Raw genomic sequence first — 55,953 nt, forward strand, 5'->3', positions numbered from 1 at the left:
GTCACCGTCACCGTCACCGTCACCGTCACCGTCACCGTCACCGTCACCGTCACCGTCACCGTCACCGTCACCGTCACCGTTCTTGGTGACCGCGACGACAAATGTTCTTGACGACGGTCGTCACGTACCGGTCATGCATGATGCCTTGTTCGAAGCAGAGAGTGAATTGCCAGTTAGGACAGCGATCCACGAAGTTGTTGGTTCGAAAAATGCGAGAGCGCATGCAATTCGAATGCACACTGGAGCGGGACCGATTGCTTCGATGGACCCATTGGTCGATTTGATTGCTGAGCGGAGCTTGGTCGGTCGGGCTGCACAGACTGCATCAACCGCCGTTGAAGTTTTGACAAGCCCAACAGGTCTGGACATTGCATTCGTGGCCTCGAAACTTCCTGTATTGGAGGCGCTTGCCAGGTATGAAGGCCAGTTGAAATCCGAATTGATGTCGGCGGACTTGTCCAATTCCACGTTTTCATTTTTTGGTAATCAAGATGAGGCAAAGGATTGGAAGGCGGTTCAGGACGACCTCTTGACTGTTGAATTGCAAACTGCGCCAGCTTCGCGCGACGCCAGTCGGGTGACCCGGAACACAACCGAAGTCGGCGTAGATATTAGACTTTAGGAGTTCGCTGTGGACGTTGGAGATCTTGTTGCATCAGGCCGGAGCGGCACCTTCGTGCCACCCAAGGAAACCCCGGATGACTTTGAAACGTTTTTACGCATGTTGACCACGCAAATTCAGAATCAGGATCCTCTTAGTCCAATGGAGGCTGAGCAGTTTGCCAGCCAATTGGCGACATTCACGATGGTCGAGCAACAAACGCTGGCCAATCAGAAACTCGAAGTTCTGGTCAACGAATTGGCAGGCGGTGAACCTCTCTATGCATCCAGTTTGCTGGGGCGCGAAGTGCTGCATGCGGGTGCTTTTGAGTTCAGCGGCGGGCCGATTACGTTCGAGGTCGATGAGGCTGGTTTGGGCCCGGATGTACGACTGCGGATTATAGACAGTCTCGGCAATCTCGTTGCGGAAGCCGATACCAATGCCGGTGCGCAAAAAGTGATCTGGAATGGACAGGATTCCGACGGGCACGCCGTATCGGCGGGCGTGCTTGTTGGTGAATTATGGCGTGTGTCGGACAATCAGAAATTGGACGCGCCGGTGTATACCTCTGCCGTTGTTGAAGAGGTTCGTTTCGGCGGCGCGGAGCCGCAACTGCTGTTGTCCGATGGGACCGTTATCAACGAGAGTGGCGTCGCCAAACTGCGCGCGGCGGCGCAAAGTGAGTGAGATGTAAGCGCCCTGAGGAGAACCCAGGCGCACAATGAGATAGAGCGTGCAGCGGGCAATCAGATCCAGTCACGACACAGGCACAAAGTCTAGAGGTCGCAAGACCGATGCGCGCGTTTCTTTAGCCTCATTCGAAAAAGGCTGTGTGGCTACGCCTGCAGCGACTTCACGACCAGGTCGCCTTCTTCCCGTGCGCGCATGGCACGCGCGGCGGCGTGTGCGCCTGCAGCCGTCGTGAAATACGGGATTTTGTCGTAAAGAGCGACGGAGCGAATCTCGCGGCTGTCCGCAACAGCGGCAGACCCTTCAGTCGTGTTCATGACCAGATCGATGCCCCCGTCTTTCATCAGGTCCACCACGTTTGGTCGCCCTTCATAGACCTTTTTGGTGAGGTCACAGGAAATGCCATGTTCAGAGAGGAAAACCGCTGTGCCTGACGTCGCAACAATATCAAAGCCAAGATCCTTGAGAATCTGCGCTGTCTCAACAAGTTGCTCTGTTTTGTCGTCATCTTTGATCGAAAAGAACACCGTTCCCGATGTCGGCAAATGCGTTCCCGCGCCAAGTTGAGCTTTGAGGAAGGCGCGTGGGAAAGAGCGGTCCCATCCCATCACTTCTCCGGTCGAACGCATTTCCGGCCCGAGGATGGTGTCGACGCCGGGGAAGCGGGCAAACGGCAACACGGCCTCTTTGACCGAGAACCAAGGCATCTTGGGATCCGCCAGTGTCATTGGATCGGCCAGCGGCAAGACAGTGTCGTAATCCGCGTTTTCAGGGTACGGGTCGCGCAGCGGGAAGTTTGTCAAAGGCTCGCCTGCCATGACGCGTGCCGCGATGCTGGCAATCGCGGAATCCGTCGCTTTTGCGACAAATGGCACAGTGCGGGAGGCGCGCGGATTGACTTCAATCAGGTAAATGTCGTCGCCTTTGATCGCGAATTGAACATTCATCAATCCACGCACGTTCAGCGCAAGCGCCAACGCTTCGGTCTGGGTTTTGATCTGCTCCAGCACGGCATCCGACAGCGAATAGGGCGGCAACGAACAGGCACTGTCACCCGAATGTACCCCGGCCTCTTCGATGTGTTGCATGATCCCGGCGACATGGACCCGCGTTCCGTCGCAAAGCGCGTCAACATCCAGTTCGGTGGCACCCGACAGGTAGCTGTCGAGCAGAACCGGGCTGTCGCCGGAGACGACAACCGCCTCCTTGATGTAGCGTTCCAGTTGTGGCATGTCGCGCACGATTTCCATGGCGCGGCCGCCCAGAACATAAGACGGCCGGATCACGAGCGGAAAGCCGATGTCTTCGGCAATTGCCAAAGCTTGTTCGTCGGTCGAGGCAATACCGTTGTGCGGCTGCTTGAGGCCAAGATCGTTAACCAGGGCCTGAAAGCGTTCGCGGTCTTCGGCAAGGTCGATCGCGTCGGGAGTAGTGCCCAGAATCGGGATGCCTTCAGCTTCGAGCGCGTTGGCGAGCTTGAGCGGCGTTTGACCACCGAATTGAACAATGACGCCGTGCAGCGTGCCGTTTTCCTGTTCGACGCGCAGGATTTCCAGAACGTGCTCAAAGGTCAGTGGTTCGAAATACAACCGGTCGGACGTGTCATAATCGGTCGACACGGTCTCGGGGTTGCAGTTCACCATGATTGTTTCGTACCCGGCGTCGGTCAGCGCGAAACAGGCGTGACAGCAGCAGTAGTCAAATTCGATGCCTTGTCCGATGCGGTTCGGACCGCCGCCAAGAATGACAACTTTCTTGCGGTCCGACGGGCGGGCTTCGCATTCGACGTCACCCATCATCGGGGCTTCGTACGTTGAATACATATACGGCGTTTGCGCTTCGAATTCTGCGGCACAGGTGTCGATGCGTTTGAAGCTGGCTTTCACATTCAGTTTGAGCCGTTTTGATCGCACGGCCTTTTCCGTCTGGTCCACGAGCTTGGCCAACCGCGCGTCGGTAAAGCCCAGCATCTTGAGCGCCCGCATGCCCGCTTCGTCGTCGGGCAGGCCGTTCATACGAACATCTTCTTCTGCCTCGACGATTTCCCTGATCCGGGCAAGGAACCACGGGTCGAACATCGTGGTTGCGTGGATCTCATCATCGCTCAGCCCGTGCCGCATGGCTTGCGCAATCGTCCGCATACGGTCGGGTGTTTGCTGGCTGATCGCCTTGATGACGGCGGATTTCTCGGGGGCCCCTTCGATGTGGACTTCGTCGAACCCGGTCAGGCCGGATTCCATCGACGCCAGCGCTTTTTGCAGGGATTCGTGGATCGTCCGGCCAATCGCCATCGCTTCACCGACCGATTTCATGGCGGTGGTCAGATGGGGTTCGGAGCCGGGGAATTTTTCAAATGCGAATTTCGGGATTTTCGTGACGACATAGTCGATGGTCGGCTCGAACGAGGCTGGTGTGACCTTGGTGATGTCGTTGTCGAGTTCGTCCAGCGTGTAGCCAACCGCCAGCTTCGCCGCGATCTTGGCAATGGGAAACCCCGTTGCCTTGGAGGCCAGCGCAGACGAGCGACTGACCCGCGGGTTCATTTCGATCACGACCATTCGGCCATCTTCGGGGTTGATGGCCCATTGCACGTTTGATCCGCCGGTTTCGACACCGATTTCGCGCAAGACGGCAATCGAGCCATTGCGCATGATCTGGTATTCCTTGTCGGTCAGCGTAAGGGCGGGTGCGACGGTGATCGAGTCGCCCGTGTGAACCCCCATTGGATCGACGTTTTCGATGGCGCAGACGATGATGGCGTTGTCGGCCTTGTCGCGGACAACTTCCATCTCGAACTCTTTCCAACCCAGAAGGGATTGATCCACCAGAATTTGATTGACCGGAGAGGCATCCATTCCGGACCGGCAGAAATGCACGAAGTCTTCACGGTTATACGCCACGCCACCGCCTGTGCCGCCAAGCGTGAAAGCGGGGCGGATGATGGCGGGCAGGCCAATGTCGTCCAGTTCGTTCAGGGCAAGCTGCACGCCTGCATCGAGGTCGGTGCTTCCGTTCGGCAACTTTGGCGCGGTGATGATGGTGGCCTTGGGGTTTTCCAGGCCGATCCGATCCATCGCTTCGCGGAACAGCTTGCGATCTTCGGCCATTTCAATGGCCTCGCGTTTCGCGCCGATCATCTCAACGCCGTATTTGTCGAGGATGCCCATCTCTTCCAGCGCCAGAGATGTGTTGAGGCCGGTCTGTCCCCCCATTGTCGGGAGCAGCGCGTCAGGGCGTTCTTTTTCGATGATCTTGGCGACGATTTCGGGCGTGATGGGTTCGATGTAGGTGGCGTCGGCCAATTCCGGGTCGGTCATGATCGTCGCCGGGTTTGAGTTCACGAGGATGACCCGGTACCCTTCCTCGCGCAGCGCTTTGCAGGCCTGCGCCCCGGAGTAATCAAATTCGCATGCCTGTCCGATAACGATTGGACCGGCCCCGATGATCATGATCGACTTGATATCATCGCGCTTTGGCATTGGTCGGCCCTCATCATGCAAACTGGCTGCGTTATAGGCATGGTGCAGAGGACTGCAAGCGGGGTGATTTTGTTTTTTCTATGCACCAGTTGGTCCGGGCGTCGGGGCACGGCTTGACTTCCCAAGGCGTAAAGGGTGTATCGAGCCAAATTTCTCCGCCCGAGGACAGTTATCATGCACGCCTTTCGTTCCCATACTTGCGCCGATCTGACGGCCCAAAATGTCGGTGAGACCGTTCGCCTCTCTGGCTGGGTGCATCGCGTCCGCGATCATGGTGGCATCTTGTTCATTGATTTGCGGGACCACTATGGCGTGACACAGGTTTTGTGTGATCCGGACAGCCCGGTTTTTGCCGAGGTCGAAAAAGTGCGGTCGGAATGGTGTATCCGCATCGACGGCGAGGTGAAGGCGCGGGACGAAGGGTTGGTAAACCCGAAACTGCCAACGGGCGAAATCGAAGTGTTCGTGCGCGACATGGAAGTTCTGGGTGCGGCGGAAGAACTGCCCTTGATCGTGTTCGGCGATCAGGAATACCCCGAAGAGACCCGTCTGCGGTATCGCTTCCTTGATCTGCGGCGCGAGGCAATGCAGCAGAACATGACGCTGCGGTCCGATGTCGTGGCGTCGATCCGAAAGCGTATGTGGGATCAGGATTTCCGCGAGTACCAGACACCGATCATCACCGCGTCCAGCCCCGAAGGTGCGCGCGATTTCCTCGTGCCATCGCGCCTGCACCCAGGCAAGTTCTATGCGTTGCCGCAGGCACCGCAGCAGTTCAAGCAGCTGATCATGGTCAGCGGCTTTGACAAATATTTCCAGATCGCACCCTGTTTCCGCGATGAAGACCCGCGTGCAGACCGGTCGCCCACGGATTTCTACCAATTGGATTTGGAGATGTCCTTCGTCAGCCAGCAGGACGTGTTCGACACGATCCAGCCGGTGATGCAGGGCGTTTTTGAAGAGTTCGGTGGCGGCCGCAAGGTGGACAGTGACTGGCCACAGATTTCGTACAAGGACGCTGCCCTTTGGTACGGAACCGACAAGCCCGACTTGCGCAACCCGATCAAGATGCAGGTGGTGTCAGACCATTTCCGCGGTTCGGGCTTTGCGATTTTCGCCAAGCTGCTGGAACAGGATGGCACAGAGATTCGCGCGATTCCCGCGCCGGGTGGCGGCAGCCGCAAGTTCTGTGACCGGATGAACGCTTTTGCGCAAAAAGAAGGTTTGCCCGGGATGGGCTACATCTTCTGGCGGGATCAGGGCAATGGCATGGAAGCGGCGGGGCCGCTGGCCAAGAACATCGGACCAGAGCGGACAGAAGCGATCCGCCAGCAACTGGGACTGGATGTCGGCGATGCGGCGTTTTTCCTGGGTGGCAAGCCGTCCAGCTTTGAAACCGTGGCTGGCAAGGCGCGTGTGGTCATCGGTGATGAACTGGGCCTGACCGACAAAGACCGGTTTGCGTTCTGCTGGATTGTCGATTTCCCGATGTACGAAGCGGACGAAGAGACCGGCAAGGTGGATTTCAGCCACAACCCGTTCTCGATGCCGCAAGGCGGAATGGATGCGCTGAACGGCAATCCGTTGGATGTGCTGGGATACCAGTATGATCTGGCCTGTAACGGCTACGAACTGGTGTCTGGCGCGATCCGGAATCACAAGCCCGAAATCATGTTCAAGGCATTCGAGCTGGCCGGGTATGGTGAAGACGAGGTGCGCAAGCGGTTCGGCGGGATGGTCAATGCGTTCCGCTTCGGCGCGCCGCCGCACGGGGGATGCGCAGCCGGGATCGACCGGATGGTGATGCTGTTGGCGGATACGGCCAATATCCGCGAGGTGATCATGTTCCCGATGAACCAGCGGGCCGAAGACCTGATGATGGAAGCGCCGTCTGAACCGACCTCGGACCAGCTTATGGAACTGCACTTGCGGGTCATTCCTCAGGACGATTGATCCGGGATCGAATTGGCGGGGCCAATCCGACGTATTGGGGGGCCAGCCCCCCAAACCCCCCGGCATATTTTGAAAAAGAAGAATTGGTGGCGGGCAGTTGGGACAGTGTCTCTCCGGTGGCGCGCGCCGGATAAATGCGATGAAGCGCGGCCTGACAGGTCATTCTGCGGCCTTGGACACATCGGGGTTCGACAGGGCGGCCCAGGCGTCATATTGCGACAGGAAAATTTCGCCGCCCATCGCATCGATAAAGTGCGAACGTTTGAGCCGATCCATCACCGGGCCCTTCACCTCGGACAGGTGCAAGCGGATCCCCATGTCGATCAGGCGCTGGTTGATCGCTTCAAGGCTTTCAAGGGCTGAATAATCAACGTCATTCACCGCGGAACACATCAGTACCACGTTTCGAACCGCGCAGCCTTCGGTCACCCGTTTCTGGATCAGGTCCTCAAGAAATCGCGCATTGACGAAGTAAAGACTTTCGTCCACGCGCAGGGTGACAAGGCTGGGGTCGGTTTCGACCGAATGGCGATGAATGTTTCGGAAATGTTGTGTGTCGGGCACCAACCCCACCTCGGCAACATGCGGGCGCGAGGTTTTGTAGAGGTGCAGAAGCACCGAGATCGTCACGCCCGAGGCCACGCCGACCTCGACCCCCAGACCAAGGGTCAACAGGATGGTTGCGGCGACCGCTGCGAAATCGGCGCGTGCATAGCCCCAGGTTTTTTGCAGGATTGACAGATCGACAAGGCTCAGCACCGCCACGATGATGGTCGCGGCCAATGTGGCATTGGGCAGGTAATAGACCAACGGCGTCAGCGCCATCGCCGCGATTGCAAGTCCGATGGCCGTATACGCCCCGGCTGCAGGGGTCTCGGCCCCGGCATCAAAGTTCACGACGGATCGGGAAAAGCCTCCGGTCACCGGGTATCCGCCGGTGAAGGCGGCACCAAGGTTGGCGGCGCCCAGACCGATCAGTTCCTGATCCGGGTCGATGCGCTGGCGCTTCTTTGCGGCGAGCGTCTGGGCCACCGACACGGATTCCACAAATCCGATGATGGAAATGAGGATGGCCGGCACCAGAAGCGCGCCCACAAGGTCTGGGGACAGGCCCGGTAAGGTGAGGGGCGGCAGGCTTTGCGGGACATCGCCGACGATGCGCACGCCCTGCGCGTCCAGATCAAAGACCCAAACTGCAAGCGTCGTGGTGACCACCGCCGCTACGGGTCCTGCCTTGGTCAGGATATCTGCCAAGAGCGGCCCGGCTCCAAGCCTGCGAAGGGTCGGCTTGAGATGCTTGCGCACCCAGAACAGAAACGTCGTTGCCGACAGGCCGATCACAACTGTAATCCAGTTGATCTCGCTCAGATGCGCGAACAGGGACATCAGCATTTCCGGCAATGTGTGGCCATGCGCGCTGACCCCAAGAATATGTTTCAACTGGCTGGTGGCGATCAGGATGCCAGAGGCGGTGATGAAGCCCGCGATCACTGGATGGCTTAGGAAATTGGCCAGGAAACCCAGCCGGAATATCCCCATGAGAACCAGGAAACCGCCTGACAGAAATGCGAGCGTTAATGCGGCAACGGCGTAGCCTGCTGTGCCTTGTTCGGCCACCTGCCCGATGGCGGATGCGGTCAGCAAGGACACCACCGCCACTGGCCCCACCGCCAGTGCCCGTGAGGTGCCGAAAATGGCGTAGAGGAGGATGGGCGCAATAGAGGCGTAAATCCCGGCCTCGGGTGGTAAACCGGCCAGCAAGGCGTACGCCAGCGATTGCGGAATCAGCATGATCGTCACGATCACTGCGGCGATGACGTCGTTGGACAACGTCTGGCGCGTATAGGTGCGGCCCCAGTCGAAAACGGGAAGGTAGCGGCGAAGGTGCGTGTTCATGTCAGCGTCCAGAAAGCTGGGCGGACAAAGCCCGAAAGCCTTGCCCGCCCTTGGTTGCGCCAGAAGGAGGGTTGCGCAATCGGGTGCCGGTTATTCGGCGGCGACTTTGATCTTTTCGGGCTTGGCCATCCATTCCTTACCCTTGAGCATGGCTTTCCAATAGATCGGCGGCAGAAGCGTTTCCTTGAGGAACCATGCCGCCCGGCTTGGTTTCGTGCCATCCAGCAGGAAAGACGGAAAGCTGGGCTTGAGCACACCGCCATATCCGAATTCGGCCAGAACAATCTTGCCGCGTTCGACTGTCAGTGGGCAGGATCCGTAGCCGTCATACGCGGCTGTTGGAGAGCGCCCGGCGATGTCGGCCACGATATTGTCCGCCACGGTGGGTGCCTGCTTGCGCGCGGCTGCTGCTGTCTTGGCGTTGGGGGCATTCATCACATCGCCCAGCGACCAGATGTTGTCATAGGTCTTGTGGCGCAGCGTGATTTGATCAACATCGACCCATCCGGCGGCATCGGCGAGCGGGGAGACGCGGATGAAATCCGGTGCGGTCTGTGGGGGGCAGACATGCATCATGTCAAATTCCACGGTGACCTCAGTGGCTGCTGCGTCCGGTTTCGCCACCTTGAAGGTCGCGGTTTTTGCCGGGCCATCCACGGCAATCAGGTTATGGAAGAAATTCAGCGTGGCGTCGTATTTGCCAACATATTCCATCAAGGCTGGGACGTAATCCTTTACGCCGAAGAGCACAGCGCCAGCATTCATGAACTGGATGTCGATGTTGCCCAAAGCGCCAGAGCGGTGCCATGCATCGCCTGACAGATACATCGCCTTCTGCGGTGCGCCTGCGCATTTGATCGGCATCGGTGGCTGGGTAAAGATCGCGCGGCCTTGTTTCAGGCCCTGCACCAATTCCCAGGTATAGGGTGCAAGGTCATAGCGGTAGTTGGATGTCACGCCATTGCGGCCCAGCGTCTCTTCGAGACCGTCAACAGCGGCCCAATCCAGCTTGAGCCCCGGACACACCACAAGGCGGTCGTATTTGATCACGCGACAGCCATCGAGGATGACGGCATTGTTGTCAGGCTCAAAAGCGGCGACGGCGGATTTGATCCAATGCACGCCTTTGGGGATCAGGCTGCCCATTGTTTTGGCTGTGGTCTGTGCGTCGAAGATGCCGCCGCCAACCATGGTCCAGCCGGGTTGGTAATAGTGAATATCGGCCGGGTCGATCACCGCGATGTTGAGACCGGAAGACCGGGCTTGCAAACCAGCGGCGACCGAAATCCCGCCTGCGCCTGCGCCCACGATCACCACATCGAAATGCGCATCACCCGTATCGGTTGGGGTTTTGCCACCATTGGCGATGCGGCGCGCGACGCCGTTCATGTCAAACCCTGCCGCCTTGGTGGCGGCGAGGATTTCCGGCATCGGGCGTTTCTTGGATTCGTGGAATGACCAAAGCGTCGCAGAGCGTGTGCCCGTCCGGCAATACGCCAGAACAGGGCGCTGCAGTTCGGCCAAAGCCGCGCCAAATGCTTCGACATCCGCGTCCTTGACCATCCCGGATTGCACCGGCACGTAGCGAACCTCGATCCCGACGGCCTTGGCCGCTGCCTCGATTTCCTCGAACACGGGTTGGTCTGCGCCCTCCCCATCGGGACGGTTGCAGATGATGGCGCGATAGCCAGCGATCTTGAGCGCAGGCAGGTCGCCCGGCGTGATCTGCGGGCTGACGGCGAATTTCGTGGTGATCTTCTTCAGGTCCATGGCTGATTATCCCTCTGGCTCAAAGGCCGTTGACCGGTACTTTGAGCATCGGTTTGCCGTCTCGATCCGTCGGAATTTCCCCGGCCCGCATGTTCACCTGAAGCGAAGGAATGATGAGCTTGGGCATATCCAGCTGCGCGTCCCGTTCGGTGCGGAACTTGATAAAGTCTTCCTTGGTCTTGCCGCGCCCAACGTGGATGTTGTGCTCTTTTTCTTCGGCCACGGTAGTTTCCCACGCGATGTCGCGGCCATTGGGGCCGTAATCGTGGCACATGAACAGGCGGGTTTCATCCGGCAGGGCCAGGACCTTCATGATGCTCTCGTACAGGTCTTCCGCGCTACCGCCCGGGAAATCGCATCGTGCAGAGCCGCCATCCGGCATGAACAGCGTGTCGCCGACAAAGGCCGCATCGCCCATCACATGCACCATGCAGGCGGGCGTGTGACCCGGTGTGTACATGGCAAAGCACTGCATCTCGCCCACCGTATAGGTGTCACCGTCTTCGAACAGGGCGTCGAACTGGCTGCCATCGCGCTGGAACTCGGTGCCTTCGTTGAACACCTTGCCAAACACGTCCTGCACCACGGTGATTTTGGAACCGACCCCGATCTTGCCGCCCAGTTTGCCCTGGATATAGGGCGCGGCGCTTAGATGGTCGGCGTGGACATGGGTTTCGATGATCCATTCCAGCTTGAGGCCTTGCGCCTCGATCTGGCGGATCAATTCGTCGGCGTGGTCAAACGTGATGCGCCCTGCGGCGTAGTCGATATCCATCACGCTGTCGACAATCGCGCAGGCGTTCGATGCGGGGTCTTTGACGATGTAGCTGATGGTGTTCGTGGCGTCGTCGAAAAAGGCCTGAACTTCCGGTTTCACGGCCATGTTTACTGGATAGGGGGGCATTCAATTCTCTCCGCTGATCATCGGGGAAGGTGGTGGTGGCGATCCGTGCAGATGCGCATTGGCTTTGAACGCCACCTGCAGGCGGCGTTCAGAGTAAAGATGCAACGGATGTCTCAGCAGTCGCGGCAGGTCTTGAGGCCGACAAGGCTATAGAGCGGGCAGTTGCCCACGAACGCCGTCAGCGTGAACACGGCCGCTGCAATCAATGCGAGCCAGAACAACAGGCCGCTGCCCAGTACAGACGTGCCCAAGGCCAGGAACACAAGAAGTGCTGCCACAACCAGACGGCCACCGCGATCGAGTTTTCCCATATTCGTTGTCATGTCAGTCTCCATTCAGAATCATTTGAATGAGTGTGGCACGAAGCGGGACTGATCTTTGGTGACTTGGTCACCAAACTTGGAAAGCATGCGCTGCGACCGTGTTGGCGTCACGCGCGGTTGGGGTATTGTACCCTAAAGGTGCGCGCTCGAGGATTTCACCAAGCGTTCCAACCCGTCCTTGTTGATCAGGCGAACTTCGCCACGCGATTGTTCGACCCAGCCGCGACGCTGAAATTCCGACAACGTGCGCGAGATCACTTCCCGCGCGGTGCCAAGTTCGGTGCCCAGAACCGCGTGCGTGGCGTGAACAACGTTGTCTTCATCCGCCAGCTCCAGCAAACGCGACGCCAGCCGCACATCCATGCGCTGGAAAACGATGTCGTCGATCAGGGTAAACAGATCGGTGATACGCCGCGAATAGGCCGTGAAGACAAATTCGCGGAACACAGGGGATTTCGCGACAAGGTCGTCAAAGGTCTTGCGAGGAATGGCGACCGCCTTGACGTCGGTCTCGGCCGTTCCTTCAGCAGAGTAATCCTCGAACGCCAGCATGCAGGCGGTTGTCAAAACACAGCTTTCGCCAGCGTGAACGCGATAGAGAAAGACCTCGCGTCCGGTTTCGGACTTTTGCTGCACCTTCACGGTGCCATCCAGCAACAGCCAAAGATTGTCCGCTGTCTGGCCCGGTGAAAAGATCTCGGTTCCCGAAGGCACAGAGACGATCTGGCTGCCTGCCTCAAGTTCCGCCCGGATATCCGCGGGCAAGCGGCTCAGTCCCTTGAACTTGTTGATCCACGTGTCTGCCATATGCTTCATCCCAAGTGTCATTGCCCAGATGAACCGGCCCGTTCACCAAGGAAAGGGGCCGGTTTGCCTCACCCAACGGGTCTGCGCCAATTCCCTATTCAATTGGCGTAGGTCAGCGCAAATTTGAAGTGCTCCGAGGCAAGCTGTCGCGACCGCTTTCCTGTCACGCAAGAACGCCGCACGGGTGTTTCCCAAGCGGCGTTCCCAGAGATTTCAGGATGTCTGGATCAGTAATTGAGAACCCGGGTGTCGTCATCCATCAGCCGTGCCGCCATCTCGGGCGGTTTCGCGACGCCGATTCCATCAAGAAGGACCGAGGGATCCGCGCCCTTGCCGGGCAGGTACAGCGCGCAGACCTCGACCGTGGTTCCGGTCTTTTCGCGGACCATCTGCATCAGCCCCTGTGGGCTCAGATCAAGCGGCGGTTGGCCCGCGGTGGCGTTCTGTGGTGCGTCTTTCAGCGCCAGATCACCTGCTGGGCCGCACAACATGATATGGGCTTTCGCGCCCTGTTGCGCCGCTTGCATCGTCAGGACCATGGCCATCAGCTGTGTTTGCGCATCGGGTGAAGTGACCACCGTGACAAGCTTGTTTTCGGTGTCAGAGCTGGCAATGGCTGCGCCTGCGGTCATGGCCACAACGGCGACGGTCAGAAGAAATTTCTTCATTGGGGGTCTCCTTTTAAGGCCGGATCACTCCGGCTGGCAAATCTCTCCTGCGACTGCGGCCCGGAGAGTCCGGATGCACAGCGCAAGGATGGTGAAAACAAGCAGGACCAACAGCGCCAAACCGGCGAGGCGGTAGGGCTGTGTCTGCGTTATCTCGGCATATCGAAACAGCGCTGTCGTGAGCGCGGCGAGCGGAAAGGACAGCGCCCAGAACGACATTGCAAAGGGCAGGCGCAACAGGCTTGGCACCTGCACGGCGACAAGCGCGGCAAAGAACACGCCAATGCTCAGCAGGATATGCGCCATGGGATCAATCCCGCCGCCATTCAGTGCGGTCCAGGCAAGGAAGGCGACCGAGGGTGGCGCAATCAGGATCACCAGGGTCGGACGCAATTTCCCGGGGAGCGGATCGTGAAAAATCAGGCGATTGAACACCAGCGTCAGCAGGACCAGCCAGAACAGCATCCCGACCGAAAAGAAGTACCAACTGACGTCATTAAACCCGAGGTGAACGCCGCCCAAAGGCACGATCACATTCGCCACTGCAGGGATGAACCACGCAGGCGACATCATGGCCGGTCCAAACGGGCGATGTGAAATCCATGCCGAGATTATGACGATTGTCAGGATCGCCTGCACAACCGCGCTGATGATCCACAAGGCCGCAGAAACGCCGGGAAAACCGGGGTTCAGCAACAAGGACAGCAGCAGCACCGAGATGTTTGCAGCTGGAAAGAAGGCCAGACGCACCGGGTGGTTCCATTCCCCCGCAACGTGCGACGGGTGCCGCACGGCTTTCAGCGCGTAAAGTGCTAATAGGCTGAACAACACCGCCGCGCCAACCCAGGTTGTCAGTGTCGAGGCCATTGCAAATCCACCAGCGCGGAAGGCCAGTGCCAAGCCCAGAAGGCCCATCGTGGACCCAAACAGCGTGATCGGGAAATGCGCCAGCCAAACGTGTTGTGCGGTGGCGTCGGGCGCAGGAGTGGATGCTGTCATCTCGCGCCGCCTTTCATCCACATGCGCTTTGGCGACATCCGGATCAAGACATCTGTCTTGAACCAGATCTTTTGTGTAATGGCCCCCACAACATGCAGGGCGATAAGGCCCAGCAGGATCTTGGCCGCCACGCCATGCACATCAGCAGGCACCGCTATTCCTGCGACCCAGGCAACCGCGCCAGAGATCGGCATCCCGATCAAGAGGGCGTAAAAAGCCAGATGAACAGCCTTGGCGACCAGCTTTAGACCGGCCGGTTCCTTTTCAGGCAGCGCAGGCGCGCCATGCCGAACGCGCAGACCCACGCGCCAGAGTGCCAGCACAAAGATGATCAGGCCAACAATGGTATGAGGGTTCGGAAACGGTTCGTTCGGGATGCTCCCCTCCATCCGCGCCGCCCAGGCCGCCTCGATCCCGCCGTGCAGCAGATATTGGCCAAGTAGCAGGACAACGATCGCCCAGTGCAATGCAATCTGGGTCCGCGAGTATTCAATTTGGTTTTGCATCTGTGCCCCCCTCCAACGTGCGTTTAGACCCCAGAAGGGATTCCACCGTGTAGACAAAAACAGCCATGCCAAGCGCGCCTGCCGCCGCGATGCCAAGAAACAGGATGACGTCAATCGGGCCACCCAGATCGGACAGGCGGGATTTGGTCATGACCATGACAAACCAGACGGCCAGTACCGCACCCACAGGCATGGAAAGCTGCGCAAACAGGAACTTGCGCCAACTGACTGACCGGTCACGGATCAGGACGTACAGGTATCCAAGCGTGATCACGACAGCCGCCACAACCATGACCCAGAACAGGGTCGGCCCGAAAATCTCTTCGAAGACGGCCAGAAGGGTTTCAAACGTGAGGTCTTTCATTGGGTGTCCTCCTTAGGCCTTGCCGCGCAACATCGCGTTGTAGGTGGCCTTGAGCGCCACCTCTTTCATCAGCCAGCTGATCCACAGCTCTTCGAGCGGTGCAATCATGCCGGGGAACGACGGGACAAGGTTGTTGTTGTAATCGAACTCCACAAGCATCGCGCGACCGATGCGGGTGATCATCGGGCACGAGGTATAGCCGTTATAGGTTTCGGTGCCGTCGCGCCCTTCGATGGCGGCAACGATGTGATCCTCGACCACGGGCACCTGCCATTTGACCGATGCGGCGGTTTTGCCTTTCGGCACACCAGCCACATCCCCCAGCGCAAAGATGTCTGGATATCGAAGGTGGCGCAGTGTGGCCATGTCACATTCAACCCAGCCCTGATCGGTCCATTTGTTCGCCCAGGACAGGCCGGACTGGCGGACGAAATCCGGTGCGCGTTGTGGCGGGATGACGTGGATGTAGTCGTAGTCCACCTCTTCTGTGCCGGATTGGGTCGCGAAAGTCGCCCGCTTGGCACCGGCATCGATGGATGTCAGCGTTCGGTTCATCAATGTCTCGACGCCGCGGTCCTGAAACAGCATCCGCACCTTTTCCGCGACGATTGGCACACCGAACAGGGACGATTGCGGCGCGGTGTAGACCATGTTCATTTTGCCCGCATTGCCCGCCCGCCGGGCGATGTCGTCAATCAGAAACGTGTGTTTGAGCGGCGCACCGGCGCATTTCATTTCCGTTGCGGGGCGCGTGAACACGCCCGTTCCACCGTCTTCGGTGAACCGAGCGGCGGCCTGCCACGTGCGCGCCGCGTAGTCCGGTCCGGCATACAGCGCGCCAATCCCGTTCTCCCCAACCATATCAAGGGTGAAGCCATCAATCGCGTCGTGGTCCAGCGTCAGCCCCGGGGCGACGACCAGCCAGTCATATCCCAAGGTGGTGCCATTCTCCGTGGACACGATCTTGGTTTCCGGATCAACAGCGGCCACGCGCTCGGATAGCCATGTGACGCCGTCCGGCAACCATTGCGCGGTGTCGGACACCACGTAGTTCGCAGGCTTCAGACCTGTTGCAACAAGCGTCAGACCGGGTTGATAAAGATGGTTCTGGCGTGGATCGATCAGAGTGATCTGAGCACCGTCCAACCGTTCGACAAGACGGTTGGCAAGCGCGGTGCCACCAGCCCCTGCGCCGATGATAACGATGCGCGCGGATGTCTGAACAGGTTGTGCCTGGGCTGCACTTTCAGCGGAGAGGAGTGACGCCGCCGCACCCCCGGCAAGCGCTGCCGTCAGGAAATGCCGTCTATCCATGAGATCCCCTTTCATTGAAAAACGGCGCAGCATCGTCTGTGCGGCCATGTTGACTGGATGCTGTCACGGTCGGCATGCACCTTCGCGTGCCGCGTGACGTTCGCTGCCAGTATAGGGTGGCCTGCGCATCAACCTTGGTGACTTAGTCACCATGTCGGGAGGCTATTTTCGGTCGATCTCCCGTTCCGCAAGCCGCGCGATGGGCGGCTGCAGACCTGTTCCGCCGCCGTTAAAGCGCCGGGTGGTGCGGCGCGGGGTATTTGAGCGAAAACACACCTTTGGCGACCCGGGACAGGGCGGCGGGGGCGTCGATCAAGATGCGTCCGCGCCGCTGTTCGATCCACCCTTTGGTGGCAAACTCCTTGAGGCGGCGGGTCACAACCTCTCGTGCTGTCAAAAGATCGGCGGCAATGTCTGAATGGGTCGCGCGGACCTCGTTCTCCTTGGCGTGGCTGAGCAGCCAATCCGCAATTCTTTGATCAAGCCCCACCGCGTTCTTTGTGGAAATCCGCGAAAAGAATGCTGGAAGACGCCGCGCGTGGCCCGCAAACAAGGCACGGCGAAACGCCGGTTGATCATGCACCAGCAAGACAAGACTGGCAGGCGACAGTTCGATCCATGTCGTCGGGGCCATACACACGGCCCGAACCGAAATGGCCCGTTTCGAAAGAATGGCGGCCGTGACGGGCATGCAGTCCTGCCCACCCACCGCCCGGCATTCTGTCCAGAGCATGGGATGATCCGTGGTTTTGAAATGCACTGACATCTTGCCGGTTTTCACCAGAACAAAGGCGCGGGGAAGGCCTCGCCAATCGTAGGCAACACGGCCTTCTGGCGCGGAACGAAGAATACCGCCTGCATCCAGAACGGCACGGTCCAGCGCCAATGCGGGGGATTGCGTTCGCATGTTGGCCTCCGGACTCCCGGCCTGCATCGTGCCGGGAGCGGCGTTGCGTGTCATTCCGCCGGAACAGATTGCAAGGGTGCGCGACGGCCAAAGTGCCGGTGGTTGAGGATGAACACGAGCACGATCATGGCGATCTGGCTTGCGATGGCCAAAGAGGTCAAAGACCAGTAGGCGACGCCAAACTTGGCAATCAGGCCCGCGCCCACAAGGCCCTTGTTGATCCAGAAGTGCAGCATCACACTCAGCGCGACGCCGGGGCAGACAAGTGCATAGGCTCCGGCTGAATTTCCATCACCGCGCAGATAGCTGTCCGCATATTTCTGACGCTTGAGAACCAAAAGACCCAGCGCCAGAAAGACGCCCTGAACCGCAAGGATCGTGGTGGTCAGAAGCAGGGAATCCGCAACGCCCCCATGTGCCTGGAATGTTGTGTGCAGGCCGTGTTCCTGCCGCAAGGTCATGATGCCCAACACCGTCAGGATCGGCACGACGATCATCAAGGTTGGCGCGCTTTCCTTGGCGGTGCCATGGTGCAACATCGAATTGAAGGCAAGAATGGCCGCGACAATGGCATAAAGCGCAGCAATCGTACCCAGCATGATCGACAGCACCAGAGACAGACCAACGATCAGCGGCACCGTGCTCATTGCTGCGGGGGCGGACATGCCGACGGCAATCATCGACAGGGCAAAGGCTGGCAGAAGCTGTGCGAAGGAGTTGTTTGCGGTCACGTCAAAAACGCCGCCTTCGCTGAGCACGCGCCCAAGGAAACCTCCAATGCGCCGGAAGGCCAGCACTGCGATCAGACCAAAGGCGATCATGGCCAACGGAAACAGGTATTCGACGACGCTCCAAAGCCCCGGCACGAACACCAGACCAAGGATGAAACCCGCGTTCACGGTCATCGCAAGGGCCAGCGGCATGGCCAGAAACTGTGTCTCTCCATTGGAGGTCACGAGCTTTGTATAGCTCTCGGTTTTCCGGAAACTGGCGAACTGTGTCAGGTTCCAGACGAGAAGTTTGATGTTCAAAAAGGCAAAGCCAGCGGTCCCGGTCACAGCGATCAGGATCGCGGCTTTCATTGGAAGCGTCCCTGTTGTGAACGCTTTCAGGATGTCTTCGAAGACAGGCACCGGTTGATCCGGGTGCGGGACCCAAAACATGAGAAACATGAAGAAGGTGACAACAAGCCCGCCAGCCCCAAGCGAGGCCAGAAAGTATAGCGGCGACCAGGTGTCGGCAGGACGATGATGAGACGTGTTCATGGCGATTCTCCTGTAGTAATGACGGAGATATGGCACGGTGCTCCACGGCTTGACGGTGACATGATCACAAACATCCAGATCGGGAGTGGGGCGGTTTACCCTGTCCGGCGCGGGAACAGGGTGGTTTGGCACTAGATGTGATCTGTAAGATGACTTCTGTGCCCCTGCATACGATGATAGCAGTCGGCACAAGATGACCCGTTCCACGCCCACGATCTATTCGACCGTTTCGCAAGCGTTCATCGCTGACTGGCTGGCGGCGCTCCGACCATTGTGTTCGCAGGCGCAATTTGCATCACTGATGGAGCGTTCGGACCTCACGGCGGATCACGGCCACGCGCAGGGCCGCGTCACGCTGGATCAAATCGTTTGTCTGTACCAACTGGCGGCGGTGGAAACCGGTGACGAAATGATGGGATTGTGGGGGCGTCCTATCCGGCCCCGCGCTTTGCAGCATTTGCTGACATCCGTGCGCGAGGCCACAACACTCTCATCTGCCCTGTATCGGTTCTCGACGTTCTGGAACCTGCTGCTTGACGACTACCAGTTCCATCTGACTGACGCGGACAAGGCCCTGACGCTGACGCTGCAGCCACAGGGCGATGTTCAGGTTCGCCGATTTGGGCACACGTTGATCCTTAAACTGGCGCATGGCTTGATGTCGTGGTTGGCGCGATCCGAAGTGCCGGTCACGCGGGTGGGTTTCGCATTTGGTGCGCCCAGCTTTGCAGAGGATTACGCTGTCATCTTCCCCGCACCGGTGATCTTTGATCAGCCGGCAACCTCGATTGTTTTCGATCCGGGCGCGCTGGGCCCGGTTCAGCCGCGCAGCGCCACCGATCTTGATGCGTTCCTCCAGACGGCCCCGAGGGACTGGATATTCACAAGTTCCCGCGAACACACGCAATCGCTGCGCGTTCGAACCTATCTTAGCCAAACTGATTGGAGCACGGCGAACCTGACGCAGACGGCCAGCGCCATGCATGTCACACCGCGCACCCTGATCCGCAAATTGCAGGCAGACGGGACATCGTTCCAGGCCATCAAGGATGCCCTGCGCCGCGACATCGCGATCCGGCATCTCAAGTCAGGTCGTATGAGCATCGAAGCCGTTGCGCAGGAGGTCGGGTTTTCCTCGGCGGCCAATTTTCACCGCGCGTTTCAGAGATGGACCGGCAATGCGCCAAGTGCGTATCGCAGCTCATCAGACCATGACGGATAGTTTTGTCACTTTTGGACAATAATCTGTCACTGCCAGAGATCGTGTCCCTTGCGGATCAGGGTTAGATTTCAGTCGTAAATCAGAACTCAAGTACTCCAGTCGCGCTTTTTGCCTTTGACCTTCTGCCAACCGCAGATGGCGCGATCGGATGTGCCTATACGAAAGGACCTGCCCGATGTCAGACAAGCTTACGCAAATTCTGGACGCTGCCCGTGACCACGCGATGTCTGTTATTCTGCCGAATGTTGATGCGTGGAATGCCGCAAAAACCTGGCCGCGAGAGGCATCAGATGCGGCAGGAGCTGCGGGGCTGACCGGGCTTTACGCGCCAGAAGACTTTGGCGGTCAGGGGCTTTCGCTGTCAGACGGCATTCAGGTTTATGAACAACTGGGTCTTGGGGATGGGGCGTATGCGTTTGCGCTGTCGATGCACAATATCTGCACCTACGCGGCGTGCGGCTATGGCACCGACGTTTTCAAGAACGCTTGGGCACATGATCTGACCTCTGGGCGCAAACTGGCGAATTTTGCCCTGACAGAACCGCAATCCGGGTCGGACCCGATGCGCATGTACACGCGCGCCACGATCAATGGCGATGGAACGTGGACGATCAACGGATCGAAAGCTTGGGTCAGCCTTGCGGGGGAGGCCGATATTTACTTCACCGTGGTCAAGACGAGCGACGCACCGGGCCACAAGGACATGGCGATGATCGCGATCCCGGCAGATGCCCCGGGTGTCAGCTTTGGCCCCCGATACGACACGCCGTCGTATTCGTTCCTGCCGATGTCAGAGATGTATCTGAACAATGTTGTGGTCAGCGAAGACAATATCATCCTGCCCATCGGTCAGGGCTTGCAAGGCTCTCTGATGGCGATTGATATTGCACGGGTGTCCATCGCTTCGGGGTGCTGTGGTCTGATGCAAGCGGCACTGGACACGGCATTGTCCTACTCCAAGAACCGCAAGATGTTTGGTGGAAAGACCCTTGATCTTGATGGTATCCAATGGATGCTGGGCGAGGTTGCGACGGATCTTGAGGCGTCCAAGCTGTTATATCGCAAAGCCGCCGAAGCGCTTGGCACCCCCGAAGGTCCGCTGATGGCGGCACATGCAAAACGATTTGTGCCGGATGCTGCGGTCAAAGCTGCAAACACCTGCACGCAGGTTCTAGGTGGGATGGGGCTTTTGCAGCCTTATGGCCTCGACCGTTTGTCGCGGCTTGCGCAGATGTTGCGGATCGTGGACGGGACAACCGAAATCAGCCGTGTTGTCATCGGACGGGCTTTGCAAAAACGCGCCGCAGGGTTGCCGGACCTGCCCGTCCCATTGGGATTTGGCGAAACCACACAGACGCAGGAATCTGTCGCCGCAGAATAGGCGGTCATGTCTATCCATGCTGGCCCGCGCCGTATGGCGCGGGTGTCACTCCGGGTTGTTTGCGACGTATCGAAACACCTACACCGCGACGGCGTCGCTCAACCTGGCCTCTACCAATCCTGCAATGCGCATGACCTGCCCTCTGAGCGGCATGCCCTTGGATCGGGCTGTGGCGAGGTCGAGCGCGGCGCTTTCAAGGGCTTCATCCGCTGCGGTGCTGGCCACGCCGCGCAGGAACAGGGCGACATAGTCAATGGTACGGTCGTCGACCGGCCCCTCAAGAATCTCTGCCATGTGAGCCATGTCTTCGCGGAACGCAATCGGGTCGGGTTCTATGGATCCGTTGTCGATCGCGCGCAGGCCGCAGGGCTGACGCTCTTCAGGCAGATGCTGAAGAATCGCGTTCTGGAAACTGCCAAGGTTCGTGATGGGTTTGGACAAAAAGCCGTCCGCACCCGCCGCAAAGGCAATATCTTCGGCAAAGCTGTCGCCGCTGGTTCCCAACAAAACCGAAACGCGCGGCAGAGAAGTGGACAATTCGAAGATCAGGTCCGCGCCGCTGCCGTCCGGCAACCCCATATCCACGACCACGACGGACGGGCGGTACACCTGCAAATGCCGTCGTGCGGATTTCAGGCAATCGGCGCGTCGCAATCGCGCCCCGCTGTGCATGCACATCAGCCTGAGCGCATCGCAGGCGTAGCGACTGTCCTCTACCGCCAGGATCGTCAGCCCAAGCAAGGGGCGTGCGACCGTTGGCCTGTGCATTTGGTCTAAAGCTTGATCATCCATCATGTTGCCCTCCGTGAGTCGCTTCACTGTGCGACGCGTTGCCTAACAGGTGGTTAATGACGCTTCGCCCTCTTGTCTGGACCCACGGGGCAGGGGATAAGCGCGCCAGATGCTTTGATGGAGAGACCCAGATGATCGGACGTTTGAACCACGTGGCCATTGCAGTGCCGGACCTTGAGGCGGCCGCGAACCAGTATCGGTCAGCGCTGGGCGCGAATGTTGGTGAGCCGCAGGATGAACCGGACCACGGCGTGACCGTGATTTTCATCGAACTGCCCAACACCAAGATCGAACTGTTGTACCCGTTGGGAGATAACAGCCCGATCAACGGGTTTCTTGAGAAAAACCCGGCTGGCGGCATCCACCATGTTTGCTACGAGGTGGACGACATTCTGGCCGCGCGCGATCACCTCAAAGAAACAGGCGCGCGTGTTTTGGGTGACGGCACGCCAAAGATCGGTGCGCATGGCAAGCCGGTGCTGTTTCTGCATCCCAAAGATTTCAACGGATGCCTTGTCGAACTGGAACAAGTCTGACGCCGCCCCACATTAGGGACTAAAGGAGAAGCACCATGTCTATCACATCCGCGCTCGTTCTTTATGCCGTGATCTGGTTCATGGTGTTCCTGATCGTGATTCCCATTCGGCTTCAGACGCAAGGCGATGTGGGGCAGATCGTTCCCGGTACACATGCCGGATCGCCCGAGGTGCATAACCTGAAAAAGAAGGCCTGGATCACAACCTGGGTTGGATTGGGCCTTTGGGTGGTGATCGCCGGGATTATCCTGTCGGGATGGATCACGATTCGCGATATCGATGTCTTTGACCGGATGGGTCCTGCGCCTGAATTTGGTGATACAAGTGGGTAAAGGTCGCGGCACCTAGGATCGGGATCACGAGGTTCACCAACGGCAGCGACAAGGGCATCGCCATCAGGATGCCCGCCAGCCAGATCTTGCCAAGATGACGTTTGCGCAAGGCCCGTGCCCCGGCACGGCCTTCACGGCGCATCGCGGCGAGTGTGAAATATTCCCGGCCCAGCAAGAACCCGTTCAATCCCCAAAAAATGAATAGGGCAAAGGGTGGGAAGAAGACGTAGAGGATAAAGGCAAGAACGTTTGCCGTAATCAGCACACCAAGAAAATTCACCGTATCGCGCAATCCGTCGCCCCAGGACACTCGCTCGGCCTTTGGCAGGTGCGGGTAATGCTTGTCCTCGACCGCATCGGCCACATCGTCAAGAAACAGCGATGTGATGGCCGAGGCGACGGGAACCATCAGAAAAACCGATAGCACGATCATCGAGATCAGCGCGGTCCAGCTGACCAGATCATTCAACCAGGTCACTTCACCGATAAAGGGCAGGGTCGCTTCGGGCCCGAAGGCTGCATTCAGCACCCAGAGCAGCGCGGCGAAAAACGCGACAAGCAGGGCAATTCCCAATCCGATGCCAAGGAGTAGGACACGCCGGAACCGTGGGTCCCCCAACTGGCCCAGCGTGAGGAGGAAACTGCGTAGGATCATGCGTCAATCCATGTCGTGATTGCGGTGATATCGGGGCGGGGGCGTTCCGGTGGCACCGCGGAGGCGGTACCGATGTGAATGAAGCCGGCAACGCGTTCGGCGTTGCTCAGACCCAGATGATCGGCACAGAACTGCGTGTCGTGGGACGGCCAGCCGCTGAGCCAATTGGCACCCCAGCCCGAGGCCAGGGAGGCGTTCAGCAAGGCAAGACACACGGCACCTGCCGAATAGGTTTGTTCAATCGCGGGGATCTTTTCAGACGGTTTCTGGACTTCGATCACGGCGACGCAAAGGGGGCTGTCATCAAACTGACTACGGGCCTTGGCGACGTCTTCGGGCGCGAGGCCATTTGACGTACCGCGCGCGTCGATGGCGTTAGCCAATCGGGTCAAGGCCGGTTTTTCAAGAACGATGAACCGCCAGGGTTCGAGCTTGCCATGGTCCGGCGTGCGGCCCGCAGCCGTGAGGATGGGCATCAAGGCCTCCCGGTCTGGCGCAGGCGCGCGCAGCAATTTGGCGGGCCGCGATCTGCGGGTCTGCAAGAACTCCAACACGGGCTTGTTTGCTTCGGGCATGATCCCTCCTTCGGTTCGATGGCACGGGTGCGCTGTCTTTGGCATCCGCTTAGGGCGTGATAAAGCCTGACCTTGACGAAGAACAGCCTTGCCGGACTTGCGTGTTCATGACGGACCTGCCGTGAGCATGTGACGCCAAACGCGGTGATCCTGTTGGGTCAAAGGTCATCCGGGAGATGGGATACGAACAGACTAATCGGCGCTGTCTTCGCGGGAATAGACCCCTTCCGGAAGGGAAATGGCAGCCGCCAGATCCCGCATTTGCGACATTGAGAATGTGATCTTGTTAACGCGATCAGTGCGGGGGTCATATTGTTCAACCGTGATGCATTCTTCGAACCCGTTGACGATCACGTCTTCCTGAAGCGGTTTGCTGCCTTCATCGACCAGCGTCACAACTGTCGAGTCAAATTCGTGTTCGATGCTAAACATTTGTTAAGCGTACCTCGCAAGTTTGAGGCTTGCCAAGCCGCATCTGCAAAAAACCACCGACCGGAAATCGGGGCTGGCGAGGGTCCGGAATTGACCCTATTTCTAGGGGCAACGTGACAAGGACACCATTTATGCGCTGGATACTCGTTTTGGCATTTGCTGCAGTGGCCGCATGCGATGTCGCGCCGTCGTCGACATCCTCTGCCCAGCGGCCGCAGGCCAGCCAACCACAGCTGACCCAGCAAGACGCCCGGACGCGGGCAGGACGCGCCGCGCGGCAGTTCGTTACGGTTGTCTCTACCGTGGAGCCGGTCGCAGAGCGCGAATGCCGACGGCGTGCGCCGCGCGCCAATTGCGATTTCCAGATCGTCGTTGATGACCGCCCAAGCCAGGCCCCGAACGCCTTTCAGACGGTAGACCGCAACGGGCGACCGATTCTGGCCTTCAATCTTGCCTTGATCTCCTCGGTCGACAACGCGGATGAACTGGCCTTTGTCATGGGGCACGAGGCGGCACATCACATTCTTGGGCATTTGGGCCGCACGCAACAGAATGCGGCTGTCGGGGCGGTCATCCTGTCGGGTCTTGCTGCGCTGGGCGGTGCGGATGCGGCTGCGGTTCAATCCGCCGAACAGATCGGCGCGACCATCGGCGCCCGTCGGTACTCTAAAGATTTTGAGCTTGAGGCCGACAGACTGGGCACGATTGTCACGGCGAATGCGGGCTATAATCCGGTGCGTGGGGCAGAGTTCTTCAACAGGATTCCAGACCCCGGAAACCGCTTTCTTGGCACGCACCCGCCCAATGCGGCCCGAATGGAAATCGTGCGCCGGACCGCCGAACAGCTCTGATTGACCTGCATCAAGGCTTCACTTTTGGATGCGCCTTAAATTGAGGGTGCAACAATGGGGAGCATTGTCATGCACACTGAATCAAAACGGGCCCATCATACGAAGCTGGTTCTGGATATGGCAGATCAGCAAGGCGTTGATCTCGCGGAACTCTTCATGCGCGCCGAACTGACTGAAGACCAGCTGGACAACGCTGTTGACCGGTGTGTCGGCTGTACCAATCCGAACGCGTGTCGCAGCCTGCTCGACAGCGCCGCGCATCCGGTTGACCTGCCCGACTACTGCCGAAACGGCGATCTGTTCCGATCTTTAAAGGCGTAAAGGACGGGTCAATGCACTTCGGACAATGGCACCCTTTGGGAGAAACAGGGGTCCACTATTGGCGTGTTCAACGCATGGCAAAGTCGTGCGACGTGAACACAGCCTGTGCCGCCGCCGACGGACGTCTGGACCAAGAGGCATGGGCCGACATGGTGCAGCGATGTCGTGGTTGCGCATGGGTGGACGGCTGTGAACGCTGGTTGCACAGCAAAGAATACGAAACGGATGTCGCACCGCCAAACACTTGTTTGAATGCCGACATTCTAACCGAACTGGCGCAAGGACAGAAGCAATGTTGACGAGTCGTCTTGGAGATCCAGAACTGCACTTTTGGCTGACCCGCAGCGTCGCGCGGGTGATGGGTGTAAGCCTGTCGGAAGCACTGGCGAGCGAAAGGCTGTCCGCCAAAGACTATGCCGATCTTGTCACCGAATGCCGGGGATGTGCTCTGGTTGAGACATGCAAGGGGTGGCTCGGGGGGCAATCGACGGTTGTGCGCAAGGCACCGCCGGGATGCGCCAATTCAACCACTCTGGAGCAACTCGCACAGACCCATTAGCACGCCGCGCGCCCTTAGGCGCGCAGGTTCTTCGCGCTTTCCTTGATTTCGGAATACTGACCCGACGGGCGGAAACGCCAGAGATAGTCCGGCAGCACCGCTTCAAGCGCCACTGGTTTGATGTTCAGATCGTCAAACGATTTCGCCCCGTCCGACACCACGTTGTCGTTGCGCAGGTTCTTGACCTGATCCCGTGTGATCATGCTGGGAATCACACCAAGGCTGATCTTGTTCACAAGGTCCGACACCCCGGCCATGATACCTGCAAAAAAGAACGGGATATTCAGGATCAGCCGGCGACGTCGAATGACAGTCAGCATTTGCTCCATCAACTCGCGGAACGTGCTTACATCCGGGCCGCCCAACTCATAGATGCCGGGGGCCGCATTCCCGTTGAGGATCAGGCCAGCCGCCTTTGCGATATCATCCACGTAGACCGGCTGAAACTTTGTGTCAGCGCCCACAACGGGCAGGACGGGTCCGAACCGTGTCATGCCTGCAAAGCGATTGAAAAACGCGTCTTCCGGTCCGAACACAATCGACGGACGCAGGATTGCGGCGTTTGGCATATGCTCAAGAACGCCGGACTCCCCAAGCGCCTTGGTGCGCTGGTAATCGCTGTCGCCGTCTGCATCCGCGCCAATCGCAGAGATATGCACAAGCGTCTCGATCCCCTGGCTCGCAGCCAGCCGCGCGACGCGTTCCGCGCCATCGGCTTGAATCGCGTCGAACGTGTTCTTGCCAGCTTCGGCCAGGATGCCAACGCAATTCACAACAGCATCCGCACCCTGCATCGCAGCCAGAACGCTCGCATCGTCGCGGATATTGCAGAGAATCGGTTCGACCTGACCCACCACACCATAGGGTTTGACAAAGATCGCCTCATTCGGTCGTCGAACCGCAACGCGCACGCGCCATCCGTCTTTCGCCATACGGCGCGCGATATAGCGCCCAATGAACCCCGAGCCGCCGTAAATTGTGACGAGTTTGGACATCTGAATGCTCCTGGCCAGATCTTGAATGACCTCTATCCCCGTCACGTGCGACGGGCAAGATGAAGGATTGCCGCAAAGGGCACAGGTTCTGTCAAAAAGGTCGTTGACACCCATTGGGGACAAGATTAAACGCCTGCCTCACGACACCTGCCCAGGTGGCGGAATTGGTAGACGCGCTAGCTTCAGGTGCTAGTGTCTGTATGGACGTGGAGGTTCGAGTCCTCTCCTGGGCACCAAAAAACGTAAGAGCATCGCCTTACACGTGTCGCGTTTTCTTTACCAATCCGTTCGACGCATGCACCACAGAAGTGTGCGGTCCATCTTAGCCATCTGGCAAAGAAGACGCTCCGACCCTTCCGTCTTAGTCGAATGCTGAATCGCGTCCCTCGGGATGGACGGTTTGGTAGTAATCGCGGAGCGCCAACGCGCCTGCTGCTGCCTCATCCAGAACAATTGTCGCGCGGGCATGGAGTTGAAGCGCGGACGCAGGGCACACCGCAGTCAGCGGGCCCTCGATCATGTCAGCCACTGCCTTGGCCTTGGCCTCACCGGTTGCGATCAACAGGCACATGCGGGATTCCAGTATCGTCGCGACACCTGTGGTGATCGCGTATTTCGGTGTCTCGTCGAAGGATGCGAAATAGCGCTGGTTGGCTTGCCTGGTGCTGTGGGTCAGGGTTTTGACGCGAGTGCGCGAACCAAGGCTGGCGGTGGGTTCGTTGAATCCGATATGCCCGTTTTGACCGATTCCCAACAGCTGCAGGTCAATGCCCCCGGCCTTTGCGATCAGGGCCTCATAGGCATCCGATGCGATCCGGGGATCCGGTGCATCACCTTTGGGTAAATGCGTGCGGGACGGATCGATGTCGACGTGATCAAAAAACGTCTCCTGCATGAAATGGTGATACGAGCAGGGATGGTCCGGCGACAGGCCGATGTATTCGTCCAGGTTGAAGCTGGTGGTCTGCGCGAATGACAGTCCCGCCTCGCGGTGCCGCTGCGCCAGTTCGGAATAAAGCGGCACCATCGTGCCGCCAGTGGCCAGACCCAGAACCGCGTCAGGCTGCTTGGTCACTGTGTCGGCAACAATATCCGCCGCGCGGGTGATGGCGGTTTGCTGGTCGGGAAGGATCAGTACTTTCATACGCTTTCCTTTCGCAGATGCGCGGCCAGCGCACCGATCAATGGCGCGCCATGCCCCAAACTGGCGTGCACGATTTTGGGCCGGAACAATTCGGGTTCTTCGCGCATCGCGGCGGCCACCTTGTCCAGATATCCCGGTGCCAGCCCGATACTGCCCCCCAGCGCGACGGTGTCGAGGCCAAGTATCGCCGTGAGATCACCAATCAACGTGGCAACGGCGCGGGCTGATGTGGTCACGATCCGGCTGGCCCAATCCTGTCCGTCGGCGGCCGCTTCAAAGACATTGCGGGCGTCGATCCCTTGTTTGCCAAATGCAGCGGCGGCGGCAGCAATCCCGCGTCCGCCAGCGATGCTTTCGACCGTGGCCTGACGCCCGCTGCCGCAGACGGCATCGGCGAACCGGCTGGACACGAAACCCACATGCCCGGCAAGCCCATTGGCGCAGGACAGGAGGCGTTTGTTGATCACCAAGCCACCGCCGACGCCGGTCGATACCGTGATGTAGGCAAAGCTATCGCTTTCTGCGCCAGCGCCGAACAATGCTTCGGCAACCGCCGCGGCCCCGGCATCGTTCAGACAGGTTGCCGCCCCAATGGTGCGGTTAAGCTCTGTTGTCAGGTCAACATCCTGAATGGCGGACAACGTGCCCGTGTTCACCGCGTGCCATTTGCCGGACCGATCAATTCGTCCCGCCACGGCCACACCCAGCGGTGCGCCGCGCGTGTGACCCAACTCCTTCAGCAATGCCTCAATGGCAGCGATTTGCGCGGCAGGGTCGGCGGCCCCATCGGTCGGTGAAAGCCGCCGATCCACCACGATGCCTTTCTCGATCCGGGCAACAGCGGTTTTTGTGCCGCCAAGATCGGCGGCGAACCCTTTCAGGGCAGTGCGGGCAATGTCAGTCATGGCTTTATCTCAAGGCCTGTCTGATCTCTGTGGCAAACCATCCTGTCATAATCTCCAACCGCGTCAGCGCAGTGCCAACGGTGACGGCATCCGCCCCTGCCTGCAAGGCCTGCGCCGCCAATGCGGGTGTGTTCACGCGGCCTTCGGCCATGACAAAGCTGTCCAGCGCGCGGAAGGCGCGGATCAGGTCCGTGTCCAGGCCATCTGCCCGATCAGCGGTCTCGTCTGTATAGCCCGAAAGGGTTGTTCCAAGGATGCTGGCCCCTTCGCGCAAGGCACGTTCGCCATCCGCGCGCGTCGAACAATCGGCCATTGCCAGGACACCCGCCTCGCGGATCGCTTGCACGATGACAGCCGATGTTTCGGGACGGGGTCGGTCGGTTGCATCATAGGCGATGATGTCGGCCCCGGCTTCGGCCAGCGCTTTGACATCCGCCACGTAGGGCGTGATGCGGACCGGGCTGTCCGCCAGATCGCGTTTGAGGATGGCGATGATCGGCACCGACACGGTGGGCCGAACGGCCTTCAGGTTGTCTACGCCTTCGATCCGCAAACCCTGCGCGCCCCCGGCGACGGCGGCTTGCGCCATGGCTGCGACGATGTCGGGCCGGTCCAGCGGGCCGTCATCAACGGGCTGGCACGACACAACGAGACCGCCGCGCAAGTGTTTCAAAACGTCCATGTGCATCAATCCATCAGGCTTGGAAGGCCGGTGACCAGAATTGGAAACACGCAGATCAGGATCAGCACAACGAAGGGCGGGATCAGCCAGGGCAGGATCGCCTTGGCCAGCCGCTGATACGGGATGCCCCCGACCTGCGCGACCACGAACAAAGCCATCCCCATCGGCGGTGTCAGGATCGAAATCATCAGGTTCAGGACGGTGATGATCCCAAAATGCACCGGGTCAATCCCAAAGCCCATGGCGACCGGCACAAGGATCGGCACGACGACAAGCAGGATGACCAAGGCCTCGATAAAGCAGCCAAGGAAAAAGATCATCACGTTGACGGCGATCAGGAAGGTGAGCGGGCTGTCCGCGATGGACAGGAAGAAGGTTGCGATCTGTTGCGGAGCCTGTTCGCGCGCCATGATGAAGCTGAGCAATCCCACACCTGCCACGATGGTCGCGATGGAGGCGGAAGTGACTGTGGTCTCGTAGATCGAATCCCACAGCTTGCGCCACGTCAGTTCGCGGTAAAACACAAGGTCGATCAGGATCGCATAGAGCACGGTGATTGCCGCGGCCTCCGTCGGCGAGAACAGCCCCGAAAAGATGCCGCCGACGATGACAACAGGTGTCATCAGTGCGGGCAGGGATTTGACAAAAAGGGTCCCGATTTCGCCCGCACTGCTGCGCGGATCGGTGGGGTAGTTGCGCTTGCGGGCAATAAACCAGACCATTGTCATCAGCGCGATGGCGCACATGACACCCGGCACGATGCCGCCAAGAAAGAGCTTGCCGATCGAGACATTCGCGATCACGCCGTACAGCACCATGGTGATCGACGGCGGCACCAGCGGGCCAATCATCGACGATGCGGCGGTGACGGCACCGGCGAAATCATCATCGTAGCCCGCCTTGCGCATGGCTTCGATTTCCATCTTTCCAAGGCCACCGGCATCTGCCAGGGCCGACCCGGACATGCCGGAAAAGAACAGCGAGGCCAGCACGTTCACATGGCCCAACCCACCGGTGATGTGACCCACAAGCGACCGTGCAAAACCGAACAGATGGTTGGTGATCCCGGCCGAGTTCAACACGCCTGCGGCAAGGATAAAGAGGGGCACCGCCAACAGCGGAAAGCTGTTGAGCCCATCCACCATCCGCTGCGCAGCAAAGCTGATCCCCATGCCGGTGTAGTAGAAATACCCCATGGACACGAAGATCATCGCGATACCAATCGGCACGCCGATCAGTACGAAAACGAGCCACATGATACCGACAACGGCAAGGGTCATAGCGTGGGTTCCCGTGTGACAGATACATCGCGGCGTCCAAGCAGGCGACGGATGATCCGGTGCAGGATCAGGACAAACCCAACAAGCGCCGATGCATAAAGCACGGCATCCGTGGTGGGCAGCGTGACACTGATGTTGTTGGCGGTCCGCAGAACGGTCTTGTACCCGATCCAGATCAGGTGGCCGACCAGACCAAGAAAGACGAGGTCGATGAGCGTGTAAAGGACCAATCGGAATTTTTCCGGCAGCATCTCAGCCAGAAACGCCATTTTCAGCTGGCCGTCCTGACGTTCAACCTCGGCAATGCCGATGAAGGCCATCCAGACCCAGATCCAGCGCGCCGCTTCTTCGGTCCAGACAGGGCCGCGCAAGATCGGTGTGCGTCCGAAGATCTGAAGAAGAACAACGCCGATCAGCACGATAAAGAGGATCGACGCGATGATGCCCTCGATGCTGTATGTGCGGGGTGGTTTCATCGTCGCCGCTCCTTGCGGGTTTGCCTGTGATGTCTGCGGGGGCGGAACCCCCGCAGACCGATGTGTTATTCGCCGCGGATACGGGCGATGGCCCCTTCGCCGAACTGCTCTTCAAGCGTGTCGTAGTAAGGCTGCATTGCCGCGCGGAACGGCGCAAGGTCGGGACGGGTGATCGTCAGACCGCGCTCTTCGAACGTGGCAACCAGATCTTCCTCGGCCTGAACCGTGCGGGAGTTGTTCAGCTCGCCACCGGCGGCGACAGCTTCCATGATCCAGCCCTTTTCCTCGTCTGAAAGCGAGGTCCACAAGTCGTTCGCGATCTGCACCGCAGCGGACGCCACAAAGTGGTTGGTCATCGCGACATGGCTCTGCACTTCGTAGAACTTCATCGCTTCGATGGTGGGCAGCGGGTTTTCCTGCGCATCAACCTGATTGGTCTGCAGTGCGAGGTAGACCTCGGCAAAAGCCACCGGAGCCGGGGTCGCGCCGACGTTTTCGGCATATGCGATCAGGAACGGGACGTTGGGTGTGCGCATGCGCAGGCCGGCCATGTCATCCATGGATTCAACCGCGCGGTTGGCCGTTGTCTGACGGGTGCCATAGTACCAGACATCCAAAAGATGTACGCCATTCGCTTGGAACTTGGTTGCCATCTCCTGGCCCCAATCCCCCGCGATGATCTCTTTCAGGTGATCGAAATCGTCGGCCACGTAGGGCGCTCCGATGAGGTTCAGTTCCGGGATGATGTAGGACATGTCCGGATAGCCGGTGATCACCATGTCCAGTTCGCCCGCCTGAAGCTGGGCCACCATGGCTTTGAAATCACCAAGGGTCGAGGACGGGAACAGGTTGACCGTCAACTCACCGCCGGACACCTCTGCCAGCGTGCTGGCGAACGCTTGTGCGCCTGCATAGACGTTGCTGGCTTCGTTGTCCTGCATGCCGAAGGTTAGTTCGCGTTCGGCGAGCGCCGGTACCGCAAAAGCCAGTGTGGTCGCACAGGCGAGTAGGGTGGTTCTAAGTGTCATCGGGTCCTCCTTGATGTTCGATGAACGGCGACACGTCTCGTCGCCTGTCGTTTCAGTGTTGCGGTGGGTCATCCCCGTTGGATGACAGCCGTGGGGCCTGCAATCGGGCGCGGTAGGAGCGCGTCAGGTGGCGGTCCATGACGTCCGTTGCAGTCAGCACTTCGCCGTCCAGAACTGCCTGGTAGATCTGACGGTGTTCTTCGTAAGCGATCTGGTCATACCGCATCGCATCATCCGTCGGCGGGCGATGGGCAATCATCGTGCTGACGAACATGTCGTGCAGCGCCAGGATGATCGGGTTTCCGACAACCGACACAAGGGCGCGATGAAACGCGATATCTGTCGTTGCGAAATGGGCGGTGCCGATGGCATCAAAGTTTTCTTCAAGCGCGCATTTCAGTTTCGTCAACTGTGTGTTGTCGGCCCGTTTTGCCGCCTCGCGCGCAGCACCGGTTTCGATGAACTGGCGCATCTGCTCAAGATGAGCACCGCTTTCCGCATCGCCAAAGATCTCGCGGATGTGATCACCGGCCCCTTTCAGAACGTTGGTGATCGATGGCAGGGCCGCGCGGGGGCGCTTGCCTGCGCCCGAAATGGCGTACCCCCGCATCTGCAATTGGGCGAGTGCCTCGCGCACAGTGGGGCGCGAGGCGGAGAACCGTTCGCATAGGTCGCGTTCGGTCGGCAACGGTGTATCGGGAGGGAATCCGCCGCGCCGGATGTCAGCGATCAATGCGTCCGCGATCACGTCAGGCGTGTTGCGCGGTGCCGTGTCGGACGTGTTGGTCACTGGCATTTGGTCTCTCCTCTCGCATTTTTGGTAAGACCAAACATAATTCTTGTCAAACTAAAATTGGCCGTTGTATTGATGTGCATAATATCCATCCGTGCTTTTGTAAGGCTAAGCCGCTCACCGGTAGGCAACTCTAGCATGAGAACAAAAGGGGTGAGACAGCGATGACCAAGACACTGACCGGCATGTATGCCGCATTGATGACGGGCCTGTCGGATGACGCGGAATTCGACGAGGCGCGCCAAACAAAGCTGACCGAGTACGTTCTCAAACAAGGGTTGGCGGGGCTGTATGTCGGGGGCAGCAGCGGCGAAGCCGGATTGCTGGGCGTAGACGAATTGTCGGTGCAGCAAGGCATTGTTGCCGATTGCGCCAAGGATAGCGGAACGCGCCTGATCGCCCATGTCGGTATGCCAAACCTGCGCGATTCCATTCGTCTGGCCACGCAAGCCGCAGATCTGGGATACGAGGCGCTGTCTGCCCTGCCGCCACATTCCTATCCGTTCAGCGATGAAGAAATCGAAAGCTACTACCGTGACCTCGCCGCAGCCACGGACCTGCCATTGATCGTATACGAAGTGCCGATCCGCACGGGACGCCCGATCCCGCTCGACTCTCTGGTGCGGATCCTCGGCTTTCCGAATGTCTCGGGCATCAAGTTCACGTCGACCGACATGTTCAAGTTCTCCATGCTGCGCCGCAGATGCCCGGACAGCAGCTATTTCTTCGGGTTTGACGAAATTTACCTGACCGGAGGCGTGCTTGGCGCTGATGGCGGCATTGGCACGACCTACAACGTGTTGGGCAAACTCTACGTCGCACTTGATGCCGCGATGCGGGCCGGCGATTTGCCCCGCGCGCAGGAATTGCAGGATGTCTCGCAGATCTTTGTCGAAGCGCTGCTGGAAACCGGTGTCCTGCCCGGCATGAAAACCGCGCTGCGCCTTCTGGGCATCGAATGCGGCCCGACCCGCACACCGATGTTGCTACGAATGTCACAAGACAAGGCCGACGCCCACATGCGCGCGGTGCTTGACCGGCCTGAGGTCATAGCCTGGCTTGTTTAAGCTGGTGCGATTGCTCCTTTGCGTAAAACGCTATCATTTTGAGCAGGCAACACTTGCATGCACGTGCGGATTACTGTCAGCGGAAATTTCGACGCGCCAAGCATGTGGTTATTTGGCCTCGTGTCTTTCCTGAACAAGGCCGTTTTCCCCGATACAGGATAATCTCGTCAGTCCCCGGCGTTCGGGTAATTCAGATCAGCCAAAGGTATTTCCCGCATGCAGGAGCCATCAGGGATCAGAAGACACCCGCCGCAGTCGTGCTGCGGCGGGTGTGGTGTTTAATCCAATGCGGGCGCAGGGCGCAATGTGCCGGTGCACTCTCCAAACCCGATGCGATAGCCGTCGCCATTGGCCGCGCCCCGCAGGGTCAGGGTGTCGCCGTCTTCAAGGAACGTCCGGGTCTCGCCGGTGTCCAGCGTCAGCGGTTCTTTCCCGCCCCAGCTGAGTTCCAGGAGGCTGCCCCGGTTTTCCTTTTCCGGGCCGGAGATCGTGCCGGAGCCCAGAAGATCACCGACGCGCATCGGGCAGCCGCTGGTGGTGTGGTGGGTCAGTTGCTGGGCTGCCGAATAGTACATCACGTTGTAATTCGTGCGCGACAGGATCGTCTCGCTTTTGCCTTCCGGGGCGAGGCCCACTTCGAGGTCGATGTCGTAAAGCATCGGACCCGGCTCTGCGAGGTAGGGCAACAGCTCCTTCTCACGCGGCGGGGTGGAGGCACGGAAGGGCTCAAGGGCCGCTTTGGTCACGATCCACGGGCTGATGGTGGTTGCCGTCGCCTTGGCTTGGAACGGGCCGAGCGGCTGGTATTCCCACGCCTGAATGTCGCGCGCGGACCAGTCGTTCAGCAGGACGTAGCCGAAGATCATGTCGTCGGCCTCTTGCACGGACACGCGACCCTTGGACGGTTTGCCGACAATGGCACCCATTTCCAGTTCCAGATCGAAGCGCTTGGAGGCGGCGAAGACCGGCATGTCCATATCCGGTGCTTTCAGCTGGCCATTGGGACGCGTCACATCTGTGCCGCTGACCACAACCGAAGACGCGCGACCGTTGTAGCCGATGGGGATATGCAGCCAGTTCGGCGGTAGGGCATTCGCTGGATCGCGGAAAAGCGAACCCACGTTAAACGCGTGATGGCGGCCTGCATAGAAATCGGTGAATTCGGTCACGGTGAAGGGCATCTCAAGCGTGGCATCAGCCATCGCAACCAGATGTGCTTCGAGATCGGATCGATGCGATGCACCTTCAGACAGCGCCTTTGTCAGGTGCTCGCGAAAGCTGGCCCAGACATCCGCGCCAAGCGCCATGAAGTCGTTCCATGTGCCCCGGGCAAAGACGCCGCTTTCGGGCAGGTCCAGCAGACCGGCCTGCTCAAGCGCTGTCACGTCAAGGATGCGATCGCCAATCGCGACACCCGCATGCAGGTCGCCGCCGCCGATGCGGAACGCCCCGTAGGGCAGGTTGTTGAGTGGAAAGTCGGTATCGGCCGAATTGGCGCTTTCGACCCAAGAGCGGAGAAGCTTTGTCATGGGGGTTCCTTCAAGTGGCGTCTGGCTGGTTTTCGGGGCGCGCGGCGTCAAAGGCCGGCAGTTTCAGGGCCTGTTCTTCGATCTGAAGCAGGCGGGCAAAGGGCGTCATGTCAACGCCCCAGCGATGTGCGTTATAAAGCTGCGCAACAAGGCAGATGTCACACAGCAGCGGTGCGTCCGTGAAGCTATAGGTCGGACCATCCGGCAGCAGTGCCTGATACGCCTGCAAGCCCTCGCTCATCCAATGGCGCATCCATGCAATACCATCGTCGTCCGACAAACCATGTTCGGACTTCAGCCGCATGACGACTTTGAGGTTGTTCACCGGATGAACGTCGAGCGCCATGATCTGTGCCGCAGCTTGTACCTTGGCTCGCAACAGCGGATCGTCCGGCAAGAGCGCAGGATCTGGCGCGATGTGATCCAGATAGTCGAGGATCGCCAGCGATTGCGTTAGCACGGTGCCGTCTTCCAGCACCAACGCAGGCACACCTTTGCTTGGATTCTTGGCGACATAGTCCGGCGCGCGCTGCGCCCCGGCAACAAGGTCTACCGGGACCGTCTTGTAAGACAGCCCCTTGAGGTTCAGCGCCACACGCACCCGGTAGGACGTGGTGGACCGCCAGTAAGAATAGAGCGTCAGCATCCGGTTCACTTCTTGCCTGGCGTGCCGTCGAATTTCTTCTCCATATCCGCCCAGCAGTCGATGTAATCGTCCTGAAGCGGGGCTTCCTTGCCTGCGAACTGGGTCAGTTGTTGCGGGAAGCGTGTCTCGAACATAAAGGACATGGTGTTGTCGAGCTTGTCTGGGCCAAGGTTTGCGTTCGACGCCTTCTCGAACGCCTCGCGGTCGGGCCCGTGGGGCAGCATCATGTTGTGCAGACTGATCCCGCCGGGGATAAAGCCCTGCGGCTTGGCATCGTATTCGCCGTAAATGTTGCCCATGAGTTCGGACATGATGTTCTTGTGATACCATGGCGGGCGGAACGTATCTTCCATCACCATCCAGCGCTCGCGGAACAGCACGAAGTCGATATTCGCGGTGCCGGGCTGGCCGGACGGCGCGGTCAGAACGGTGAAGATCGAGGGGTCGGGGTGATCGAACAGAATCGCGCCGACCGGGCAGTAGTTGCGCAGATCGTATTTGTAAGGCGCGTAATTGCCGTGCCATGCCACCACGTCCAGCGGGCTTTGACCGATCTTGGTTTCATGGAATTGTCCGCACCATTTCACGGTCAGGGTCGAAGGGACCTCGCGGTCTTCATAGGCCGCCACCGGGGCTTTGAAATCACGCGGGTTGGCCATGCAGTTGGCACCGATCGGACCGCGGCCGGGCAGTTCGAATTTCTGGCCGTAGTTTTCGCACACAAAGCCGCGCGCTGGGCCATCCAGCAATTCGACCCGGTAGACGAGGCCGCGGGGAAGGATCGCGATTTCCTTCGGCTCCAGGTCGATGATGCCCAGTTCAGTGGCAAAGCGCAGGCGGCCTTCCTGCGGAACCACAAGCATCTCGCTGTCGGCTGAGAAGAAGTACTCGTCCTGCATGGACTCGGTCACCAAATAGACGTGGCTCGCCATACCCACCTGTGTGTTGACGTCGCCTGCTGTGGTCATGGTGCGCATGCCGGTCAGCCAGGTCAGCCCTTCATCGGTATGCGGGATCGGGTCCCAGCGGTACTGGCCGAGGCTGGTCACATCCGGGTGGATATCCGGCGCAGAGCGGAAATGTGGCAGGTCGATCTTTTTGTAGCGGTGCGAGTGCTTGACCGACGGGCGGATGCGATAGCACCAAGTGCGTTCGGGGCGCACGTCGGTGAACGCGGTGCCGGACAACTGTTCGCCGTAAAGGCCGTAGTTGCATTTCTGCGGGCTGTTCATGCCTTGTGGCAAAGCACCGGGAAGGGCTTCGGTTTCGAAATCATTGCCAAAACCGGGCATATAGCCGGGCGTGGTCGTGCTGCCGTCGGCCTGAATCAATGGGCTGATATCAACGTCTTTCATCTGTGTTCCCTTCCTTCGATGCTGTCGGTGTCCAGCCACCAGCGCCAGGTTTTGGCAGGTGGCGGCAAGTCAGTCAGAAAATTCGTTTCACTTGCAACGATTATCAGTTCGTGCAATGCTGAGTCAAGGTCATTTCACTTGCAACGAAATATCAGAGGCCCAGACACATGGCACCAGGCGACTTCAAACTGTCCGATTTTCTGCCTTACAAACTGTCGGTTTTGTCGTCACGCATCACCAAGATGTTCTCGAAAGTCTACGGTGAAAAATATGGTCTATCGACGCCGGAATGGCGGGTTCTGGTCCATGTCGCGCGCCGGGAAAAGATGTCGGTCCGTGAAATCCACGACAGTGTTTATCTTGAAAAACCTGCCGTCAGCCGGGCGGTTGCCAAACTCGAAAAAGCGGGGCTTTTGGCAAAGTCCGTTTGCGACCTGGATCATCGCCTTGTCGAAATTGAAATCACCGATGCGGGACTCACCGTCTTCCACGGGATCGTTCCAGAAGCCTTGTCATTTGAAGACGCTCTTTTGAGCGCGTTTTCAGATGCGGAGCGGGACCAATTGAACACTCTGATGGAGCGTTTGCATGATGTCTTGGACACGCACCCCACCGCACCCCGCCGTCCGCAAATGGACCGTGACGTCTCAAAAACAGTGTCTGATGGCGTAGGCTAACCGAAGCGTGACGCGCGATTGGCGCTCGAATCAAGAGACAGCCCGAGGAACAGAACATGACGGATCCGATCTGCAAAACAGCCGCAATACGCGGCCAAATGTCCAGCAATAGAGTTCGGCTGGCTCTTACGATCCGTGATGGGTGGACAGCGTCATGAAGGCGAGCAAGGTCGTTTCCCCGTCTGAAGCTGTCGCCCTGATCAAGGATGGCGATACGATTACAACATCCGGTTTCGTCGGCATTGGCGTGCCGGACGAGCTTTTGGCGGCGATCGAGGCACGGTTTGTCGAAACGGGTCATCCCCGAGATCTGTCGCTGGTCTTTGCAGCGGGGCAGGGCGACGGCAAGGAGCGCGGCCTGAACAGGCTGGGTCACGAGGGCCTGCTGCGGCGCGTCGTCGGCGGGCATTGGGGGCTGATCCCCAAGGTCGCGAAACTGGCCACCGAAGGCAAGATCGAGGGCTGGAACCTGCCGCAGGGCGTGATCAGCCAGCTGTATCGCGATATCGCGGCGGGCAAGCCGGGGATGCTGTCCAAGGTCGGTCTGGAAACCTTTGTCGATCCCCGAAACGGGGGTGGCGCGATCAATGCGATATCGACCGAGCCGCAGGTCGAGTTGATGGAAATGGGCGGTGAGGAGATCCTGTTCTACCCGTCTCAGAAACTGACCGTTGCTCTACTGCGCGGGACCACCGCAGATGAGGCGGGCAATGTCACAATGGAGCGTGAAGCGCTCACGATTGACAACCTTGCGCAAGCGATGGCCGTGCACAATGCGGGCGGCGTGGTAATTGTACAGGTCGAACGGGTGGCGCGTGCGGGGTCGCTGCCTGCGCGCGAGGTGCACATCCCGGGCATTCTAGTCGACGCCGTCGTGGTCGCGAAACCGGAAAACCATCTGCAAACCTACAGCACGGCATTCAGTCAGGCCTTTACCAACCGGATCAAGCCACCTTTGGGTGAAATGCCGGTGATGCCGCTGGCCGCGCGCAAGGTGATCGCGCGGCGTTGTGCGTTTGAGCTGCCCGTCAATGGCGTCGTCAACCTTGGCATTGGGATGCCCGAAGGCGTCGCATCGGTCGCGGCCGAAGAGGGGCTGCTGGAGCATCTGACGCTGACCGCTGAACCGGGTGTCATTGGCGGACAACCAGCCTCGGGGCTCGATTTCGGTGCGGCGGTCAACACCGATGCCGTGATCCCGCAAAACAACCAGTTTGATTTCTATGATGGCGGCGGTCTTGATCTGGCTTGCCTCGGACTTGCCCAAGCGGATGCAGCAGGCAACGTGAATGTTTCCCGGTTCGGGCCGCGTCTTGCCGGGGCGGGCGGGTTTATCAACATCAGTCAAAACGCCCGCGCCGTGGTGTTTGCGGGCACGTTCACCGCCCAAGGTCTGGATGTGCAGATCGCCGACGGCGAAGTACACATCCGCCAAGAGGGCAGGGCGCGGAAATTCCTTGACCATGTCGAGCAAATTTCCTTTTCCGGCGCGCGCGCGGCGCGTTTGGGTCAGCCGGTGCTTTATGTCACCGAACGCTGCGTGTTCGAATTGACCTCCGGTGGTCTCAAACTGATCGAAATCGCCCCAGGCATTGATCTTGAGCGCGATATTCTGCGGCTTATGGATGTGGCCCCGATTATGGACGATGTGCAGGTGATGGACCCGCGCATATTCCGCGAGGAAGAGATGGACCTGCGCACCGATCTATTGCACCTCGATCTGCCGGATCGTGTGGCGATCGACAGCAAGCTTGGTCAGTTGTTCCTGAATTTCGAAAAGATGCGCATCCGCACACAAGACGAAATCGATCTTGTGCGCGATGCTGTCACACGGACCTGTGAAGCCCATGGGGAACCGGTGGATGTTATCGTGAACTATGACGGGTTTCGGATCGACGAAGCACTTGAGAGCAATTGGGCCGACATGGTGAGCGACTTGACGGACCGCTACTATGCGCAGGTTTCGCGCTATTCGGGGTCCGCCTTTATGCGTATGAAGCTGGGCGAGGTCTTCCCCGACGCGCGCACCCATATCTTTGAAACAGGGGCTCAGGCGCAGGCCTTTCTCGGGGCTGAAAAAGTGTCGTGAAGATGCCGTGACGGCCTACGGTAGCGCCGGAACACTCAGACCACGTGCGATGAGAATTGAACACCGATTGCGTGTGCCGTCGCGGTCAGCCGTCCCAGATGCGTTTGCGCGACTTCCTCGACGCTGCGCGTCTCGGCCAGCCAAACCAAACTCACCGCCCCCACAACCTGATCTTCCGCGCGAATGGCAACGCCAATCGCACTTGGGATGCCGCCGTAATCCACTGCACGCCCCCAATATCCGGGTTCCCGACTGGCAAACCCCCGCGTTCGGATTTCCTTGAGCTTGGTCGGGAGTTCCAGAGCAGCGGCGCGATCCTTGCCTTTCATATGGGCGGTCAGTGTGTCCGAATGCTCGACCATTTGATCGGGCCTCAAGGCCGACAGAAAAGCACCGCCCAATGCAGAGCGGAACGGGGAGGGGCGGTAGCCGATACAGTCGGGGAAAATTCCATGGACATCGAACCGCCGGGTGGTATCGACGATCTCGACCCGTCCATTGCCAACGGACGCCGCCAGATCGACGCCAAGCCCGGTTGCGGCGGATAATTCCATGATATGTCCACTGCCCGCTTCGACCAGCGTATCAATCGAATCGGCGGCTTCGCTCAGACGCGGAAACCGGGATCCAATCCGGTATCGTCCGTCACTTCGGCTTTGAATAAGCCATCTTTGCCCAACCAGAGTCGCGCAGATTCTCAGGATCGTCGGCTTTGGCAGCCCTGTCTGATCCGCCAAAAAAGCCAATGAACACACGCCACTACCCGAAACGACTTCGAGTATCTTCATGCTGCGTTCGACAGAGCGATTTAGTTTCGTCATGCGTTCCACCTAGTGAAACGTACAATCGACCAAACATGCATTTCTGTCTAGCTTTTGATGAAACCGCGCAGAAACCGGGCCGAGACATGCCCGTTTTCGCGGGATGATGAGGAGGGGACCAATGCAAAACGTGCTGTCGAAATCCGTGAGCGGGCTGAACTCGGCTTTGTGCGCGTTGGTCATCGTCGTCGTCTTCTACGTTTCGGTCTTTGGTGTCTTTAGTGAATCGTACCTTCGGGTTGGAATGTTGCTGGTCGGTGGCCTGCTGATCCTGCTGGCCCAGATCGAAGGCAGCCAAAGCTCCCTTGGAAAGGTCTTTGCGCTCGTTACAGCGGCGTTCCTGAGTGTTGCGGTCTACCAGTATTTCCGCGCGGCTGCCGAGATTGAGACAGGCCTCTATTTCCTGACCTCTACCGACATCTGGCTTGGTACGCTGGGACTAATCGCGGTGATCGAACTGACGCGCCGGTCCGTCGGCATGGTCATGGCCTGCGTCGCGGCATTTGTTCTGATCTATGGCGCGTTCGGGCAGTATGCCCCCGGTTTCATGCGCCATGCCGGGATGACGTCCGAGGAACTGATCCAGGTTCTTTGGTATTCCTTTGACGGCGTTTTCGGGCGTCCGATGGCGACGGTTGTTTCGACCATCCTCATCTTTATCATCTTCGGTGCGATCCTTGAGTTTCTGACCATCGATAAGGTTCTGGTGAAACTGGCGCTGGCTGCCACCGGTCGCGTCCGGTCCGGCCCCGCCGCCGCCGCAACGATTGCGAGCGGATTGTTCGGGACGATCTCGGGCAGTGCCGTGGCAAATGTCGTCGGCACCGGGGTCATCACCATTCCGCTGATCAAGAAACGCGGTTTCAAGGCGCATTTCGCTGGCGCGGTCGAGGCTGCGGCCTCAAGCGGTGGGCAGATCACACCGCCGATCATGGGCGCGGTCGCCTTTATCATGGCCGACGTCACGGGCGAGCCGTACCTGACGATCTGTGTTGCCGCCGCTGTGCCCGCGATCCTCTATTACGCGGGCCTGTTCATGGCGACCTCCAGCGCGGCGCGCGACATGGATCTGGATGTGTCCGAACAGCCCAAGTTGAATTTTGCCTGGCGCGAAGTGGCGCAGATCATTGTCTTCATGCTGTCGCTGACCGCGATTGTTGTGGCCATGGTGGGCGGATCGTCCCCTGCATATGCCGGGTTCATCGGCGTTGCCTTCGCGATTGTGTTCGGCTTCGCCCTGAAGCCGGGTCTTCTGACAGACCGTGCATCGTGGATGAAGTTCATTCGCTCAGCAGGCATGATCTCTGCACAACTCGTGGTCATCGTGGGCGCAGTCGGCATCATCATCGGTATCCTGAACCTCACCGGTGTGGGACTGCGGTTTGCCTCTCTTGTGGGCAGCTACGCAGACGGGCAACTGGCCGTATCGCTGCTGCTCATGGCGTTGGCCTGCCTGTTGCTGGGTATGGGGATGCCAACCGTTCCTGCCTATCTGATCATCGTGCTGGTCATGGGCCCCGCGCTGCAACAGCTTGGCGTGCCGATCATCCATACGCACATGTTTGTGCTCTACTTTGGCGTGCTGTCCGCTGTGACCCCGCCCGTTGCCCTTGCGGCCTTTGCCGCCGCGCCCATTGCCGGGGCAGGGGCCATGCGCACCGCCGTGGAGGCCTCCCGGCTGGCTTTGCCCGGTTTCGTGATCCCCTTCGCGTTCATCTACCAACCCGCGATGTTGCTGGGCACCGGATACCCGCTGGCGGAATCCGCACAGTCGATCCTGTTCGTGACCCTCGCCGTGCTGCACATCTCGCGCGCGTGCTACCCGGCAAAAGGCAAGGCACGCTACGCGCCGATTGGCGTGGCGCTGGCCTTTGCGCTGCTGTTTATGGGGCCGCTTGTGGCATGGGGCGCAGTTGCTGCCACCATCGCGATGTGGTCCGTCGTCAAATTCGGAAACTTCATGACACCCGAGAATTCTTAATCCAGAGGAGGAACACCCTATGACAACTTTGACCCGTCGGTCCCTATTGGGAACTGCCGCAGGCGCCGCCGCCATAGCGGCATTGCCTCGCGCCGCTTTTGCCAAGGAACTCTTGCGCATGTCGACGCTTGGACCGGGCACCAGCCCCAACCTTGTGATGACCACGTTTGCGAACATCGTGAACGGCGCGTTGCCGGCTTATGAAATCCAGCTGAACGCCACAGGCGCTGCCACGCGTCACGTCCTTGAAGTGGCCATGGGCCGCAGCGATTTCTGCATGTCGTCGCCTGCCATCCACGCTCTGATGCGCAACAAGGCGGCGATGTACGCCAAGATCGACGAAGCGCCGGAACTGGTCAAGAAACTGCGCACCGTGCTGAACTTCCCGATGGGCGTTTACCACATCGCCGTGTACGGAGATTCCGGCATCACGTCGATGGACCAGATCGCCGGTAAGCGCGTCTTCCTTGGCCCTCCTGGCGGTGCGGCCTTCGCCACTATGAACCGATTGTTCAAAGCGGTGGCAGGACTGGAAGAAGGCAAAGACTACGAAGCGGTCAAGCTGGGTTGGGATGCTGCCGCGGCGGCGTTCCAGGATGGCAACATCGACGTCTATTGCAACCCGACCAACGCACCAAGCCCTGCGCTGACCCAAATCGCCGTGACAAACGAGATCCGGTTCCTGGGCATTCCGGCAGACAAGCTTGAAACCGAAGCGGTCCAAAAGCTGGTGGGCCGTCCGGGCTTCAGCGCGGCTGTCCTCCCTGCGGGTGTTTATGGTGACAACCAGCTCAACGACAGCGACGCAACAACGCTGGGCGTTACTGTTGGGATCGTGGCCAACGAGAACGCGGACGAGGAAATGATCTACCAGATGACCAAAGCGTTCTACGCCGGCGTCGAAGAGGCAGGTGAAAGCGCACCTTGGCTGCGCGCCGTCACGCCCGCCGCTGCTGTGAAGGACATCAACCTCGCCCTGCATCCGGGGTCGCTGCGCGCACTGACGGAACTGGGTGTCGAGATCCCAGACGCCGCGCAAGGCTAACACACCACCAAACGGGTCGGGGCTGTTATGGCCCCGACCTTGTCACCTGTTTTCTATCTATTGCTTGATCCCGGGGTCTCTCATGACAAAAAATGTGCTCTTCATCATGTGTGATCAACTGCGGTGGGACTACCTGTCCTGCGCCGGACATCCGGGGCTTCAGACACCGCATATCGACGCGCTGGCCAAACGCGGTGTGCGTTTTGATCGGGCCTATGTGCAATCACCGATCTGCGGGCCAAGCCGGATGTCCTTCTACACCGGGCGCTATGTAAGCTCGCACGGATCAACGTGGAACAGCATTCCGCTGAAGGTTGGCGAGATGACCCTTGGCGATCACCTGCGACCGCTTGGTGTGCGGACTGCCTTGTGTGGCAAAACTCATATGGCCGCCGATGCCGAAGGGATGAAGCGTCTTGGCCTAGCACCTGACAGCACGATTGGCGCGTTGGTGTCGGAATGTGGGTTTGAACCTTACGAACGGGATGACGGGCTGCACCCGAGCACGGCGTACGGCAAGCGGAACAAGAAGTACGACGACTATATGAAGGAACGCGGTTGGGAGGATGAAAATCCTTGGGACAGCGTGACAAACAGCGGCGAAGATGAAGATGGCAACATCCTGAGCGGTTGGTTTCTCGACAATTCCGATCTCAAGGCGCGCGCTGCTGACGAAGAAAGCGAAACGCCCTATATCACACGCCGCGCGATGGAGTTTATTGACGAGGCTGGCGACACGCCCTGGTGCCTGCACCTGAGCTTCATCAAGCCGCATTGGCCCTACATCGTGCCGGCCCCCTACCACGACATGTATGGTCAAAATACCCATATGCCCGTTGTGCGCAGCGACGAGGAAAAGGCCGATCCGCATCCCGTCTTTGGCGCGTTTATGCAAGAGCGTGTCTCCAAGGCGTTCACCAACGAAACCACACGCGCCAAAGTGATCGGGGCTTATATGGGCCTGATCAAACAGATCGACGACCAGATGGGCGAATTGATGGCGTTTCTCGATGCCAAGGGGCTGACCGATGAAACGATGATCATCTTCACCTCGGATCATGGCGACTACCTGGGCGATCACTGGCTGGGCGAAAAGGAGCTGTTCCACGATCCCTCTGCCCGCATCCCGCTGATCGTCGTGGACCCAAGCCCCGAGGCCGACGCAACACGTGGCACGGTTTCAGAAGCGCTGGTCGAAGCGATTGATCTGACGCCAACCTTCCTTGAGTATTTCGGCGGGCAGAACGTGCCCCATATCATCGAAGGCAAATCCCTGCTGCCGCTGCTGCACGGCAAGACGGACGCCCTGCGCGATTTCGTTGTCTCGGAATATGACTACTCCTTCCGCCAGGTCCGCCGTCGCCTTGGTGTCAGCGTGTCGGATGCCAAGCTGACAATGGTGTTCGATGGCCGCTGGAAATACATCTTTGCCGAGGGCTTCCGCCCGATGCTGTTCGATCTGGAAACCGATCCGAATGAGTTCATCGATTTGGGCAACAACCCCGCTTACGCGCAGGAATGCGACCGGCTTCAGGCGCTGTTCTTCCAATGGACCCGCCGCATTAGCCAGCGCACCACGATGTCCGACGCCGAGATCGAGCGGCGTAGTCAGGACCTGAACGAGGCGCGGGCAGGCATTCTCATCGGCTTCCCGACCGAAGCTCACTTGGACGCCGCGTTCGAGGCGGCGAAAAAGCAGCAAGAAAACTGACGCCTTCGACCTGCACGGCTTGAAGCACAGGCCCGGAGGCCCCCATGCACCACAGGTTCACAGCGCTGGCGTCGTCGCTTAGCCCGGTGCGTCCGTGGTTCAGCCGCGTCAATCGCGACACCCTCAAGGCCGACGCGATTGCAGGTCTGACAAACGCCGCCATCGTCCTTCCGCAGGGCGTGGCCTTTGCCATCATTGCCGGGCTGCCGCCTGAATTTGGCTTGTTCACGGCTGTTGTCGTGGCCCTGATCGCAGGGATCTGGGGCTCATCCATGATCATGGTGTCGGGTCCGACCACCGCAATTTCCGCCGTGATCTTTGCGTCGATGTCGCAATTCGCATCGCCGGGCTCCGAAACCTACATCGCGATGGTCTTTACCCTGACGTTGATGGTCGGCGTGATCCAGATCATCGCGGGGATCTTCAAACTGGGTGGGCTGATTTCGTTCATCTCCCACTCCGTCCTGATCGGATTTACGGCTGCTGCCGCGTTCCTCATTGGCTCCAGCCAGCTTGGCGGTGCGCTTGGGTTGGACAGAGGGGACGGCGATGGCGTTCTGGAGCGGCTGATCCAAGTCGCCGAACATTTCGAGCAGGTGAATGTCACCGCCGTGATCATCGCGGGGGCCACGATCCTGACACTCGTTCTTCTGTCCCGGTTCAGCAAGAAGGTGCCGTCCTACATCATCGCGCTGACGATTGGGTCCGGCGTGGCCTGGCTGCTCGACGCACCAGCGCAAGGCGTTGCGATGTTCTCGCCGCTTGCCTCGATCTTCCCGACGATCGGCGCGCCGGATCTGTCCTTTGGGCTCATCGCAGAACTCCTCCCCGTCGCCGCGACGGTGGCTTTCGTTGGGCTGTTAGAGGCGATCTCTATCGGGCGTTCCTTTGCCTTGCGCCGCGATGAACCTTACGATTCCAACCAGGAGATGGTTGGTCAGGGTCTTTCCAACACGGTTGGATCGTTTTTCCAGTGCTACGCCGGGTCAGGGTCGTTCACGAGATCAGGGTTAAATGCTGATGCAGGCGCGCAGACGCCGGTGTCCACCATCTTTGCGGCGGGCTTTCTGGTGGTTCTGTTGCTGGTACTGGCACCGTATCTGGAATTTGTCCCCGTGCCCGCGATGGCGGGTGTGATCCTGTTCGTCTCGTACCGGCTGATCAATTTACAGGAAATCCGCCACGTTCTGACGTCAAACAAAAGCGAAACGGCCATTCTGGCGGCAACCTTTCTGACGGGGATTTTCACTGAACTCGATCTGGCCATCGTCGTCGGCGTCATCACCTCTTTGTGCGTTTTCCTTTATGACAGCGCCCACCCCGTCGTGGCGATCGGTGCACCCACGCATATCAACGGACGGCGGGTGTTCAAGAACGCGGCCACCTACGGCCTGCCCGAATGCCCGCAGATTTCCGTGATCCGTGTCGATGGGCCGCTGTTTTTTGCATCGGTCGAAAATGTTGAACGGCAGTTCAGGGAAGCCGAGGCCGCAAGCCCTGTGCCCAAGACCAAGCTGATGGGTTTGAAGGGTTTGTGGAAAATCGACCTTTCGGGTGCCAGTCTGTTGCTGAAAGAAATCAGGCCCGCGCGCAAGGCAGGTGCGGACTTTCGCATCTTCACCACAAACGCGCCTGCGATGCTGATCCTGAAGCGTTTGCGCGTGTTCGATGAGTTGGGACCGGAAAACCTGCACAACAACAAGGGCGAGGCGATTGCGGCTGCGGTAGAGGCTGCGGATGACAACATTTGCAGAGAGTGCAAGCTGCGCGTGTTTCTGGAATGCGCCCAGAAACCGGGGCCGCGTTAGGGCTGAAGCATACTGCCCCTCGCGCTATCCAGTAATCGCTTCGGATCGCGAATGCGGGCGCAACACCGTTTGGGCCAGCATTGACCCGCCACAGTCCTGCAGGCGCGCCTTCTTCAGCACATTTGCTTGAATAGCCTGAAGACTTGACAGGTGCCCGGTATTGAGACAATCTATATTTGAACAGTAAGTTCATATATGAACAATTGGATCTGCGAACTGTCATGTCTCAGCAAGACGCCACATTTGACCCCGGCCTGCTTCGGCATTTCGAAGTAGGAGGGATCCATGCGCTGGAGCGGCCCGGCACTGGTCCGGCGGTCGTTTTTCTGCATGGCATCGGGTCGAACTCGGACTCGTTTCAAGCGCTGTTCAACGCCATTCCACTAGGGGCGCGCCTGATTGCGTGGAATGCGCCGGGGTATCTTTCGTCGTCCGCTCTGGACGTTGCGTTCCCAACGGCCAGAGATTATGCGCGCGCGCTGACGGGTTTTCTCGACGCTTTGGGCTTGGACCAAGTGCATCTCGTGGGGCATTCCCTCGGCACGCTCATTGCCGCAGAGTTCGCCTTGCATGCGCCAACGCGGATTGCGTCGCTCACGCTCGCCGCCGCAGCCCAAGGGTATGAAATCCCTGCAGGTCAGCCGATGCCCGAGAAGGTGGCGCGCAGGCTGGATGACCTCAAGGCCCTTGGTATCGCCGCCTTTGCGGAAACGCGCGCGCCGGGTCTGGTTTTCGAGCCCGAGAACAACCCACACGTCGTTGCGCAGGTGCGCGCCGGGATGGAGCGGATCAATCCCGAAGGTTACGCGCAAGCGGTGCGGATGCTGGCGTCCGGGAGCCTCTCGGCCATGGTGGCCCGCCTTCAGGTAAAGCCTGCATTCATACTGGGTGCCGAAGACCGGATCACGCCGATGACCCAAACGCAGGCCGCCATGGATGCGTGGGCCAAGACGCATGGCGCCGTTCCCAAATGCCTGACCATCCCCGGTGCAGGGCACGCGGTTTACATCCAGGCACCCGAAGCCTTTGCGGCGGCTCTGCAACGCCTGATCCCGGCTCTGAACGCCGAAGCACAACCATTTGTCAAAGGATAGTGCCATGACAGAAGAACTGAGAATGGGACACTTACGCGGCATCGTTATGCGCGCGCCGGACATGACGCAGACGGCGGAATTTTACACTGATCTTTGGGGGCTGAATATCGCGCATGAGGAAGACGGCATCGTCTACCTGCGCGGCACGGGGCCGGAGCCGTTTATCTATGGCCTGAAAGACGACAGCACCTACGGCATCGAATACATCCATTTCGGCCAGCCAGATCGCGAAACCATCGACGCCTTCTATAAGCAGGTTAAAGAACGCGGCGCGACAGTGCTTGGTGCGCCTGCGCCCATTGAGGGGCCGTTTGGCGGCTATGGATTTGAGATCCTTGACCCTGACAACCGCCGCCTTCGTGTGACAGCAGATCTGAAGATGCGCGAGCCGGAGGATGTGTATTCCTACCCGCGCAAGATCAGCCATGTGGTCCTGAACACGGTCGATATGGAAGGGCTGCAGGCCTGGTACGAGCGTGTCCTTGGGTTCCGCACAAGCGATTACTCCGCCGATCAGATGGTGTTCATGCGCTGCAGCACCGACCACCATTCCATCGCGCTGGTGCGCAACAAATACCCGGCGATCAACCATGTCGCCTTTGAGATGCCGGGCATTGACGACTACATGCGCGGGATCGGTCGGATGAAGCAAAAGGGGCAGGTGCCCAGCTGGGGTCCGGGTCGCCATGGTCCGGGGAACAACCCGTTTGCCTATTTCGTGTCGCCCTCTGGCTACGTGATCGAATTCGTCGCGGAATTGCAGCAGATCGACGAGGCCACACACGAACCGAAAGTCTGGTCGCGCACCGACCCCGAGGCGATGGACCAGTGGATGACTGCTGGCCCGCCCACACCTGCGCAACGCGCGGTCATGGCAGGACGTCCAGACCCCGGCTTCCCGGTCGAGGAGTGATCAGTGGACCTGGGGCTTGAAAACAAAACCGTAGTTGTCACTGGCGGGTCGTCCGGCATCGGGCTTGCAACGGTACGGGCTTGTCTTGAAGACGGTGCCAATGTCGCGCTTTGCGCCCGTGGGGCTGACCGGCTTCAAGAGGTTCACAAGACGCTTGCGGACGCGTACGGCGAGGCCCGCGTGTTCGCCAGTGCCTTCTCGGTTCTGGACAAGGATGCGGTTGATGCCTTTGCCATAGATGTCGCTGAGCGCTTTGGCGGCTGCGACGCGCTGGTGACGAACGCCGGTCAAGGCCGCGTGTCCACGTTTGCCGATACGTCCGACGCGGATTGGCGTGAAGAGCTTGAGCTGAAGTTCTTCAGCCAGTTGCACCCGATCCGCGCTTTTGAGGCGATGCTGCGGAAAAGCGACAGCGGCGCAATTGCCGCCGTGAACTCTCTGCTCGCCTATCAGCCGGAACCGCACATGGTCTGTACCTCTGCCGCCCGTGCGGGTGTTCAGAACCTGCTGAAATCCCTTGCAACCGAGCTGGCGCCCGACATCCGGGTCAATTCCATTCTGCTGGGGCTGGTCGACAGCAACCAATGGCAAAAACGCTTTGAAGCGCGGGACGACCAAGAGCAAAGCCGCGACGATTGGTATGCCGCGCTGGCCCGCAAGAAGAACATCCCGTTGGGCCGTCTTGGCCGCGCGGAAGAAGCCGCGCGTGCGCTGGTTTTCCTGGCATCCCCCGCCGCGAGTTACATCACCGGCGCAAGGCTGGAAATCTCCGGCGGCGTTTCGAGGTTCTCATAAAATGCGCGATTTGAAGGAACATGATCTCATGACACAGACCGTCGGACACCAGATCGCGGAAGGGCTCGCGGATGCGGGCATCACGGTGATTTTCGGGGTGATCTCGATTCACAACATGCCAATCCTGGATGCGGTGGCCGAACAGGGGCGCATCCGCTTTATCCCGGCGCGTGGCGAAGCAGGCGCGATGAACATGGCAGACGCGTTTTCGCGGGTGTCGGGTGAAGTTGGCGTCGCGCTGACATCAACGGGCACAGCCGCCGGCAATGCGGCAGGCGGGCAGGCCGAGGCGTTGACCGCGGGCAGTCGTGTGCTGCACATCACCACGCAGGTGGACCGTCAGTTCATGGACCGGGATCGCGCCGCGATCCACGATGTCCCAAAACAGCCCGAGATGCTGCGTGGTGTGTCCAAGGCCGTGTTCCGTGTCTGGGACGAACAGAACGCCATGGGTGCGTTGGCAGCCGCGTTAAGAGCAGCGGTTACGCCTCCGGCCGGGCCTGTGAGCCTTGAGGTGCCTGTCGATGTTCAGCGCGTACCGGCTGTCGGCAGCGCGCGCCTCGCGCCGATCGTGCCAGCGCGTCCTGCACCTGATCCCGACGCGCTCGACAGGCTGGCGGAGCAGATCCGTGGGGCCAAACGCCCCATGCTCTGGCTCGGCGGAGGCGCGCGGGGCGCACAAGCCGAGGCGACAGCGCTTGCGCAGCTTGGCATCGGGATCGTCACATCCACACAAGGCCGCGCAACCGTGGATGAAGGCCATCCCGGGACACTCGGCGCGTTCAACATGACGCCCGAGGCCGAAGCGGTCTACAAGACCAGCGATCTGATGATCGTGGTCGGCTCGCGCCTGCGCGGCAACGAGACCAAGAACAACAAGATGGCGCTACCGTCACCGCTGTTTCAGATCGACGCGGAACCGACGCAGGCAGGGCGCAATTATCCCGTGGATGGTTTCATCTGCGCCGATGCGCAATTGGCGCTCAAAGGCCTTTTGGATCGCTTGCCGGACAGTCTTGATATTGACCCGAACTTTCAACACGACATCGCCGTAGCGCGCGCGAAATCCGAAGGCGCGCTGCGCGGGCGATTGGGGCCGTACCAGATGGTCGCCGATCACCTTCTGGCGCGGGTTCCCGCCGGAAAGCACCCGTGGGTGCGCGATGTCACGATTTCCAACTCGACCTTTGGCAACCGTTATGTGCAGGTGGCTGCGCCGAACCTGGGCGTGCACGCTCTGGGTGGCGGGATTGGGCAAGGCATCGCCATGGCCATCGGTGCCGCCGCCGGGTCGCCCGACGCGCGCACCATCGCGCTGGTCGGGGACGGCGGTGCACAGCTTGGCATTGCCGAACTGATCACGGCGGTCGATGAAAACCTGCCGATCACCTACGTTCTGATGAACGATTCTGCGTATGGCGTGATTGAGAACATCCAGGATGCGCAATATGATGGGCGTCGGCATTATTCCAAACTGAAGACACCGAATTTCGGGCTGCTGTGCCAATCCATCGACATGCCGCACCACAAGGTCACGGATATCGAGGCGTTTGCAGACACGTTTGATCAGACGTTGACCACCACAGGCCCCGCCGTCGTCGAAGTGGACATGACGGCGATCGGGCCCTTTGCTGAAGCCTTCGCCGGTCCACCCGCCGGTGCCGCTGGGCAAAAGACATGACGCAGCCCGTCGGTATCATCGGATTCGGTGCAATCGCGCAGGACCTTGTCGCCGTGCTCATGGGTCAGTCCGCACAGCCGCGTATCTCTGTCCTGGTCCGGGATGGCCGCGAAACCGCCGCGCGTGCGGCTTTGGGTGCGGTGGGTCTACCGGACGAAGCGGTGATCACCAGTGATCTGTCGGCATTCCTGGCAACCCGTCCCACGGTTGTTGCGGAATGCGCCGGGCATGCTGCGGTTGGCGCTTATGGCACGCAGGTGCTGGAGGCAGGAAGCGATCTGGTGGTGGCGTCGGTTGGCGCGCTGGCGGATGCCGCGCTGTTTGACCGTCTGAAAAGTGTTGCACAGGCGCAGGCACGGCAGGTCGTGGTGCCTTCGGGTGCAATTGGGGGCATTGATGTGCTCGCCGCTGCACACCTGTCCGACCTGACCTCTGTGCGCTACACCGGTCGCAAGCCACCGGGCGCGTGGGCGGGAACCCCCGCAGAGGCCAAACATGACCTGTCACGCGTGGACACGCCGACGATCATCTTCGAAGGCTCCGCACGGGCCGCCGCCGAAGCCTACCCCAAGAATGCGAATGTTGCGGCGACGCTGGCCTTGGCCGGGCTGGGCATGGACCACACGCAAGTGACATTGGTGGCGGATCCGACCACAGCGGACAACATCCACGAATTCACCCTCGCATCATCCGCTGTCGAAGCATCCGTTCAGCTTGTGGGCAAACCGTCGCCGCGCAATCCGAAAACATCGCAGACCACGGCGCTGAGCATCGCGCGTGCGGTGCTTAACCGCAGTGCCGCAATCGTCATCTGAGGACCTTATGGATCAGCAATTTCCGAACGATCAGATCTTTGTCGCCGGTGAATGGCAAAAGGGGCGCGGTGCGGAAATCCGCTCTGACTTCGCGGCTGAGGGGACAGAAAACACGGTCATCTCTGGGGCGTCCGCTGACGATGTGGATGCCGCAATCGAACGCGCGAAAGCCGCACAAGCTCACGCAGGCTGGAGCGGGTTGAAGCCGCATGAACGTGCCAGCTACCTCTACCGCATTTCCGACGGCATCACCGCCAATATTGAGCGGATCGCCTGGGTGCAAAGCCGCGACACGTCGAAGACGCTGACCGAAACACGGGCCCTTGCCACGTCCGCCGCCGCGACGTTCCGGTATTTCGGCGCGGTTCTGGAAACCTCTGACGATCTGCTGACGGCACCGCGCGGGGCGTACCAGACGCTTTCCGTCTACGAACCGCTGGGTGTTGTTGCCGCGATCACGCCGTGGAATTCGCCGATTGCGTCTGATGCACAAAAGGTGGCGCCTGCGCTTGCGGCTGGCAATGCCGTAGTTCTGAAACCTGCCAGCTGGTCGCCCTTGGTCAGTCTGGAACTGGCCCGTATCGTCGAAGAAGCAGGCCTGCCGCGCGGGCTGTTTTCGGTTTTGCCCGGATCAGGACGAGAGGTCGGTAACCGGCTGGTCGAGCATCCCGACATTGCAAAGGTGTCGTTCACCGGGGGCACGTCGACCGGACGGCACCTTGCGCTGGCGGCGGCCAGGAAATTGATGCCGGTTTCGCTGGAACTGGGCGGCAAGTCCCCGACAATCGTGTTCGAGGATTGCGACGAAGACCTTGCCATTGCGGGGATCCTGTTCGGCATCTTCTCGTCATCGGGCCAAAGCTGCATCGCTGGATCGCGATTGTTTGTACAGCGGTCGATCTATGATCGTTTTGTCGCGCGACTGGTAGAGGCGACGAACCGTCTGCGCGTCGGGCACCCGTTCGATGCCGCAACACAGGTGTCGTCGCTTGTGCACCCGGATCACCGGGAATCGGTCGAAGACTATGTGCGCCTTGGTCTGGACGAAGGCGCAGAGCTTTTGACAGGCGGCACGCGCCCCGACGCGCCCGAGCTTACCAATGGCGCATTTTACGCGCCGACGATCCTGGCAGGTGTGTCCAATACGGCCCGGATCTGCCGCGAAGAGGTGTTCGGACCGGTTCTGGTCGTGATGCCGTTTGACGACGAAGCGGATGTCATCGCGCAAGGCAACGACAATGACTACGGGCTCGCCTGCGGGATCTGGACGCGGGATTACCCAAAAGCCATGCGCGTCGGCCATGCGATTCAGGCGGGAACGGTCTGGATCAACACGTACAAACAGTTTTCCATCTCGACGCCCTTCGGCGGCGATGGCGACAGCGGCATAGGCCGGGAAAAGGGCCGAAGCGGGTTGCGGGCCTATCAACGACAAAAGTCGTTCTATACTGATCTGAGCGGCCAACCACACCCTTGGGCGCGTTGGCCCGCAGATGACTGACGCGTTACGCTCTGTTCGGTGCCCCCAGAAGCGCCGAGGCTTCGGCGGCGGCTTTGCAGACGGCCTCGATGATGGCCGTGCTGCTGTCGGGGTCGGCAAAACGGTTGTCCGGCCCGGACACGTTCAGTGCGCCAACGGCGCGACCAACATGATCAAAGACGGCCGCGCCACACGATCCGATGCCTGCCTCGAAATTTCCGACACTCCAGGCGTAACCCAATGCGCGGTCAGCGTCGGCCTGCGCGATGACGCCCTCAATCGTCGTCGGTGTCTTCGGCGTCACCGCTTCGAGCGTCGCGCCCGCAAGCAGCGCTGTGATCTCTTCTGGTGCCATCTGCGCCAGGATTGCGCGCCCGATCGAAGAGGCATGCGCGCGCAGGCGTGCCCCGGCATGAATGTTGCTGACAAGATGCGAATTCGGGGCCACGCGGCTGAGATAGACAATGTCGGTCCCGTCCAGAATCCCGAAATGCGCCGACATGGAGGTCGCTTCGCACAGCCGCTGAAGCACGGGTTGGCAGGTCTGGACAAGATCACGCCCGGCGATTGCCTGCGCCCCCAGCGTCACAAGGCCAACACCCAATCGGTAGCCGCGCCCGTCGCCCAGCTCTTCGATCAGACGCTCTGCAAGAAGCGTGTGAATAAGGCGGATCAGCGTTGTGCGATTGATACTCAGATCGCTGGCGGCCGTGCTCAGGTTTCGGCATGTGTTGTTGTCACCGATGTAGCGCAACAGTTTGATGGCGCGTTCAACGGGCGGGACGGCGTAGGCGGTGGTGCTGCTATCTTCTTTTACATTCATGTCCTTACCCTGCTTTTGCAGTTGTGGCGCCGGCGCCTTCTGACAAAATCGTTGACCGATTTCTCGCGTCAGCTTATATTTGAACAGTATGTTCAATATAGAACATAAGACAAGGGGAAAACTCTCGTGACCGGGTTGAAAATAGCGATATGCGGCGGTGGCATCGGAGGTCTTTCGGCAGCCATTGCGTTGATGCAAGTCGGACATGACGTGACGGT

At 59.5% G+C, this 55,953-nt stretch carries 55 protein-coding genes and 1 tRNA gene (1 of these 56 only partly in view); 26 read left to right on the plus strand and 30 right to left on the minus strand.

Going from position 1 to position 55,953, the window contains the following annotated elements; translation table 11 throughout:
- The first annotated feature begins 133 nt into the window (after positions 1-133).
- Positions 134-622 carry a hypothetical protein gene (locus tag MWU54_RS08580; protein WP_247082229.1) on the plus strand — a complete coding sequence of 163 codons (489 nt, stop codon included), beginning with the start codon at positions 134-136 and terminating at the stop codon, positions 620-622.
- A 9-nt stretch (positions 623-631) separates the two neighbouring features.
- Positions 632-1,288, plus strand: a complete 657-nt coding sequence (locus MWU54_RS08585; protein ID WP_247082231.1) for a flagellar hook capping FlgD N-terminal domain-containing protein — start codon at positions 632-634, stop codon at positions 1,286-1,288.
- A 149-nt stretch (positions 1,289-1,437) separates the two neighbouring features.
- Here MWU54_RS08585 and carB read toward each other — a convergent pair whose 3' ends face one another.
- Entirely contained in the window at positions 1,438-4,770 is a 3,333-nt protein-coding gene (carB, locus tag MWU54_RS08590) for a carbamoyl-phosphate synthase large subunit (protein ID WP_247082233.1), read from the minus strand.
- Positions 4,771-4,944: 174 nt separating this feature from the next.
- Here carB and aspS point away from each other — a divergent pair, with 174 nt between their 5' ends.
- Positions 4,945-6,723: an aspartate--tRNA ligase gene (gene aspS, locus MWU54_RS08595; RefSeq protein ID WP_247082235.1), complete on the plus strand. Its 1,779-nt coding sequence runs from the start codon at positions 4,945-4,947 to the stop codon at positions 6,721-6,723.
- A 159-nt stretch (positions 6,724-6,882) separates the two neighbouring features.
- On the opposite strand, the gene sulP is transcribed toward aspS, so the two are convergent.
- The 12 genes from sulP to MWU54_RS08655 form a co-directional block, all read right to left on the minus strand.
- Positions 6,883-8,619: a sulfate permease gene (gene sulP / locus MWU54_RS08600; protein WP_247082237.1), complete on the minus strand. Its 1,737-nt coding sequence runs from the start codon at positions 8,617-8,619 to the stop codon at positions 6,883-6,885.
- A 90-nt stretch (positions 8,620-8,709) separates the two neighbouring features.
- On the minus strand, positions 8,710-10,389 hold the full coding sequence (locus tag MWU54_RS08605) for a bifunctional protein tyrosine phosphatase family protein/NAD(P)/FAD-dependent oxidoreductase (protein WP_247082238.1): 1,680 nt from the start codon (positions 10,387-10,389) through the stop codon (positions 8,710-8,712).
- 19 nt (positions 10,390-10,408) lie between these two features.
- Positions 10,409-11,293 carry an MBL fold metallo-hydrolase gene (locus MWU54_RS08610; RefSeq protein ID WP_247082239.1) on the minus strand — a complete coding sequence of 295 codons (885 nt, stop codon included), beginning with the start codon at positions 11,291-11,293 and terminating at the stop codon, positions 10,409-10,411.
- Between the two features lie 113 nt (positions 11,294-11,406).
- The gene (locus MWU54_RS08615) at positions 11,407-11,604 is read right to left on the minus strand and encodes a DUF2892 domain-containing protein (RefSeq protein WP_247082243.1); all 198 of its coding nucleotides are present in this window, start codon (positions 11,602-11,604) and stop codon (positions 11,407-11,409) included.
- Positions 11,605-11,748: 144 nt separating this feature from the next.
- Positions 11,749-12,423 carry a Crp/Fnr family transcriptional regulator gene (locus tag MWU54_RS08620; protein WP_247082245.1) on the minus strand — a complete coding sequence of 225 codons (675 nt, stop codon included), beginning with the start codon at positions 12,421-12,423 and terminating at the stop codon, positions 11,749-11,751.
- A 227-nt stretch (positions 12,424-12,650) separates the two neighbouring features.
- Entirely contained in the window at positions 12,651-13,091 is a 441-nt protein-coding gene (locus tag MWU54_RS08625) for a hypothetical protein (protein WP_247082247.1), read from the minus strand.
- Positions 13,092-13,115: 24 nt separating this feature from the next.
- Positions 13,116-14,090 (minus strand): SLAC1 anion channel family protein, encoded by a 975-nt coding sequence (locus MWU54_RS08630; protein ID WP_247082249.1) that lies wholly within the window; start codon positions 14,088-14,090, stop codon positions 13,116-13,118.
- Positions 14,087-14,596 carry a cytochrome b/b6 domain-containing protein gene (locus tag MWU54_RS08635; protein ID WP_247082251.1) on the minus strand — a complete coding sequence of 170 codons (510 nt, stop codon included), beginning with the start codon at positions 14,594-14,596 and terminating at the stop codon, positions 14,087-14,089. The genes MWU54_RS08630 and MWU54_RS08635 overlap by 4 nt, the downstream gene beginning before the upstream one ends.
- On the minus strand, positions 14,580-14,960 hold the full coding sequence (locus MWU54_RS08640) for a DUF5368 domain-containing protein (protein WP_247082252.1): 381 nt from the start codon (positions 14,958-14,960) through the stop codon (positions 14,580-14,582). Before MWU54_RS08640 ends, MWU54_RS08635 begins: the two co-directional genes overlap by 17 nt.
- Positions 14,961-14,972: 12 nt before the next feature.
- Positions 14,973-16,274 carry an FAD/NAD(P)-binding oxidoreductase gene (locus tag MWU54_RS08645; RefSeq protein ID WP_247082253.1) on the minus strand — a complete coding sequence of 434 codons (1,302 nt, stop codon included), beginning with the start codon at positions 16,272-16,274 and terminating at the stop codon, positions 14,973-14,975.
- A gap of 229 nt (positions 16,275-16,503) precedes the next feature.
- A complete protein-coding gene (locus tag MWU54_RS08650; RefSeq protein WP_247082254.1) occupies positions 16,504-17,181 on the minus strand; it encodes a Crp/Fnr family transcriptional regulator in 678 nt (225 codons plus the stop codon).
- A 50-nt stretch (positions 17,182-17,231) separates the two neighbouring features.
- Positions 17,232-18,446, minus strand: coding sequence for a hypothetical protein (locus MWU54_RS08655; protein WP_247082255.1), 1,215 nt, complete (start codon positions 18,444-18,446; stop codon positions 17,232-17,234).
- 193 nt (positions 18,447-18,639) lie between these two features.
- Here MWU54_RS08655 and MWU54_RS08660 point away from each other — a divergent pair, with 193 nt between their 5' ends.
- Together MWU54_RS08660 and MWU54_RS08665 are read left to right on the plus strand one after the other, a co-directional pair.
- Positions 18,640-19,668: an AraC family transcriptional regulator gene (locus tag MWU54_RS08660; RefSeq protein ID WP_247082256.1), complete on the plus strand. Its 1,029-nt coding sequence runs from the start codon at positions 18,640-18,642 to the stop codon at positions 19,666-19,668.
- A 175-nt stretch (positions 19,669-19,843) separates the two neighbouring features.
- Positions 19,844-21,049 carry an acyl-CoA dehydrogenase family protein gene (locus MWU54_RS08665; RefSeq protein WP_247082257.1) on the plus strand — a complete coding sequence of 402 codons (1,206 nt, stop codon included), beginning with the start codon at positions 19,844-19,846 and terminating at the stop codon, positions 21,047-21,049.
- Positions 21,050-21,127: 78 nt separating this feature from the next.
- Here the strand turns inward: MWU54_RS08665 and MWU54_RS08670 are convergent, their stop codons facing one another.
- Positions 21,128-21,844 carry a response regulator gene (locus MWU54_RS08670; RefSeq protein ID WP_247082258.1) on the minus strand — a complete coding sequence of 239 codons (717 nt, stop codon included), beginning with the start codon at positions 21,842-21,844 and terminating at the stop codon, positions 21,128-21,130.
- 128 nt (positions 21,845-21,972) lie between these two features.
- Between MWU54_RS08670 and mce the strand changes: the two genes are divergently transcribed.
- On the plus strand, positions 21,973-22,377 hold the full coding sequence (gene mce, locus MWU54_RS08675) for a methylmalonyl-CoA epimerase (RefSeq protein WP_247082259.1): 405 nt from the start codon (positions 21,973-21,975) through the stop codon (positions 22,375-22,377).
- A gap of 35 nt (positions 22,378-22,412) precedes the next feature.
- On the plus strand, positions 22,413-22,709 hold the full coding sequence (locus MWU54_RS08680; protein ID WP_247082261.1) for a DUF1467 family protein: 297 nt from the start codon (positions 22,413-22,415) through the stop codon (positions 22,707-22,709).
- Here MWU54_RS08680 and MWU54_RS08685 read toward each other — a convergent pair.
- The 3 genes from MWU54_RS08685 to MWU54_RS08695 form a co-directional block, all read right to left on the minus strand.
- The gene (locus MWU54_RS08685; protein ID WP_247082263.1) at positions 22,639-23,364 is read right to left on the minus strand and encodes an EI24 domain-containing protein; all 726 of its coding nucleotides are present in this window, start codon (positions 23,362-23,364) and stop codon (positions 22,639-22,641) included. The two genes, MWU54_RS08680 and MWU54_RS08685, sit on opposite strands and share 71 nt — an antisense overlap.
- Positions 23,361-23,939: a nitroreductase gene (locus MWU54_RS08690; RefSeq protein WP_247082264.1), complete on the minus strand. Its 579-nt coding sequence runs from the start codon at positions 23,937-23,939 to the stop codon at positions 23,361-23,363. The genes MWU54_RS08685 and MWU54_RS08690 overlap by 4 nt, the downstream gene beginning before the upstream one ends.
- Before the next feature lie 192 nt (positions 23,940-24,131).
- Complete coding sequence (locus MWU54_RS08695) at positions 24,132-24,371, minus strand: hypothetical protein (protein ID WP_247082265.1); 240 nt, start codon at positions 24,369-24,371, stop codon at positions 24,132-24,134.
- Between the two features lie 131 nt (positions 24,372-24,502).
- Here MWU54_RS08695 and MWU54_RS08700 point away from each other — a divergent pair, with 131 nt between their 5' ends.
- The 4 genes from MWU54_RS08700 to MWU54_RS08715 all read left to right on the plus strand — a co-directional run bounded on the left by MWU54_RS08700 (position 24,503) and on the right by MWU54_RS08715 (position 26,102).
- Positions 24,503-25,222: a M48 family metallopeptidase gene (locus MWU54_RS08700; RefSeq protein ID WP_247082266.1), complete on the plus strand. Its 720-nt coding sequence runs from the start codon at positions 24,503-24,505 to the stop codon at positions 25,220-25,222.
- A 69-nt stretch (positions 25,223-25,291) separates the two neighbouring features.
- Positions 25,292-25,543 carry a DUF6455 family protein gene (locus MWU54_RS08705; RefSeq protein ID WP_247082267.1) on the plus strand — a complete coding sequence of 84 codons (252 nt, stop codon included), beginning with the start codon at positions 25,292-25,294 and terminating at the stop codon, positions 25,541-25,543.
- An 11-nt stretch (positions 25,544-25,554) separates the two neighbouring features.
- Complete coding sequence (locus tag MWU54_RS08710; protein WP_281496043.1) at positions 25,555-25,842, plus strand: DUF6455 family protein; 288 nt, start codon at positions 25,555-25,557, stop codon at positions 25,840-25,842.
- Positions 25,836-26,102, plus strand: a complete 267-nt coding sequence (locus MWU54_RS08715; protein WP_348647633.1) for a DUF6455 family protein — start codon at positions 25,836-25,838, stop codon at positions 26,100-26,102. The genes MWU54_RS08710 and MWU54_RS08715 overlap by 7 nt, the downstream gene beginning before the upstream one ends.
- Positions 26,103-26,116: 14 nt before the next feature.
- Here the strand turns inward: MWU54_RS08715 and MWU54_RS08720 are convergent, their stop codons facing one another.
- Complete coding sequence (locus tag MWU54_RS08720) at positions 26,117-27,097, minus strand: complex I NDUFA9 subunit family protein (RefSeq protein WP_247082269.1); 981 nt, start codon at positions 27,095-27,097, stop codon at positions 26,117-26,119.
- Positions 27,098-27,246: 149 nt separating this feature from the next.
- Here MWU54_RS08720 and MWU54_RS08725 point away from each other — a divergent pair.
- Positions 27,247-27,333: transfer RNA gene (locus tag MWU54_RS08725), tRNA-Leu, on the plus strand.
- 125 nt (positions 27,334-27,458) lie between these two features.
- Here the strand turns inward: MWU54_RS08725 and nagB are convergent.
- The 7 genes from nagB to MWU54_RS08760 form a co-directional block, all read right to left on the minus strand.
- Positions 27,459-28,241 (minus strand): glucosamine-6-phosphate deaminase, encoded by a 783-nt coding sequence (gene nagB, locus MWU54_RS08730; RefSeq protein ID WP_247082270.1) that lies wholly within the window; start codon positions 28,239-28,241, stop codon positions 27,459-27,461.
- Positions 28,238-29,146 (minus strand): ROK family protein, encoded by a 909-nt coding sequence (locus MWU54_RS08735; protein WP_247082272.1) that lies wholly within the window; start codon positions 29,144-29,146, stop codon positions 28,238-28,240. Before MWU54_RS08735 ends, nagB begins: the two co-directional genes overlap by 4 nt.
- A 4-nt stretch (positions 29,147-29,150) precedes the next feature.
- Positions 29,151-29,828 (minus strand): putative N-acetylmannosamine-6-phosphate 2-epimerase, encoded by a 678-nt coding sequence (locus MWU54_RS08740; RefSeq protein WP_247082274.1) that lies wholly within the window; start codon positions 29,826-29,828, stop codon positions 29,151-29,153.
- 5 nt (positions 29,829-29,833) lie between these two features.
- Positions 29,834-31,108 carry a TRAP transporter large permease gene (locus MWU54_RS08745; protein WP_247082276.1) on the minus strand — a complete coding sequence of 425 codons (1,275 nt, stop codon included), beginning with the start codon at positions 31,106-31,108 and terminating at the stop codon, positions 29,834-29,836.
- A complete protein-coding gene (locus tag MWU54_RS08750; RefSeq protein WP_247082277.1) occupies positions 31,105-31,584 on the minus strand; it encodes a TRAP transporter small permease in 480 nt (159 codons plus the stop codon). Before MWU54_RS08750 ends, MWU54_RS08745 begins: the two co-directional genes overlap by 4 nt.
- Positions 31,585-31,649: 65 nt before the next feature.
- The gene (locus tag MWU54_RS08755; protein WP_247082279.1) at positions 31,650-32,612 is read right to left on the minus strand and encodes a sialic acid TRAP transporter substrate-binding protein SiaP; all 963 of its coding nucleotides are present in this window, start codon (positions 32,610-32,612) and stop codon (positions 31,650-31,652) included.
- Positions 32,613-32,664: 52 nt separating this feature from the next.
- Positions 32,665-33,408 (minus strand): FCD domain-containing protein, encoded by a 744-nt coding sequence (locus tag MWU54_RS08760; protein WP_247082281.1) that lies wholly within the window; start codon positions 33,406-33,408, stop codon positions 32,665-32,667.
- 161 nt (positions 33,409-33,569) lie between these two features.
- Between MWU54_RS08760 and MWU54_RS08765 the strand changes: the two genes are divergently transcribed.
- A complete protein-coding gene (locus MWU54_RS08765; RefSeq protein ID WP_247082283.1) occupies positions 33,570-34,472 on the plus strand; it encodes a dihydrodipicolinate synthase family protein in 903 nt (300 codons plus the stop codon).
- 278 nt (positions 34,473-34,750) lie between these two features.
- On the opposite strand, the gene fahA is transcribed toward MWU54_RS08765, so the two are convergent.
- The 3 genes from fahA to hmgA are packed head-to-tail and all read right to left on the minus strand — an operon-like array spanning position 34,751 to position 38,002.
- Positions 34,751-36,001 (minus strand): fumarylacetoacetase, encoded by a 1,251-nt coding sequence (fahA, locus tag MWU54_RS08770; RefSeq protein WP_247082285.1) that lies wholly within the window; start codon positions 35,999-36,001, stop codon positions 34,751-34,753.
- 10 nt (positions 36,002-36,011) lie between these two features.
- The gene (gene maiA, locus MWU54_RS08775) at positions 36,012-36,647 is read right to left on the minus strand and encodes a maleylacetoacetate isomerase (protein WP_247083979.1); all 636 of its coding nucleotides are present in this window, start codon (positions 36,645-36,647) and stop codon (positions 36,012-36,014) included.
- Positions 36,648-36,652: 5 nt separating this feature from the next.
- Complete coding sequence (gene hmgA, locus MWU54_RS08780) at positions 36,653-38,002, minus strand: homogentisate 1,2-dioxygenase (RefSeq protein ID WP_247082287.1); 1,350 nt, start codon at positions 38,000-38,002, stop codon at positions 36,653-36,655.
- 167 nt (positions 38,003-38,169) lie between these two features.
- On the opposite strand from hmgA, the gene MWU54_RS08785 reads away from it, so the two are divergent.
- Both MWU54_RS08785 and MWU54_RS08790 read left to right on the plus strand, forming a co-directional pair.
- Positions 38,170-38,679, plus strand: coding sequence for a MarR family winged helix-turn-helix transcriptional regulator (locus tag MWU54_RS08785; protein ID WP_247082289.1), 510 nt, complete (start codon positions 38,170-38,172; stop codon positions 38,677-38,679).
- Positions 38,680-38,833: 154 nt separating this feature from the next.
- Positions 38,834-40,768: a CoA-transferase gene (locus MWU54_RS08790; protein WP_247082291.1), complete on the plus strand. Its 1,935-nt coding sequence runs from the start codon at positions 38,834-38,836 to the stop codon at positions 40,766-40,768.
- A 35-nt stretch (positions 40,769-40,803) separates the two neighbouring features.
- On the opposite strand, the gene MWU54_RS08795 is transcribed toward MWU54_RS08790, so the two are convergent.
- Positions 40,804-41,589, minus strand: coding sequence for a helix-turn-helix domain-containing protein (locus tag MWU54_RS08795; protein WP_247082292.1), 786 nt, complete (start codon positions 41,587-41,589; stop codon positions 40,804-40,806).
- Between the two features lie 121 nt (positions 41,590-41,710).
- Between MWU54_RS08795 and MWU54_RS08800 the strand changes: the two genes are divergently transcribed.
- The 10 genes from MWU54_RS08800 to MWU54_RS08845 all read left to right on the plus strand — a co-directional run bounded on the left by MWU54_RS08800 (position 41,711) and on the right by MWU54_RS08845 (position 54,933).
- Positions 41,711-43,570, plus strand: a complete 1,860-nt coding sequence (locus MWU54_RS08800; protein ID WP_247082294.1) for a TRAP transporter fused permease subunit — start codon at positions 41,711-41,713, stop codon at positions 43,568-43,570.
- Between the two features lie 19 nt (positions 43,571-43,589).
- Entirely contained in the window at positions 43,590-44,615 is a 1,026-nt protein-coding gene (locus tag MWU54_RS08805; protein ID WP_247082296.1) for a TAXI family TRAP transporter solute-binding subunit, read from the plus strand.
- 82 nt (positions 44,616-44,697) lie between these two features.
- Positions 44,698-46,326 carry an alkaline phosphatase family protein gene (locus MWU54_RS08810; RefSeq protein WP_281496045.1) on the plus strand — a complete coding sequence of 543 codons (1,629 nt, stop codon included), beginning with the start codon at positions 44,698-44,700 and terminating at the stop codon, positions 46,324-46,326.
- A gap of 44 nt (positions 46,327-46,370) precedes the next feature.
- Positions 46,371-48,134: a SulP family inorganic anion transporter gene (locus tag MWU54_RS08815; protein ID WP_247082300.1), complete on the plus strand. Its 1,764-nt coding sequence runs from the start codon at positions 46,371-46,373 to the stop codon at positions 48,132-48,134.
- A gap of 221 nt (positions 48,135-48,355) precedes the next feature.
- Positions 48,356-49,228 carry an alpha/beta hydrolase gene (locus MWU54_RS08820; protein ID WP_247082302.1) on the plus strand — a complete coding sequence of 291 codons (873 nt, stop codon included), beginning with the start codon at positions 48,356-48,358 and terminating at the stop codon, positions 49,226-49,228.
- Positions 49,229-49,250: 22 nt separating this feature from the next.
- Positions 49,251-50,141 (plus strand): VOC family protein, encoded by an 891-nt coding sequence (locus MWU54_RS08825; RefSeq protein WP_247082304.1) that lies wholly within the window; start codon positions 49,251-49,253, stop codon positions 50,139-50,141.
- 3 nt (positions 50,142-50,144) lie between these two features.
- Complete coding sequence (locus tag MWU54_RS08830) at positions 50,145-50,936, plus strand: SDR family oxidoreductase (RefSeq protein ID WP_247082306.1); 792 nt, start codon at positions 50,145-50,147, stop codon at positions 50,934-50,936.
- A 28-nt stretch (positions 50,937-50,964) separates the two neighbouring features.
- Positions 50,965-52,617 (plus strand): thiamine pyrophosphate-binding protein, encoded by a 1,653-nt coding sequence (locus MWU54_RS08835; protein WP_247082308.1) that lies wholly within the window; start codon positions 50,965-50,967, stop codon positions 52,615-52,617.
- Positions 52,614-53,432, plus strand: coding sequence for an aspartate dehydrogenase (locus tag MWU54_RS08840; RefSeq protein ID WP_247082310.1), 819 nt, complete (start codon positions 52,614-52,616; stop codon positions 53,430-53,432). The genes MWU54_RS08835 and MWU54_RS08840 overlap by 4 nt, the downstream gene beginning before the upstream one ends.
- 7 nt (positions 53,433-53,439) lie before the next feature.
- Entirely contained in the window at positions 53,440-54,933 is a 1,494-nt protein-coding gene (locus MWU54_RS08845; RefSeq protein WP_247082312.1) for an aldehyde dehydrogenase, read from the plus strand.
- Between the two features lie 4 nt (positions 54,934-54,937).
- Here the strand turns inward: MWU54_RS08845 and MWU54_RS08850 are convergent, their stop codons facing one another.
- A complete protein-coding gene (locus MWU54_RS08850; RefSeq protein ID WP_247082314.1) occupies positions 54,938-55,735 on the minus strand; it encodes an IclR family transcriptional regulator in 798 nt (265 codons plus the stop codon).
- A gap of 126 nt (positions 55,736-55,861) precedes the next feature.
- Here MWU54_RS08850 and MWU54_RS08855 point away from each other — a divergent pair, with 126 nt between their 5' ends.
- A protein-coding gene (locus tag MWU54_RS08855) for an FAD-dependent monooxygenase (RefSeq protein WP_348647634.1) crosses the window boundary here: on the plus strand, positions 55,862-55,953 show its beginning. It continues 1,039 nt past the right edge of the window; 92 of the gene's 1,131 nt are visible here — the first part of the coding sequence; it begins with the start codon at positions 55,862-55,864; the stop codon falls past the right edge of the window.

It is taken from the genome of Marivita sp. S6314 (assembly GCF_023015985.1).
Lineage (GTDB): Bacteria > Pseudomonadota > Alphaproteobacteria > Rhodobacterales > Rhodobacteraceae > Marivita.

What these genes read in the sequence shown, in the direction of transcription:
- MWU54_RS08690 (WP_247082264.1), bottom strand. Translation starts at nt 23,939, where the DNA reads ATGCCCGAAGCAAACAAGCCCGTGTTGGAGTTCTTGCAGACCCGCAGA.
- MWU54_RS08815 (WP_247082300.1), top strand. Translation starts at nt 46,371, where the DNA reads ATGCACCACAGGTTCACAGCGCTGGCGTCGTCGCTTAGCCCGGTGCGT.
- MWU54_RS08850 (WP_247082314.1), bottom strand. Translation starts at nt 55,735, where the DNA reads ATGAATGTAAAAGAAGATAGCAGCACCACCGCCTACGCCGTCCCGCCC.
- MWU54_RS08820 (WP_247082302.1), top strand. Translation starts at nt 48,356, where the DNA reads ATGTCTCAGCAAGACGCCACATTTGACCCCGGCCTGCTTCGGCATTTC.
- hmgA (WP_247082287.1), bottom strand. Translation starts at nt 38,002, where the DNA reads ATGAAAGACGTTGATATCAGCCCATTGATTCAGGCCGACGGCAGCACG.
- MWU54_RS08735 (WP_247082272.1), bottom strand. Translation starts at nt 29,146, where the DNA reads ATGACTGACATTGCCCGCACTGCCCTGAAAGGGTTCGCCGCCGATCTT.
- MWU54_RS08640 (WP_247082252.1), bottom strand. Translation starts at nt 14,960, where the DNA reads ATGAAAGACCTCACGTTTGAAACCCTTCTGGCCGTCTTCGAAGAGATT.
- MWU54_RS08785 (WP_247082289.1), top strand. Translation starts at nt 38,170, where the DNA reads ATGGCACCAGGCGACTTCAAACTGTCCGATTTTCTGCCTTACAAACTG.
- MWU54_RS08715 (WP_348647633.1), top strand. Translation starts at nt 25,836, where the DNA reads ATGTTGACGAGTCGTCTTGGAGATCCAGAACTGCACTTTTGGCTGACC.
- MWU54_RS08710 (WP_281496043.1), top strand. Translation starts at nt 25,555, where the DNA reads ATGCACTTCGGACAATGGCACCCTTTGGGAGAAACAGGGGTCCACTAT.
- MWU54_RS08845 (WP_247082312.1), top strand. Translation starts at nt 53,440, where the DNA reads ATGGATCAGCAATTTCCGAACGATCAGATCTTTGTCGCCGGTGAATGG.
- MWU54_RS08580 (WP_247082229.1), top strand. Translation starts at nt 134, where the DNA reads ATGCATGATGCCTTGTTCGAAGCAGAGAGTGAATTGCCAGTTAGGACA.
- MWU54_RS08630 (WP_247082249.1), bottom strand. Translation starts at nt 14,090, where the DNA reads ATGACAGCATCCACTCCTGCGCCCGACGCCACCGCACAACACGTTTGG.
- MWU54_RS08765 (WP_247082283.1), top strand. Translation starts at nt 33,570, where the DNA reads ATGACCAAGACACTGACCGGCATGTATGCCGCATTGATGACGGGCCTG.
- maiA (WP_247083979.1), bottom strand. Translation starts at nt 36,647, where the DNA reads ATGCTGACGCTCTATTCTTACTGGCGGTCCACCACGTCCTACCGGGTG.
- MWU54_RS08660 (WP_247082256.1), top strand. Translation starts at nt 18,640, where the DNA reads ATGACCCGTTCCACGCCCACGATCTATTCGACCGTTTCGCAAGCGTTC.
- MWU54_RS08760 (WP_247082281.1), bottom strand. Translation starts at nt 33,408, where the DNA reads ATGCCAGTGACCAACACGTCCGACACGGCACCGCGCAACACGCCTGAC.
- MWU54_RS08750 (WP_247082277.1), bottom strand. Translation starts at nt 31,584, where the DNA reads ATGAAACCACCCCGCACATACAGCATCGAGGGCATCATCGCGTCGATC.
- MWU54_RS08645 (WP_247082253.1), bottom strand. Translation starts at nt 16,274, where the DNA reads ATGGATAGACGGCATTTCCTGACGGCAGCGCTTGCCGGGGGTGCGGCG.
- MWU54_RS08635 (WP_247082251.1), bottom strand. Translation starts at nt 14,596, where the DNA reads ATGCAAAACCAAATTGAATACTCGCGGACCCAGATTGCATTGCACTGG.
- MWU54_RS08620 (WP_247082245.1), bottom strand. Translation starts at nt 12,423, where the DNA reads ATGGCAGACACGTGGATCAACAAGTTCAAGGGACTGAGCCGCTTGCCC.
- MWU54_RS08800 (WP_247082294.1), top strand. Translation starts at nt 41,711, where the DNA reads ATGCAAAACGTGCTGTCGAAATCCGTGAGCGGGCTGAACTCGGCTTTG.
- MWU54_RS08650 (WP_247082254.1), bottom strand. Translation starts at nt 17,181, where the DNA reads ATGCGAACGCAATCCCCCGCATTGGCGCTGGACCGTGCCGTTCTGGAT.
- MWU54_RS08720 (WP_247082269.1), bottom strand. Translation starts at nt 27,097, where the DNA reads ATGTCCAAACTCGTCACAATTTACGGCGGCTCGGGGTTCATTGGGCGC.
- MWU54_RS08625 (WP_247082247.1), bottom strand. Translation starts at nt 13,091, where the DNA reads ATGAAGAAATTTCTTCTGACCGTCGCCGTTGTGGCCATGACCGCAGGC.
- nagB (WP_247082270.1), bottom strand. Translation starts at nt 28,241, where the DNA reads ATGAAAGTACTGATCCTTCCCGACCAGCAAACCGCCATCACCCGCGCG.
- sulP (WP_247082237.1), bottom strand. Translation starts at nt 8,619, where the DNA reads ATGAACACGCACCTTCGCCGCTACCTTCCCGTTTTCGACTGGGGCCGC.
- aspS (WP_247082235.1), top strand. Translation starts at nt 4,945, where the DNA reads ATGCACGCCTTTCGTTCCCATACTTGCGCCGATCTGACGGCCCAAAAT.
- MWU54_RS08670 (WP_247082258.1), bottom strand. Translation starts at nt 21,844, where the DNA reads ATGATGGATGATCAAGCTTTAGACCAAATGCACAGGCCAACGGTCGCA.
- MWU54_RS08665 (WP_247082257.1), top strand. Translation starts at nt 19,844, where the DNA reads ATGTCAGACAAGCTTACGCAAATTCTGGACGCTGCCCGTGACCACGCG.
- MWU54_RS08700 (WP_247082266.1), top strand. Translation starts at nt 24,503, where the DNA reads ATGCGCTGGATACTCGTTTTGGCATTTGCTGCAGTGGCCGCATGCGAT.
- carB (WP_247082233.1), bottom strand. Translation starts at nt 4,770, where the DNA reads ATGCCAAAGCGCGATGATATCAAGTCGATCATGATCATCGGGGCCGGT.
- MWU54_RS08655 (WP_247082255.1), bottom strand. Translation starts at nt 18,446, where the DNA reads ATGAACACGTCTCATCATCGTCCTGCCGACACCTGGTCGCCGCTATAC.
- MWU54_RS08835 (WP_247082308.1), top strand. Translation starts at nt 50,965, where the DNA reads ATGACACAGACCGTCGGACACCAGATCGCGGAAGGGCTCGCGGATGCG.
- fahA (WP_247082285.1), bottom strand. Translation starts at nt 36,001, where the DNA reads ATGACAAAGCTTCTCCGCTCTTGGGTCGAAAGCGCCAATTCGGCCGAT.
- MWU54_RS08745 (WP_247082276.1), bottom strand. Translation starts at nt 31,108, where the DNA reads ATGACCCTTGCCGTTGTCGGTATCATGTGGCTCGTTTTCGTACTGATC.
- MWU54_RS08605 (WP_247082238.1), bottom strand. Translation starts at nt 10,389, where the DNA reads ATGGACCTGAAGAAGATCACCACGAAATTCGCCGTCAGCCCGCAGATC.
- MWU54_RS08810 (WP_281496045.1), top strand. Translation starts at nt 44,698, where the DNA reads ATGACAAAAAATGTGCTCTTCATCATGTGTGATCAACTGCGGTGGGAC.
- MWU54_RS08610 (WP_247082239.1), bottom strand. Translation starts at nt 11,293, where the DNA reads ATGCCCCCCTATCCAGTAAACATGGCCGTGAAACCGGAAGTTCAGGCC.
- MWU54_RS08795 (WP_247082292.1), bottom strand. Translation starts at nt 41,589, where the DNA reads ATGACGAAACTAAATCGCTCTGTCGAACGCAGCATGAAGATACTCGAA.
- MWU54_RS08705 (WP_247082267.1), top strand. Translation starts at nt 25,292, where the DNA reads ATGCACACTGAATCAAAACGGGCCCATCATACGAAGCTGGTTCTGGAT.
- mce (WP_247082259.1), top strand. Translation starts at nt 21,973, where the DNA reads ATGATCGGACGTTTGAACCACGTGGCCATTGCAGTGCCGGACCTTGAG.
- MWU54_RS08740 (WP_247082274.1), bottom strand. Translation starts at nt 29,828, where the DNA reads ATGGACGTTTTGAAACACTTGCGCGGCGGTCTCGTTGTGTCGTGCCAG.
- MWU54_RS08695 (WP_247082265.1), bottom strand. Translation starts at nt 24,371, where the DNA reads ATGTTTAGCATCGAACACGAATTTGACTCGACAGTTGTGACGCTGGTC.
- MWU54_RS08680 (WP_247082261.1), top strand. Translation starts at nt 22,413, where the DNA reads ATGTCTATCACATCCGCGCTCGTTCTTTATGCCGTGATCTGGTTCATG.
- MWU54_RS08755 (WP_247082279.1), bottom strand. Translation starts at nt 32,612, where the DNA reads ATGACACTTAGAACCACCCTACTCGCCTGTGCGACCACACTGGCTTTT.
- MWU54_RS08825 (WP_247082304.1), top strand. Translation starts at nt 49,251, where the DNA reads ATGGGACACTTACGCGGCATCGTTATGCGCGCGCCGGACATGACGCAG.
- MWU54_RS08685 (WP_247082263.1), bottom strand. Translation starts at nt 23,364, where the DNA reads ATGATCCTACGCAGTTTCCTCCTCACGCTGGGCCAGTTGGGGGACCCA.
- MWU54_RS08790 (WP_247082291.1), top strand. Translation starts at nt 38,834, where the DNA reads ATGAAGGCGAGCAAGGTCGTTTCCCCGTCTGAAGCTGTCGCCCTGATC.
- MWU54_RS08805 (WP_247082296.1), top strand. Translation starts at nt 43,590, where the DNA reads ATGACAACTTTGACCCGTCGGTCCCTATTGGGAACTGCCGCAGGCGCC.
- MWU54_RS08840 (WP_247082310.1), top strand. Translation starts at nt 52,614, where the DNA reads ATGACGCAGCCCGTCGGTATCATCGGATTCGGTGCAATCGCGCAGGAC.
- MWU54_RS08615 (WP_247082243.1), bottom strand. Translation starts at nt 11,604, where the DNA reads ATGGGAAAACTCGATCGCGGTGGCCGTCTGGTTGTGGCAGCACTTCTT.